The organism is Candidatus Pelagadaptatus aseana (assembly GCF_040362265.1).
GTDB classification, from domain to species: domain Bacteria; phylum Pseudomonadota; class Gammaproteobacteria; order Pseudomonadales; family Cellvibrionaceae; genus Pelagadaptatus; species Pelagadaptatus aseana.
The window spans coordinates 173014-230684 of record NZ_BAABNJ010000002.1 but is presented as its reverse complement, the minus strand read 5'-3'; the positions used below and the strand labels follow the sequence as shown (position 1 = coordinate 230684).

The 57671-nt window shown below is 53.3% G+C and carries 54 protein-coding genes (1 of these 54 running past the window's edge); 22 read left to right on the top strand and 32 right to left on the bottom strand.

Annotated elements, in window-relative coordinates:
- The first annotated feature begins 38 nt into the window (after positions 1-38).
- From ACPXV9_RS03650 to ACPXV9_RS03640, 3 genes are all read left to right on the top strand, one after another.
- Positions 39-482 (top strand): HPP family protein, encoded by a 444-nt coding sequence (locus ACPXV9_RS03650; protein ID WP_423894674.1) that lies wholly within the window; start codon positions 39-41, stop codon positions 480-482.
- Positions 483-568: 86 nt separating this feature from the next.
- Positions 569-2080, top strand: a complete 1512-nt coding sequence (locus ACPXV9_RS03645) for a WS/DGAT/MGAT family O-acyltransferase (protein WP_423894672.1) — start codon at positions 569-571, stop codon at positions 2078-2080.
- Positions 2081-2143: 63 nt separating this feature from the next.
- Positions 2144-3598: an NAD-dependent succinate-semialdehyde dehydrogenase gene (locus tag ACPXV9_RS03640; RefSeq protein WP_423894671.1), complete on the top strand. Its 1455-nt coding sequence runs from the start codon at positions 2144-2146 to the stop codon at positions 3596-3598.
- A 48-nt stretch (positions 3599-3646) separates the two neighbouring features.
- Here ACPXV9_RS03640 and ACPXV9_RS03635 read toward each other — a convergent pair whose 3' ends face one another.
- Complete coding sequence (locus ACPXV9_RS03635; RefSeq protein WP_423894669.1) at positions 3647-4024, bottom strand: universal stress protein; 378 nt, start codon at positions 4022-4024, stop codon at positions 3647-3649.
- A gap of 71 nt (positions 4025-4095) precedes the next feature.
- Between ACPXV9_RS03635 and ACPXV9_RS03630 the strand changes: the two genes are divergently transcribed.
- Positions 4096-4353 (top strand): YkgJ family cysteine cluster protein, encoded by a 258-nt coding sequence (locus tag ACPXV9_RS03630; protein WP_423894667.1) that lies wholly within the window; start codon positions 4096-4098, stop codon positions 4351-4353.
- Here the strand turns inward: ACPXV9_RS03630 and ACPXV9_RS03625 are convergent.
- Positions 4350-4949 (bottom strand): ACP phosphodiesterase, encoded by a 600-nt coding sequence (locus ACPXV9_RS03625; protein ID WP_423894666.1) that lies wholly within the window; start codon positions 4947-4949, stop codon positions 4350-4352. The genes ACPXV9_RS03630 and ACPXV9_RS03625 overlap by 4 nt on opposite strands.
- Before the next feature lie 115 nt (positions 4950-5064).
- On the opposite strand from ACPXV9_RS03625, the gene purU (ACPXV9_RS03620) reads away from it, so the two are divergent.
- Positions 5065-5928: a formyltetrahydrofolate deformylase gene (gene purU, locus ACPXV9_RS03620; protein ID WP_423894664.1), complete on the top strand. Its 864-nt coding sequence runs from the start codon at positions 5065-5067 to the stop codon at positions 5926-5928.
- Positions 5929-6081: 153 nt separating this feature from the next.
- Positions 6082-7134 (top strand): aldo/keto reductase, encoded by a 1053-nt coding sequence (locus ACPXV9_RS03615; protein WP_423894662.1) that lies wholly within the window; start codon positions 6082-6084, stop codon positions 7132-7134.
- A 111-nt stretch (positions 7135-7245) separates the two neighbouring features.
- Here ACPXV9_RS03615 and ACPXV9_RS03610 read toward each other — a convergent pair whose 3' ends face one another.
- The 10 genes from ACPXV9_RS03610 to glnT (ACPXV9_RS03565) all read right to left on the bottom strand — a co-directional run bounded on the left by ACPXV9_RS03610 (position 7246) and on the right by glnT (ACPXV9_RS03565) (position 18709).
- The gene (locus tag ACPXV9_RS03610; protein ID WP_423894660.1) at positions 7246-7926 is read right to left on the bottom strand and encodes a sarcosine oxidase subunit gamma; all 681 of its coding nucleotides are present in this window, start codon (positions 7924-7926) and stop codon (positions 7246-7248) included.
- Positions 7927-7928: 2 nt separating this feature from the next.
- Positions 7929-10862: an FAD-dependent oxidoreductase gene (locus tag ACPXV9_RS03605; RefSeq protein ID WP_423894658.1), complete on the bottom strand. Its 2934-nt coding sequence runs from the start codon at positions 10860-10862 to the stop codon at positions 7929-7931.
- Complete coding sequence (locus tag ACPXV9_RS03600; RefSeq protein WP_423894656.1) at positions 10859-11161, bottom strand: sarcosine oxidase subunit delta; 303 nt, start codon at positions 11159-11161, stop codon at positions 10859-10861. Before ACPXV9_RS03600 ends, ACPXV9_RS03605 begins: the two co-directional genes overlap by 4 nt.
- 20 nt (positions 11162-11181) lie before the next feature.
- Positions 11182-12429, bottom strand: coding sequence for an FAD-dependent oxidoreductase (locus tag ACPXV9_RS03595; RefSeq protein WP_423894654.1), 1248 nt, complete (start codon positions 12427-12429; stop codon positions 11182-11184).
- A gap of 60 nt (positions 12430-12489) precedes the next feature.
- Positions 12490-13356, bottom strand: a complete 867-nt coding sequence (gene folD, locus ACPXV9_RS03590; protein ID WP_423894652.1) for a bifunctional methylenetetrahydrofolate dehydrogenase/methenyltetrahydrofolate cyclohydrolase FolD — start codon at positions 13354-13356, stop codon at positions 12490-12492.
- Between the two features lie 11 nt (positions 13357-13367).
- A complete protein-coding gene (gene purU, locus ACPXV9_RS03585) occupies positions 13368-14237 on the bottom strand; it encodes a formyltetrahydrofolate deformylase (RefSeq protein WP_423894651.1) in 870 nt (289 codons plus the stop codon).
- Positions 14238-14378: 141 nt separating this feature from the next.
- A complete protein-coding gene (locus ACPXV9_RS03580; protein WP_423894649.1) occupies positions 14379-15707 on the bottom strand; it encodes an FMN-binding glutamate synthase family protein in 1329 nt (442 codons plus the stop codon).
- A 26-nt stretch (positions 15708-15733) separates the two neighbouring features.
- Positions 15734-16417 (bottom strand): hypothetical protein, encoded by a 684-nt coding sequence (locus ACPXV9_RS03575; RefSeq protein WP_423894647.1) that lies wholly within the window; start codon positions 16415-16417, stop codon positions 15734-15736.
- Positions 16418-16438: 21 nt separating this feature from the next.
- Positions 16439-17341 (bottom strand): class II glutamine amidotransferase, encoded by a 903-nt coding sequence (locus tag ACPXV9_RS03570; RefSeq protein ID WP_423894646.1) that lies wholly within the window; start codon positions 17339-17341, stop codon positions 16439-16441.
- 36 nt (positions 17342-17377) lie between these two features.
- Complete coding sequence (gene glnT, locus ACPXV9_RS03565) at positions 17378-18709, bottom strand: type III glutamate--ammonia ligase (RefSeq protein WP_423894644.1); 1332 nt, start codon at positions 18707-18709, stop codon at positions 17378-17380.
- 247 nt (positions 18710-18956) lie between these two features.
- Between glnT (ACPXV9_RS03565) and ACPXV9_RS03560 the strand changes: the two genes are divergently transcribed.
- A complete protein-coding gene (locus tag ACPXV9_RS03560) occupies positions 18957-19550 on the top strand; it encodes a helix-turn-helix domain-containing protein (protein WP_423894642.1) in 594 nt (197 codons plus the stop codon).
- 252 nt (positions 19551-19802) lie between these two features.
- Positions 19803-20330, top strand: a complete 528-nt coding sequence (locus ACPXV9_RS03555; protein WP_423894640.1) for a hypothetical protein — start codon at positions 19803-19805, stop codon at positions 20328-20330.
- A gap of 4 nt (positions 20331-20334) precedes the next feature.
- On the opposite strand, the gene ACPXV9_RS03550 is transcribed toward ACPXV9_RS03555, so the two are convergent.
- Together ACPXV9_RS03550 and ACPXV9_RS03545 are read right to left on the bottom strand one after the other, a co-directional pair.
- Positions 20335-20835: a winged helix-turn-helix transcriptional regulator gene (locus tag ACPXV9_RS03550; RefSeq protein WP_423894638.1), complete on the bottom strand. Its 501-nt coding sequence runs from the start codon at positions 20833-20835 to the stop codon at positions 20335-20337.
- A 34-nt stretch (positions 20836-20869) separates the two neighbouring features.
- On the bottom strand, positions 20870-21829 hold the full coding sequence (locus tag ACPXV9_RS03545) for an alpha/beta hydrolase (protein ID WP_423894636.1): 960 nt from the start codon (positions 21827-21829) through the stop codon (positions 20870-20872).
- Positions 21830-21941: 112 nt separating this feature from the next.
- Between ACPXV9_RS03545 and ACPXV9_RS03540 the strand changes: the two genes are divergently transcribed.
- The 3 genes from ACPXV9_RS03540 to ACPXV9_RS03530 are packed head-to-tail and all read left to right on the top strand — an operon-like array spanning position 21942 to position 24835.
- Entirely contained in the window at positions 21942-22955 is a 1014-nt protein-coding gene (locus ACPXV9_RS03540; RefSeq protein ID WP_423894635.1) for an MBL fold metallo-hydrolase, read from the top strand.
- A gap of 14 nt (positions 22956-22969) precedes the next feature.
- Positions 22970-23758 carry an MBL fold metallo-hydrolase gene (locus ACPXV9_RS03535; RefSeq protein WP_423894633.1) on the top strand — a complete coding sequence of 263 codons (789 nt, stop codon included), beginning with the start codon at positions 22970-22972 and terminating at the stop codon, positions 23756-23758.
- A gap of 21 nt (positions 23759-23779) precedes the next feature.
- Positions 23780-24835: a hypothetical protein gene (locus tag ACPXV9_RS03530; RefSeq protein ID WP_423894631.1), complete on the top strand. Its 1056-nt coding sequence runs from the start codon at positions 23780-23782 to the stop codon at positions 24833-24835.
- A 100-nt stretch (positions 24836-24935) separates the two neighbouring features.
- Here the strand turns inward: ACPXV9_RS03530 and ACPXV9_RS03525 are convergent, their stop codons facing one another.
- The 3 genes from ACPXV9_RS03525 to ACPXV9_RS03515 all read right to left on the bottom strand — a co-directional run bounded on the left by ACPXV9_RS03525 (position 24936) and on the right by ACPXV9_RS03515 (position 27778).
- Entirely contained in the window at positions 24936-25562 is a 627-nt protein-coding gene (locus ACPXV9_RS03525; protein ID WP_423894629.1) for a transglycosylase SLT domain-containing protein, read from the bottom strand.
- A gap of 120 nt (positions 25563-25682) precedes the next feature.
- The gene (locus tag ACPXV9_RS03520) at positions 25683-26735 is read right to left on the bottom strand and encodes a BamA/TamA family outer membrane protein (RefSeq protein WP_423894628.1); all 1053 of its coding nucleotides are present in this window, start codon (positions 26733-26735) and stop codon (positions 25683-25685) included.
- Between the two features lie 89 nt (positions 26736-26824).
- Entirely contained in the window at positions 26825-27778 is a 954-nt protein-coding gene (locus ACPXV9_RS03515) for an alpha/beta fold hydrolase (RefSeq protein WP_423894626.1), read from the bottom strand.
- Between the two features lie 172 nt (positions 27779-27950).
- Here ACPXV9_RS03515 and ACPXV9_RS03510 point away from each other — a divergent pair, with 172 nt between their 5' ends.
- From ACPXV9_RS03510 to ACPXV9_RS03500, 3 genes are read left to right on the top strand one after another with little or no spacing between them, the layout of a single operon-like run.
- A complete protein-coding gene (locus tag ACPXV9_RS03510; protein WP_423894624.1) occupies positions 27951-28547 on the top strand; it encodes a TetR/AcrR family transcriptional regulator in 597 nt (198 codons plus the stop codon).
- Between the two features lie 33 nt (positions 28548-28580).
- On the top strand, positions 28581-30461 hold the full coding sequence (locus tag ACPXV9_RS03505) for an N-acyl-D-amino-acid deacylase family protein (protein ID WP_423894622.1): 1881 nt from the start codon (positions 28581-28583) through the stop codon (positions 30459-30461).
- A gap of 6 nt (positions 30462-30467) precedes the next feature.
- On the top strand, positions 30468-30947 hold the full coding sequence (locus ACPXV9_RS03500; protein WP_423894621.1) for an NYN domain-containing protein: 480 nt from the start codon (positions 30468-30470) through the stop codon (positions 30945-30947).
- 55 nt (positions 30948-31002) lie between these two features.
- Here ACPXV9_RS03500 and ACPXV9_RS03495 read toward each other — a convergent pair whose 3' ends face one another.
- Positions 31003-31341 carry a zinc ribbon domain-containing protein YjdM gene (locus ACPXV9_RS03495; RefSeq protein WP_423894620.1) on the bottom strand — a complete coding sequence of 113 codons (339 nt, stop codon included), beginning with the start codon at positions 31339-31341 and terminating at the stop codon, positions 31003-31005.
- A gap of 185 nt (positions 31342-31526) precedes the next feature.
- On the opposite strand from ACPXV9_RS03495, the gene ACPXV9_RS03490 reads away from it, so the two are divergent.
- Positions 31527-31859 carry a hypothetical protein gene (locus tag ACPXV9_RS03490; protein ID WP_423894619.1) on the top strand — a complete coding sequence of 111 codons (333 nt, stop codon included), beginning with the start codon at positions 31527-31529 and terminating at the stop codon, positions 31857-31859.
- Positions 31860-32412: 553 nt separating this feature from the next.
- Here the strand turns inward: ACPXV9_RS03490 and atzF are convergent.
- The 12 genes from atzF to ACPXV9_RS03430 form a co-directional block, all read right to left on the bottom strand.
- The gene (atzF, locus tag ACPXV9_RS03485; RefSeq protein WP_423894618.1) at positions 32413-34212 is read right to left on the bottom strand and encodes an allophanate hydrolase; all 1800 of its coding nucleotides are present in this window, start codon (positions 34210-34212) and stop codon (positions 32413-32415) included.
- 36 nt (positions 34213-34248) lie between these two features.
- On the bottom strand, positions 34249-37857 hold the full coding sequence (gene uca / locus ACPXV9_RS03480) for an urea carboxylase (RefSeq protein WP_423894616.1): 3609 nt from the start codon (positions 37855-37857) through the stop codon (positions 34249-34251).
- A gap of 89 nt (positions 37858-37946) precedes the next feature.
- Complete coding sequence (locus tag ACPXV9_RS03475) at positions 37947-38537, bottom strand: urea amidolyase associated protein UAAP2 (RefSeq protein WP_423895038.1); 591 nt, start codon at positions 38535-38537, stop codon at positions 37947-37949.
- A gap of 50 nt (positions 38538-38587) precedes the next feature.
- Entirely contained in the window at positions 38588-39307 is a 720-nt protein-coding gene (locus ACPXV9_RS03470; RefSeq protein WP_423894614.1) for an urea amidolyase associated protein UAAP1, read from the bottom strand.
- Between the two features lie 38 nt (positions 39308-39345).
- Positions 39346-39816, bottom strand: a complete 471-nt coding sequence (nikR, locus tag ACPXV9_RS03465) for a nickel-responsive transcriptional regulator NikR (RefSeq protein ID WP_423894612.1) — start codon at positions 39814-39816, stop codon at positions 39346-39348.
- A gap of 22 nt (positions 39817-39838) precedes the next feature.
- The gene (locus tag ACPXV9_RS03460) at positions 39839-40186 is read right to left on the bottom strand and encodes a hypothetical protein (RefSeq protein WP_423894610.1); all 348 of its coding nucleotides are present in this window, start codon (positions 40184-40186) and stop codon (positions 39839-39841) included.
- Between the two features lie 34 nt (positions 40187-40220).
- Complete coding sequence (locus tag ACPXV9_RS03455) at positions 40221-40538, bottom strand: glutamine amidotransferase-related protein (protein WP_423894609.1); 318 nt, start codon at positions 40536-40538, stop codon at positions 40221-40223.
- 20 nt (positions 40539-40558) lie between these two features.
- Positions 40559-41923 (bottom strand): type III glutamate--ammonia ligase, encoded by a 1365-nt coding sequence (gene glnT, locus ACPXV9_RS03450; RefSeq protein WP_423894607.1) that lies wholly within the window; start codon positions 41921-41923, stop codon positions 40559-40561.
- A gap of 32 nt (positions 41924-41955) precedes the next feature.
- On the bottom strand, positions 41956-42723 hold the full coding sequence (locus ACPXV9_RS03445; protein WP_423894605.1) for a creatininase family protein: 768 nt from the start codon (positions 42721-42723) through the stop codon (positions 41956-41958).
- Positions 42724-42725: 2 nt separating this feature from the next.
- Complete coding sequence (locus tag ACPXV9_RS03440; RefSeq protein ID WP_423894603.1) at positions 42726-43643, bottom strand: ABC transporter ATP-binding protein; 918 nt, start codon at positions 43641-43643, stop codon at positions 42726-42728.
- Positions 43644-43692: 49 nt separating this feature from the next.
- The gene (locus tag ACPXV9_RS03435; RefSeq protein ID WP_423894602.1) at positions 43693-44658 is read right to left on the bottom strand and encodes an ABC transporter permease; all 966 of its coding nucleotides are present in this window, start codon (positions 44656-44658) and stop codon (positions 43693-43695) included.
- A 200-nt stretch (positions 44659-44858) separates the two neighbouring features.
- The gene (locus ACPXV9_RS03430) at positions 44859-45833 is read right to left on the bottom strand and encodes an ABC transporter substrate-binding protein (protein ID WP_423894601.1); all 975 of its coding nucleotides are present in this window, start codon (positions 45831-45833) and stop codon (positions 44859-44861) included.
- 424 nt (positions 45834-46257) lie between these two features.
- Between ACPXV9_RS03430 and ACPXV9_RS03425 the strand changes: the two genes are divergently transcribed.
- The 3 genes from ACPXV9_RS03425 to ACPXV9_RS03415 all read left to right on the top strand — a co-directional run bounded on the left by ACPXV9_RS03425 (position 46258) and on the right by ACPXV9_RS03415 (position 49603).
- Positions 46258-47361 carry an isopenicillin N synthase family dioxygenase gene (locus ACPXV9_RS03425; RefSeq protein WP_423894600.1) on the top strand — a complete coding sequence of 368 codons (1104 nt, stop codon included), beginning with the start codon at positions 46258-46260 and terminating at the stop codon, positions 47359-47361.
- A 35-nt stretch (positions 47362-47396) separates the two neighbouring features.
- The gene (locus ACPXV9_RS03420; RefSeq protein WP_423894599.1) at positions 47397-48344 is read left to right on the top strand and encodes a hypothetical protein; all 948 of its coding nucleotides are present in this window, start codon (positions 47397-47399) and stop codon (positions 48342-48344) included.
- A gap of 80 nt (positions 48345-48424) precedes the next feature.
- Positions 48425-49603 carry an MFS transporter gene (locus tag ACPXV9_RS03415; protein ID WP_423894597.1) on the top strand — a complete coding sequence of 393 codons (1179 nt, stop codon included), beginning with the start codon at positions 48425-48427 and terminating at the stop codon, positions 49601-49603.
- Between the two features lie 19 nt (positions 49604-49622).
- On the opposite strand, the gene ACPXV9_RS03410 is transcribed toward ACPXV9_RS03415, so the two are convergent.
- Positions 49623-50291: a TetR/AcrR family transcriptional regulator gene (locus ACPXV9_RS03410; RefSeq protein ID WP_423894596.1), complete on the bottom strand. Its 669-nt coding sequence runs from the start codon at positions 50289-50291 to the stop codon at positions 49623-49625.
- Positions 50292-50415: 124 nt separating this feature from the next.
- On the opposite strand from ACPXV9_RS03410, the gene ACPXV9_RS03405 reads away from it, so the two are divergent.
- The gene (locus ACPXV9_RS03405) at positions 50416-51552 is read left to right on the top strand and encodes an efflux RND transporter periplasmic adaptor subunit (protein ID WP_423894594.1); all 1137 of its coding nucleotides are present in this window, start codon (positions 50416-50418) and stop codon (positions 51550-51552) included.
- The gene (locus ACPXV9_RS03400; RefSeq protein WP_423894593.1) at positions 51549-54593 is read left to right on the top strand and encodes an efflux RND transporter permease subunit; all 3045 of its coding nucleotides are present in this window, start codon (positions 51549-51551) and stop codon (positions 54591-54593) included. Before ACPXV9_RS03405 ends, ACPXV9_RS03400 begins: the two co-directional genes overlap by 4 nt.
- Before the next feature lie 29 nt (positions 54594-54622).
- Here ACPXV9_RS03400 and ACPXV9_RS03395 read toward each other — a convergent pair whose 3' ends face one another.
- Positions 54623-55537 carry an AraC family transcriptional regulator ligand-binding domain-containing protein gene (locus tag ACPXV9_RS03395; RefSeq protein WP_423894591.1) on the bottom strand — a complete coding sequence of 305 codons (915 nt, stop codon included), beginning with the start codon at positions 55535-55537 and terminating at the stop codon, positions 54623-54625.
- Between the two features lie 246 nt (positions 55538-55783).
- Here ACPXV9_RS03395 and ACPXV9_RS03390 point away from each other — a divergent pair, with 246 nt between their 5' ends.
- Positions 55784-56707: a lysophospholipid acyltransferase family protein gene (locus ACPXV9_RS03390; protein ID WP_423894589.1), complete on the top strand. Its 924-nt coding sequence runs from the start codon at positions 55784-55786 to the stop codon at positions 56705-56707.
- Between the two features lie 104 nt (positions 56708-56811).
- Positions 56812-57671, top strand: partial view of a wax ester/triacylglycerol synthase family O-acyltransferase gene (locus ACPXV9_RS03385; protein WP_423894588.1) — the 5' portion only. 589 nt of this gene lie beyond the right edge of the window; only the first 860 of its 1449 coding nucleotides appear in the window; its start codon is at positions 56812-56814; its stop codon lies beyond the right edge, outside the window.

The window sequence follows — 57671 nt, the reverse complement described above, 5'->3', positions numbered from 1 at the left end:
TAGCCTTAAGAGAGAACAACCAAACAAGGATTATTTCCATGCCAAGCAAACACATGCCTCATATGCTCTCCGTAATGGTGCCCTTCCCATACTCCATAGCAGCCGGAGCTTCGCTGGTCGATGCCGAAGCCATGATGCAGCAACATCAGATCCGTCATCTTCCTGTCGTGGACAACGACGATATTGTTGGCGTCATTTCCGATCGGGATTTGCAAAAGGCCGTTTCCATTGGCCATAAACTGCAGGATGAAGCCGACCTGATGGTGGGCGATCTGGTGACCCATCGCCCCTACATGGTGGACATCGGCGACCCCGTGGCCATTGTGGTTTCAGCCATGGCCGACAAACGCCTGGGTTCGGTCATCGTGTTAAAAGAAGGCGACATCGCCGGCATATTTACCGCCGTGGATGCCCTTGAGCACTACAGCGAACTGTTGCACGATCTGTACGACCCGGAAGGCGGCGGTGACGAAGCGGCCTGAGAGACAGGCCAAAGAAAGATTCTGCGTTCACTTCTATACTCAGTGGATAGCAAATACAACGACAACAATACCAACAAGGAATGCCCATGAGCCGAATGCCACTGACGGACGCTTTTTTTCTGACCACGGAATCTCGCAGACAACCCATGCACGTGGGAGGACTCAACCTCTTCAAGCTGCCAGACGATATTGATGAGATTGAATTTCTGCAAAGCCTCAGTCGCATTCTTAAAGAAGACACCGAGATGCGCCACCCTTTCGGCAAGCGCCTTAAAATGGGGCCGCTGGGGCAGTTTGGTCCCATCCAGTGGAACGAGGACAAGCTGCTGGATATGGATTACCACATCCGTCAATCCGCCCTGCCTCAACCCGGGCGCTATCTGGAGCTGTTTAAACTGGTGTCACGCCTTCACACCACCTTGCTGGATCGCTCCCGGCCACTGTGGGAGCTGCACCTGATCGAAGGGCTGCAAAACCGCGAATTTGCCATCTACTCCAAGTTTCATCATTGCGCCATTGATGGCATGGGTGCCATGCACCTGTTGAACAGCATGTTCTCGCCGGACCCAACCCACAAAATTGAGTACTCCCCCTTCTCGGCAACCGCCTACGAAGCCTATAAAAAGCAACGCAAGCAGAGACGTAAGATCAATCCCACCGAAGAGGAAATCAAAACCGTCTCGGAGGTATTGAAAGACCAGTTTCAATCTTCACGAAATATCGCCTCGGCCCTGCGCCGCTTTGCCGGTGCCTGGGTAGGCCGGGCCGGCGACCTGGAAGTTCCCTGGCACAAGGTCCCCAAAACCAACATCAACACCAAAATCACCGGTGCGCGAAGGTTTGTGGCCCAGTCCTGGAATCTGGAGCGCATCAAAACGCTGGGCAAGGCCTTCGATGGCACCCTCAACGATGCCGTGCTGGCCATCTGCTCTGGTGCTCTGCGCAAACATCTGGAAGCCCACAATGATCTGCCATCCGATCCCCTGATGGCCATGACACCGGTATCACTGCGCGCCGAAGGCGATGTGGATTCCGCCAACGCCATCAGTTTTATGACCGCTAATCTGGCCACCCACATCAAAGACCCGGCCAAGCGCGTCGAGGCGATTCAGTCTTCCATGAAAGCGGCCAAGGCGAACTTTCAGGGTATGAGCCGTCGTGAAATTGAGGCCTACACCATTTTCACCCAGGCGCCGATTATGATGATGCAGATGCTCAAGCTGCAATCCAAATTCCCGCCCTACAGCACGGTCATCTCCAATGTTCCCGGCCCCAGAGAACAGATGTACTGGAACGGTGCCGCCCTCAAAGGCATTTATCCCGCCTCCATTCCGTTTGACGGAATGTCACTCAACATCACCTTAGTTAGCAATTCATCAAACTTGGATTTCGGTATTACTGCTTGTCGCCATTCGGTGCCTCAGGTACAACGCCTTATCGATTACATCGACGAATCCATTGTCGAATTGGAAGACGCTGCAGGCATTGCCAAACCGGTAAAAAAAGCGCCCAGAAAGAGTCCCGCACGCAAGGCGGCACCCAAAAAAGCCGCCGCCGCAAAAGCATCGACCAAGAAGGCTGAACCCTTGAAAAATTAGCGGGTCTATCCCTCGGCAAATAACGCCATCGGACCAACCCCGACACACTGACAGGAATTGATTATGCTGCAACTCAATCGCCCGGATTTACTGGCAAAAGGCTCTTACATAAACGGCCAATGGATCACCGACGCCGAAGAGACCATTGATGTAACCAACCCGGCTACGGGCGAGGTCATTGCGACCCTGCCCTCACTGGGTGCAGCCGAAACCAAAGCGGCCATCGATCACGCCGAAAGCGCCTTTGCCAGCTGGTCAAAAACCACCGCCAAAGAGCGCGCCAACATTTTGCGCAAGTGGTTTAACCTGATCATGGAAAATCAGGAAGATCTGGCCCGAATCCTGACCGCCGAACAGGGTAAAGCCCTGGCCGAAGCCCGCGGCGAGATCGCCTATGGTGCCAACTATATTGAGTGGTTTGCCGAGGAGGCCAAACGCCTTGATGGGGATATCATTCCGCCACCCAATAACAATCAGCGAATCATGGTGATCAAGCAGCCCGTGGGCGTGGTGGCATCCATTACTCCATGGAATTTCCCCAACGCCATGATTACCCGCAAGGCGGCACCCGCACTGGCGGCAGGCTGTACCTTTGTTGGCCGCCCGGCTTCAGAAACACCCCTGTCAGCATTGGCTATCTGTGTTCTGGCCGAAGAAGCAGGCCTGCCGGCGGGCGTATTCAATATGATTGTCAGCGGCCGCTCCCGGGAAATCGGTGGCGAGATGACCAGCAACCCCAAGGTGCGCAAGCTGACTTTTACCGGCTCGACGCCTGTGGGCAAGATTCTGATGGAACAGTGCGCCTCAACCGTCAAGAAAACCTCCATGGAGCTGGGCGGCAACGCGCCTTTTATTGTCTTTGATGACGCCGATGTCGATGCCGCGGTGGCAGGCGCGCTGGTCTCCAAGTATCGCAATTCCGGTCAGACCTGCGTCTGCACCAATCGCTTTCTGGTTCAGGAAGGAATCTACGACCGCTTTGCCCAGAAACTCGCCGAAGCCGTTAATCAATTCAAACTGGGCAATGGCCTGGAAGAAGGCACCACCCACGGCCCTCTGGTGACCACCAAAGCCGTCAACGATGTCGACACTCTGGTGCAGGATGCCGTCGCCAAAGGGGCAGAGGTCGTCACCGGCGGCAAGATCTCCGATCTGGGTGCCTGCTTCTATGAGCCCACCATTCTGGCCAACACCACCCGGGACATGCGGGTATTCAGCGAAGAAATCTTTGGCCCGGTGGCACCACTGTTCAAATTCAAAACCGAAGAAGAGGCCATTGAGATGGCCAATGACACGGAGTTTGGACTGGCCTCCTACTTTTACACCAAAGATCTGGGACGAATCTTCCGCGTTGGCGAAGGTCTGGAGTATGGCATTGTCGGTATCAATGAAGGCATCATCTCCAATGAGATGGCCCCCTTTGGCGGGGTAAAAGAATCCGGATCCGGCCGCGAAGGCTCTAAATACGGTATCGATGATTACATCGAACTCAAATATATGTGTCTGGGTGGCATCTGAGCACCCAAGCGTTCGCCACCCCCACGGGGGTGGCAATCCATTTTGCAGCTAGCTTTTCTCAGGCACCGGCACCAGCAACACCGGTCGCCCGGCGTGCTGCATAATATCCTGCCCGGCACTGCCCATCAGCGTATCAAATACCGAGCTGTTGCCGTGTGAGCCAATCACAATCACATCGGCATCCATGTCATTGCCCTTGGCAACAACCTGCTCCCCCACCTTGCCAGACAGCAATTCCACCGAAGCATTGACACCATCGGCAACCATGGCCTCGGTAATATCACCCAATTGTGTGGCAGCAGACTCGTCGCCGTTAACACTCACAACCAACACCTCAGCAAGAAAAGCCTTACCCAATTCGGAAGCCTGTTCAATCAACGGTGAAACCCCGTGAGCCAGATCCAGAGACACCAGAATTTTTTTCATTTTTCATTCCCGATTGCGAAGTAATATGCCTTAGAGTATAAAACCAAATTCGATCTTGCCAAGGTTCCACCATGGAATGCAGACCCGGCTGCGGCATGTGCTGCATCGCCCCCTCCATCAGTCAACCTCTGCCCGGCATGCCCGAGGGGAAAAAGGCTGGAGAATATTGCTTCAATCTGGATCCAAAGACCCTCAACTGTCGCATCTGGGAGCAGCACAATTACCCAGAATTTTGTCGCGGCTTTAAGCCCGATCGTGACTTTTGCGGCGACAATCGCGAACAAGCACAGCAAATTTTGACGTTCCTTGAAGATTCAACCAAACCTTAGCGCCAGCGCTGACAATCCTGAATCAGACTCTGCATCACCGGTTTGAAGCGCCGCTCCAGCTCAGAATAATTATCCAGCACCGCATAACCGGCTTCGACCAGATTGGTATCAAATCGCACCCGTTGGTCAATGCGCTGCAACACCGGGATAAATATTTCCCGGTCCGCGTAGCCCCTGAACAGATCGTTATCCGCCGCCCGGACAATAAATCGTCTCGCAGACATGGGCAGTCGCAGTTGTTGCTCGAGGCAGTAATCATAGAATGATTGGCTGAAGCTGGTCAGATCAAGCTCAGAAAAATCCTGCCACTGTCGTGCCAGTAAATGATCGAAAAAAACATCCATGGCGACGCCGCCCCAGCGACGGTAAGAATCCCCCAACAACTCAATGCAGGCAAGATAGGCGGGCATCTGATCGACGTGGGCATCGAGTTTTCGATGCAGCCTGACGCCAGCCAGTACTTCAGCAGGCCAGACACCTCCCTGCTCATCCCCAAGGTATTCTGGCAACGGGCCCTTGATAAAGTCGCCGAGAAATCCGCCCAATTGCCAGGTCAGTTGGTCACCCGATAAAAACACATGCGCCAGATAATTCAATTTGCTTGTCCTATAACAACAGCTTTCCCATAAGCCCGATTTAAACCGGACAGAGGTGCCCCGCTTCTGATAAATTCCATCATATCGAATTCACCCATGGAATCTAACGAGGATTATGAACAGCCAACGCTTTGTCCTGACTTTTAGCTGCCCCGATCGCCACGGTCTGGTCGCCGATGTAACCGCTCTGCTGGCAAAGCATTGCTACAACGTGGAAGAATCCTCGCAGTTTGAAGATCGTCAGGAAAAACGCTTCTTTATGCGCACCGAGTTTTCTGCCGTCAACGAAGAAGCCTGCAGCATCAATCAGTTGCGCCAGGAATTCGCCGCCATTGCCGAACGGGATCAAATGGATTGGCAACTGTGCAATCTGGGCGATAAGCCCAAAGTAGTCATCGCCGTTTCCCAGTGGGGACACTGCCTCAATGCTCTGTTGCACAAATGGAAGGAAGGCACCTTACCCGTTGATGTAGTCGCCGTGGTGTCCAACCACGAAACCATGCGCAGCCTGGTAGAGTGGTATAACGTGCCTTTCCACTACTTGCCCATCAGCAAAGACACCAAACCGCAACAGGAAGCGCAAATCCTGCAGGTCATTGAAGATACGGGCGCCGACCTGTTGGTGCTGGCGCGCTATATGCAAATTCTGTCCAATGACCTGTGCGACAAACTGGCCGGACGCGCCATCAATATTCACCATTCCTTCCTGCCGGGATTCAAAGGCGCCAAGCCCTATCACCAGGCCTACGATCGCGGTGTCAAACTGATTGGCGCCACCGCCCACTATGTCACAGCGGACCTGGATGAAGGCCCCATTATCGAGCAGGAAGTGGAGCGGGTTTCCCACAGTAACTCCCCGGAGGAGCTGGTTGAAATTGGCCATGACATCGAGAGCGTGGTGATCTACCGAGCTGTGCGCTGGCACGCCGAACACCGGGTGCTGATCAACGGCAAACGCACCGTGGTGTTCAGACGCTAGCTCATAGCAGCGCAGTCCATACCCAAAAGCCGCAGCAAGTCTGCGGCTTTTTAATGCCCTAAAGAAATGCAAATGCTGTTGGCGTCGCCAGCCCCCCTTCCTATACTCAGTTACCCATGATTCGATGACAATAAAACACTACAGAACCTTGTTATGAAATATTCCAAGCTTGGCCACAGCGGCCTCAATGTCTCCCGGGTTTGCCTCGGCACCATGACCTGGGGCAAGCAGAACACTCAGAGAGACGCCAGCGAACAGATTGAATACGCTCTGGCCAACGGCATCAATTTTATTGATACCGCGGAAATGTATGCGGTACCACCCAGTGCCGAAACCTACGGAAAAACCGAAACCATTATCGGTCGCTGGCTGGCGGCCAACCCGTCGCGCCGGGAAGAGTTTATTCTGGCCAGCAAGATTGCCGGCAATGGTCTGCCCTGGATTCGCGAGGGTGGTGACATCACCGGCGAAGCCGTTCTGGCTGCCATCGACAACTCTCTCAAGCGTCTGAAAACCGATTATATTGATCTCTACCAACTGCACTGGCCCAACCGAACCTCACCTCATTTTGGCAAGCACTTTCCCTGCAAGGTGACTTTTACCGATGTCGATCGTCAAGCCCACTCCAACCAGATGCTGGAGATTCTGCAGGCATTGGACGAGAGCGTAAAAGCCGGAAAAATCCGTCACTTCGGTCTCTCTGACGATACCCCCTGGGGGATTAATGAGTACGTGCGCCTGAGTGAGAAACACAACCTGACCCGGGTCACTTCAATTCAGAATGAGTTCAGTTTGCTGCACGCCAAAGACTGGCCCTACCTGATAGAAAACTGCGTGCATGAAGATGTCGCATACCTGCCCTGGTCACCACTGGCTACCGGAGTACTGACCGGCAAATACCTCAATGGCGCCATTCCCGAAGGCAGTCGCTGGAGCATGAACGCCCGCCACGGATTTTTCCGCGACACCCCACAGGTGCACGCCGCCGTGCAGGCCTATGTGGACCTGGCTGAGCAGCACAATCTGACACCGGCACAGCTGGCGCTAGGTTGGGTTGATCAAGTGGATGGCGTTACTTCAACCATTATTGGCGCGACCAATATGGATCAGTTGAAAGATAACATGTCGGCTTTCCGTAAACCCTTGGAGATGGATGTGATCAAAGCGATTCGGGAAATCTTTAAGCAATTTCCGTTGCCTTTCTAATTCCGGAAAAGATATCAACAGTGATTCAGGCGAGAGCCTTCAGCCTTCGCCTGAAAAAGCCTTTAACCTTCGCCTGAAGCCCACCAGAGCTTGATCAAAAGCCTTTAACCCTCAGCCGAAAGCACTCAATCCTACCGGCTGACCACCAAACTCCTGCATGGCATCCAACAGGGCAGCCCAAAAATATTCGGACAAGCTGCTATCGCACAGAACCGAAAAAACCGGACAGCCCTGGATTTCATGGTGCACGATAATGGCATTGACCCGAGCCACGGAAGTTTGCACCACCGCCCCAACAGGAAAAGCCTCTGGGCGCAGGTCGACGCCACATATTTTGGCCATCAGCTCCGGCAGGTGCCTTCCCGTCAGGGCAAACCAAGCGTGACTGTGCTGGCAATAAAGCGGGTAGGCCTGCGCATCCGCCTGTGCCCGCTGATCTAGGGCAGCGCAAACCTCGGCAGCCTCATCAAGCGGATTATCCAGCACCCAACATTCGCTGCTTCCCAGGCGCGCCACAATGGCACCTGAATCGGCAAACGCCGCCTGATTGGGCGCCTCGGGAAACGGCAGTCCCTGCTCTGCCAAGATAGTTTGTGCAGATTTGCCCCGCAATCCGGTACGGGCCAGTCCCGACAAATCCAGCAGCGCACACCGTTGCAGTTGTTCCTGCGTGTCAGCCGGGGAATAGTGTTGCACTACCGCACTGTTATTGCGTTCAACCCATTGGGTCCCGGCGTGCAGCCTGTGGGTCAGACTGCGCTTGTGAAAGGATTCAGCAGATACTGCATTCATGCTTATAACTCCTGTCGCTGATTTTCGGGATCGTAAAAAGGCAGCTCGACCACCGTGGCCTCAACCTCCTCGCCACCATCGACGCGGATGGTGATGCTCTTGCCCGGTTGCGAGTCATCGATGCCCGCAAAGGCCATGCCGATGATCTTCCCGGATGTCGGCGAGAACTCACAGGAGGTCACATTGCCGGTGACATCCGCGCCCTTGAGCACCAGATGCCCTTCCTCCGGTTTGCGGCTGTTGGCCGGCAGCGTAAAGCCAACCAACTTGCGGCTCTGCGGCTGGTTCATAACGATATCCACCGAGCGGCAGCCCACAAAAAACGGCTTCTTGCGATTGACCGCCCAACCGAGATCCAGCTCCCCCGGATGGCTCATGCCATCGGTGTCCTGACTGACGATAATGTGTCCCTTCTCCAGGCGCAGCAAACGCTGGGTTTCCACGCCAAAGGGCTTGATATCAAACTCGGCACCGGCTGCCATCAGCAGATCCCAAAGTGCCTCGCCATAACAGGCCGGCACATGAACCTCGTAACCCAATTCGCCGACAAAGCCGACGCGCAGCAGACGTGCAGGAATGTCTTTGACGTGTCCCTCGCGATACGCCAGATAGGGAAAGCCCTCGGTGCTGAGATCCACATCCTCAACCAGTTTTTCCAGCACCTTGCGCGAATCCGGACCGGCCAGATTCACGGCGGCGTAGGCGGCGGTGACGTTGTAAATATCCACATCCAGACGCCACTGGGCATTCCACTTGGTCATGTCGCTGTAGACGCGATCAACACCGCTGGTGGTGGCCGTGACATAAAAGTGATCTTCGGTAATGCGACAGGCGACACCGTCATCAATCACCACACCGTGCTCATTGGTGAGCACCGCGTAGCGGGTTTTCCCCACCGGCTGTTTGAGAAAGGCAAAGGTGTAGATGCGGTTCATAAATTCCGCAGCGTCGGGGCCGCGAATTTCTATCCCGCCCAGAGTACTGACATCAATCAGGCCGACTTTGTTGCGCACATGCTCTGACTCGCGATGGATGCAGGCGTCGCGTTGATCTGCCGGACCGTAAAAACCCGGTCGCAGCCAGATTCCGGCGGGGATCATGTGGGCGCCGAGCTCAAGATGACGCTGGTGCATGGCGGTGCGCTTGTAGGGATCAAAAATGCGGCCGGCCACATGCGCCAGCTTCTCCGGCGCAAACGGCGGTCGCGCGGTGGTGACACCGGTTTCGGTGACGCTGCGATCGGTCACATCGGCCACCAGTCGCGCCGTCGGCAACGCCGAGTGGCGCCCCTGGGAAGGCCCCATACCCACCGTTGAGAAACGCTTGACCAACTGTATATCGCGATAGCCCAGGCGGGTGGCATTGACGATATCCCGCGCCTGCAGATCTTCGTCAAAATCGACAAAATCCTTACCCTTGGGGTGACTGAAAATTGGCCAGTCAAAATTCACCTTGTCCGCACAGACAATCTCTGCGACCGGGTCGGGACACAACCCAAGATTGTGCAACGCCCTTTGCGCCGCACGCTCGCCATCGGCCAGTACCCGTTCGAGTTGATGAATGCCATTGACCGATCCGGCAATGTGCAAATGCTCCGGCATGCCCGCCAGACTGAAGGCGGCCTCGGCATCGTCGTAACTCAGTTGCGCCCCGGCCTGACACAGGAGCTGATAGGCCGGCATATAACCTGCGGACATACACAACAGGTCGCACTCGATGATGTCACTGTGGTTCAGATCAACCTGACCTTTGGCCGTAATTTTGCGCACATCAACGCCACGAATGTGGCGATTGCCGGATGTCGCAAAAGCCTCATACACCGTGGACTCAAACACCACGCGAACATTGCGCTGCTGCAACTGAGCGGCCAGTTCCGGATACTTTGATTCAGGACAGTGGGATTCAGCGAGTTGCGATTCAGATCGCATATCCACCACAGCCGCCACCTCAACGCCTTGATCCATCAGTTCCAGCGCCGCGAGATAACCGTCGTCATTGCCCGTCAGCACAACCGCGCGCTGGCCCGGTTTGACCGCGTACCATTGCATCAGGCGCAGTGCGGCGCTGCTCATCATGACACCGGGCAGGTCGTTGTTGCGAAATACCGCGTGTTGTTCAAAGGAACCGGAGGCGACAATGCATTCTTTAGCGCGCACCTTGTACATGCGTTTGCCCTGAATCACCGGCAGATAGTTGTCGGTAAACCAGGCGTTGCAGGCCGCCTCGGTCAGCACTGTAATCTTGTCGTGGGCCTCAACTTTGGCCAGCAGCTCATCGCGCAGCAACCGGGCCTTTTGCCCCTCGGCATCGAAGCGGTGGTAGGTCAGGGAACCGCCCAACAGCGGTTGCTCTTCCACCAGCAAGACACTGGCACCGGCATCAGCTGCCTTGAGTGCCGCACTTAAACCCGCAGGTCCACCGCCCACAACCACCACATCGTGAAACAGGTATTGTTTGTCGTAATACTCAGGCTTGAAATCGAGATCGATTTTTCCAAGCCCGGCTTTCTTGCGAATGATGCCTTCCCATTTGTCCCAAATACCCAACGGCTTAAAAAACGAACGGTAGTAGAAGCCCACCGGCATAAAACGACTGAACAATCCCAGAATGGAATCGCGATCATTTTCTAGTGAGCCACTGTAATTCTGACCTTCCACCTGCATGCCAGAGGTGATGCTCTGACGATCGGCCAGCACATTGGGTTCGCCCCCAAGTTGCACCAGCGTGTTGGCGTCCTGACCGGCCATGGTCAGCGGTCCGCGGGGACGGTGGTATTTAAAAGAGCGCGACATCAGCCATTGTTGGTTGGCCAGCAAGGCACTGGCAATGCTGTCGCCTTCCAAGCCGTTGAACTGCTTGCCCTCAAAACTGAATGACACGGACTTGTCGCGGTTAATCAGCAGCCCCATCGGGGCGGGTAATCTGTTTTCTGTCATGAGGCGGACTCCTGAGCGGGTGGCTTGAATTCAACCCGCTCTTTGAACAGCTCCGATGAATCGTAGGTTTTCAAAATCTCATCCGTGGCGGTGTGGCGCTCGGCGATAAACCAGTAGCCGGAGGGCGAATGCAACCACCACTCCCTGACCACTCCAATGGCGTTATCGTGATAGAACACATAATCGGCCCATTCCCTGTCACTGCAGTGATTGGGATCCGGCATCTCGCGGACTTCACCGCCGTAGGTAAATTCACTGATGTTTCTCGGCCCGTTTAACGGGCAATGCAACATTTTCATCTTGGTCTCCCGAGCCTCCGTTAATGACTGGCCGCCGTAGCGCCCATCTCATTGACCTGACGGAAGCTGTTGAAGCGATCCATGGCAAAGGGCTTGATCAACTCCGGCACCTTGCCACCACTGGCCACCAGTTCGGCCATGGTGACACCACAAATGGGCGTGGACTTGAAGCCCCAGGTCCCCCAGCCGGCATCCAGGTAATAATTTTCCACAGGACTTAAGCCCATAATGGGGCTGTAATCGGAGGTCATGTCCGTTAAACCGGCCCACTGTCGCATCAAGCGCAGGTTGGCCATAAACGGAAACAGTTCCACCGCGTGCGCCAGCAGACTTTCTTTCAAATCCAGAGTCGAGCGCGTGTTGTAGAGTGGGTAGGGATCGGAGCCACCACCAAACACCAATTCGCCCCGGCCAGTCTGCTGCACATAACAATGCAGCGCCGGCGAGCTCACCAGCGGATCAAGGAAGGGTTTAACGGGTTGGGTGACCATCGCCTGCAGCGGGTAGGACAGAATCGGCATTTTAAAACCGGCCTTGGCCGCCAGCAGCGAACTGTGACCGGCAACTGCCTGCACCACACAGCCGCAATTGACCTTGCCGCGATTGGTGTTAACCGCGGTAACCCGGCCATTGTCTACCACCACATCGGTCACTTCCGTTAACTGATGCAATTCCACACCGCGCTGGGTCGCCCCCTTGGCATAACCCCAGGCCACGGCATCGTGGCGTGCGGTGGCGCCGTCCATATGCCACAGGCCGGCCAGCACCGGCAGGTGCCCCGGATTCATGTTCAGGGTTGGCACCAGTTCGCGAATCTGCTGCGGGTCGATCAGTTCGGTTTTGCCGCCGTAGTGCTTGTTAATTTCCGCGCGCTGGCGGAAACCCCGAATGGCCGCATCGGTGTGAGCCAGTGTCAATTGGCCACGCTTGGAATACATGATGTTGAAATCGAATTCGTTGGATAACCCCTGGAACAATTTCAACGATTCGGTGTAAAACTTCACACCTTCCGGCGTTAAATAATTGGAGCGGATGACCGCGGTATTACGCGCGGTATTACCGCCACCCAGATAGCCTTTTTCCAACACCGCGACATTGGTAATGCCATGATACTTGGCCAGATAGTAGGCGGTTGCCACGCCGTGGCCGCCACCTCCAATGATCACCACATCGTAGCCGGACTTGAGATCACCGGGAGGTGGCAGGTCCGCGTATTGTTCAAATGGATAGTCTTTGTTGAGACCATACTTCAGTAGTGAGAAAGGCATTGCCCCTCCTTAATCTAAGAACCGCTTGGCTTATATGACGTTTAAGACTGTCGTTGCTTTTTAGGACTTTGCCATCAAACCACGAGCTGCTGTCAGGGTGTTCTTCATCAGGCAGGCAATGGTCATGGGACCGACACCACCAGGCACCGGCGTTATCGCGCTGGCCACCGGCTCGACAGCCGCAAAATCCACGTCGCCCACCAGCTTGCGCTTGCCGTCTCGCTCAATGGCGTTGATGCCCACATCAATGACAATGGCACCGGGCTTAATCCAATCGGCTTTAACAAACTCCGGCCGGCCAATGGCCGCCACCACAATGTCAGCCCGGGAGCAGATCTCTTCGATATCACGGGTGCGCGAGTGCACCACCGTCACCGTGCAGTTGGCCTGCATCAGCAGTGCGGCCATGGGTTTGCCAACAATATTTGAACGGCCAATCACCACCGCGTTTTTGCCACTGAGATCGGCGCAAACCTGCTTCAACATGATCATGCAGCCCAGTGGCGTGCAGGGAATCAGGCTGGCATCACCACAGGCCAGAGCTCCGACATTGAGGGGGTGGAAACCATCCACATCCTTATCGGCGGCTATGGCGGCAATCACTTCCTCTTCATTGAGATGCTCCGGCAGAGGCAGTTGCACCAGAATACCGTGCACCTCAGGGTCATTATTGAGGTCATCGATCAACCGATTCAGCGTCTGCTGGGAGCAGTCCGCCGGCAACCGGTGTTCAATGGACTTCATGCCGACCTCGTTGGCACGTTTGACCTTGTTGCGAACATAGACGTGACTGGCGGGATCCTCCCCCACCAGCACCACAGCCAGACCCGGCACTGTGTCATATTGCTGTTTGAAGTCGGCCACTTCGGAGGCGACCTCGTCAATCACCTGTTGCGATATCTGCTTGCCATCAATCAAGTCAGCCATGACGACAATTCCTATTTAAAGACCACGGTTTTGTTGCCATCGAGAAACACCCGATGCTCAACGTGCAGCTTGACGGCCTTGGCCAGGGCGACGGTTTCCGTATCGCGACCAACCGCCACCAGTGCCTCGGCGCTGTAGGTGTGATCCACCGGCTGAACGGCCTGTTCGATAATCGGGCCTTCGTCCAGATCGGAAGTCACATAGTGAGAGGTGGCGCCAATCAGTTTTACGCCGCGCTCATGCGCCTGATGGTAGGGCTTGGCGCCCTTGAAGCCGGGCAAAAACGAGTGGTGAATATTGATAGCCCGACCGCTGAGCTCGGCACAGAGACTGTCAGACAGGATTTGCATATAGCGCGCCAGCACCACCAACTCGGTACCGGTCTCCCTGACGATTTCAAGCAGGGCATTTTCCTGCTCGCGCTTGTTCTCTTTGGTCACCGGCAGGTGCACAAAGCGAATGCCTTCGCGCTCCGCCATAGGCCGCAGGTCTTTGTGATTGGAGACGATGGCGGTTACTTCCATATTGATCTCCCCCTTGTGCAGGCGATACATCAGATCATCCAGGCAGTGATCGAACTTGCTGACCATGATCAATACTTTGGTCGGCTGACTGGCACTGACCAGTTGCCAGGCCATATCGAATTGCTCGGCAATCGTCGCAAATTCGCCCTGCAAATCGCCCTGACCATAACCGCCACTTTCCACATGAAAGCGACAGCGGGTAAAAAACGTTTTGCTGTCCGGGTCATCGTACTGACTCATTTCACTGATATAGCAGCCGCGCTCAGCCAGAAACGTGGTAATGGCGGCGACAATGCCACCGCGAGCCGGACAACTTACTTTTAAAATAAACTCTTCTTTGACAGTTTCGCTGGTCATAACATCAGCCCTCGCAAGAGCCCCCTGTTTTTGCAGATGGTTTATGTTGTGAAACCCCCGCCCCGTTTTCTCCAGACGCAGGGATCCGGTCGGGGTGCTCAACACCCCGAGTCATTTCAGTCATTCACGTTTGTGTTTGTCTTAAAACTTCTGGCCGGGAATCCAGGAAGTTCCAGCGAGCGGCACGCGAGCCATGGCCGCCGATTCAACCGTCAGCGCCACCAGATCTTCCGGCTCCAGATTGCGCAAGTCGTTTTTGCCACAGGCGCGCGCCAGAGTCTGGGCTTCCAGAGTCAGCACATTCAGATAGTTGGCCAGACGGCGACCACCGTCTTCCGGATCCAGTCGTTTCATCAACTCTGGATCCTGGGTAGAAATACCCGCGGGGTCTTTGCCCTCGTGGTAGTCGTCATAGAAACCCGCTGCCGAACCGATCTTTTTGAACTCCTCGTCGTACATCGGGTGGTTACACCCCAGAGCCACCAGAGCCGCGGTGCCAATGGCAACCGCATCGGCACCCAGCGCCATGCACTTGGCCACGTCAGCGCCATTGCGAATACCGCCGGAGACAATTAGTTGTACCTTGCGGTGCATGCCCATTTCCTGCAGCGCCTGAACGGCCTGAGGAATGGCGGCCAGTGTTGGAATACCCACATGTTCGATAAACACATCCTGGGTCGCCGCAGTGCCCCCCTGCATGCCGTCAACCACCACCACATCGGCACCGGCTTTGACCGCCAGTTTGACGTCGTAGTAGGTACGGGTTGCACCTACCTTGATGTAGATGGGCACCTGCCAGTCGGTAATTTCACGCAGCTCCTGAATCTTGATGGCCAGATCATCGGGGCCGGTCCAATCGGGGTGGCGACAGGCAGAACGTTGATCCACGCCCTTGGGCAAGGTACGCATCTGCGCCACACGGTCGGTAATTTTTTGTCCCAACAGCATGCCACCGCCGCCGGGCTTGGCACCCTGCCCCAACACCACCTCAATGGCGTCAGCCTTGCGCAGATCGTCCGGGTTCATGCCGTAACGCGACGGCAAATACTGATACACCAGTTTGCTGGATTGGCCGCGCTCTTCGGGCGTCATGCCACCGTCGCCAGTGGTGGTTGAAGTACCCATGATGGAGGCACCGCGCCCCAGAGCTTCCTTGGCGTTGGCCGACAGCGCACCGAAGCTCATTCCGGCGATGGTGACCGGGATATCCAGCTCGATGGGTTTCTTGGCAAAACGGGTGCCCAGAGTTACCGAGGTATTGCACTTCTCGCGGTAACCTTCCAGCGGGTAGCGGGACATGCTGGCACCAAGAAACAGCAGGTCGTCAAAATGTGGCAGCGGGCGCTTGGCGCCAAAACCGCGAATGTCATAGATACCGGTCTCGGAGGCACGGCGGATCTCGGCCATGGTAATACGATCAAACGTTGCCGACTCGCGCAGACCATTTTTTACATTAATATCATCACTCATTGTTCTGTCCTCAAGATTCAGCAAAGTTAGTACGCGGACGCGTTGTCGACTTTGAAGTTGTACAACTGGCGACCGGAGCCATAGCGTTTGAAGGCCTTGGGATCTTCATCAACACCCGCGCGGTTGAGCAACTCGGCCAGTTCGTCGAGATGTTCCTGACGCATTTCTTTTTCAATGCAGTCGGCACCCAGAGACTTAACGCTGCCTTTGACATAAATTTTTACTTCGTAGAGCGAATCACCCAGGGCATCGCCGGCGTCACCGCACACCACCAGATTACCGGCCTGTCCCATAAAGCAACTCATGTGGCCCACATCGCCCTTTACAACGATGTCGACACCCTTCATGGAAATACCGCAGCGCGCAGCGGCGTTACCCTCAACCACCAGTAAGCCGCCGTGGGCCGTGGCACCGGCCGCCTGGGAGGCATCGCCTTTGACGCGAACCGTACCGGACATCATGTTTTCGGCGACACCCTGACCCACATTGCCGTGCACGGTGACATGGGCTTTTTTATTCATACCGGCACAGAAGTATCCGGCGTGGCCTTTGATATCCACGGACAGATTCTGATCCAGACCACAGGCAATATTGTGCTGTCCCTTGGGCTCCAGTACTTCCCACTCGCGCTCGGTACACTCGCCCGCCTGATCGTGCAGTGCCTGGTTCAGATCGCGTACGCTTTGCTGTTCTAAATTGATCGTCTTCATTTCTTAATCCTCAACTGACTCTTACTGATCGCGTTCCCAGACATAAATGGTGGCCGGTTCCGGCTCCCACACTTTGGCATTCTCAATGCCCGGCAGGGTTGTCAGCGCCTGATACTCGGAAGCCATCGCAACGTAATCGTCGGTTTCAGCCAGCACCGCGGGTTTACAGGCAATCGGATCGCGCACCACGGCAAAGCCGTTGCGGGTACCGATGGTCAGGGTGTAAAAACCGTCAAAATTTTCTAGGCCGCTTTCAAGCGCCTCATTCAGGCTATCGCCCTCTTGCAGACGCCAGGTGAGGTAACCCGCCGCCACTTCCGTATCGTTTTCGGTTTCGAATTGAATGCCACAGCGTTTTAACTCTTCGCGCATGCGGTTGTGATTGGAGAAAGAACCGTTGTGCACCAGACACAGATCTTCGCCGGTAGAGAAAGGGTGGGAGCCTTCCATGGTCACGGCCGATTCGGTCGCCATGCGGGTGTGGCCAATAATGTGACTGCCTTTCATGCCGGGCAGATTGAAACGCTCGGCAATGCTCTCCGGCAAGCCCACTTCTTTCAGAATTTCGATGGATCGCCCCGCACTCAGTACCAGCACCTCAGGGGCAATCTCCGCCACAGCGGATGAAGCCAGATCGGCTACAGCGGCCACTTTGAATACCGCTACCTTGTTATTCTGGAACCAGTCGATACTGCAACCCAGAGCATCACCCAGCTTTGCCGCCAGAGTTGCCCAGTCGTAAGACTCATCACTGTGACGCAGGGTTAATTTGGTTTCCCCCTCAGCCACTTCATCGCCGTAAATTGCGAAACCTGCACTGTCGGGACCGCGATCCGTCATGGCAATCAACATGGGGGCAAACAGCTCACCCAACTGATTTTCCAGCGCCTTATTTTTCAAATAAAGGCCTACAATTCCACACATAAAAACCTCTCAGTATGCTTTGATAATTACTAATTCTTAGAAAAATTCTGCGTAGTGCTTCAGTTCCCAATCGGAAACATGGCGACTGTATTCAATCCACTCGGTGCGTTTGACCTTGAGAAACTCTTCCACAATTTCCTTACCCAGCCGCTCGGTTAACACGGTGTCGGCTTCCAGCGCATCCAGAGCTTCGTTCAGATTTTGCGGCAGGATGTCGATGCCTTTTTCATGGCGTTCCTGCTCGGTCATGGAGTACAGATTGATGTTTTGCGGCTCACCCGGATCCAGCTCGCGCTCAATGCCATCAAGGCCTGCGGCAATAATCGCGGCGTGCACCAGATAAGGGTTACAACCGGCGTCCGGCAGACGGAACTCCAGGCGACCGTAGGGCACGCGAACCATGGCGGAACGGTTGTTATCACCGTAGGCAATGTAGGCCGGTGCCCAGGTGGCACCGGAGGCAGAACCGCCCACTACCAGACGCTTGTAGGAGTTAACCGTTGGCGCAGCAATGGCACACAGGGCTTTGGCGTGATGCAACAGACCGGCGGTAAAGTGGTAGGCCATCTTCGACAGACCCATGCCATTACTGTCGCTGTCGTCATTAAACAGATTCTTGCCATCCTCATCGGTAATGGAGAGATGGAAGTGCATGCCGTTACCGGTGCGATCGGAAGTGGGTTTCGGCATAAAGGAGCACACCATGCCCAGATCGTTGGCAATTTCACCGGCACCCATGCGCACCATGGTAAAGCGATCGGCAGACTCCAGAGCGTTGCCATAGGTGTAGTTGATTTCAAACTGGCCATTGGCGTCTTCATGATCGATTTGATAGACATCGAAGTCCAGCTGCTGCAGAGATTCGACCAGGGTTTCCAGAAATTCGCGAGAGCGTGACAACCCCTTGTAGTCGTAACAGGGCTTGGCCAGCACGTCACTCTTGTCCACCGGTTCCAGCCCGCCGTCTGCGGTACGGTTGAACAGGGAGAATTCCGGCTCCAGACCTGAATTCAGCGTCCACCCCTTGTCGGCCAGCAGTTTCAATTGCCTCTTCAAGACCACACGACTGTCGTAGGGATAGGGCTCGCCATTGACGTGACCATCACAAACGATGCGGGCGTAGCCCGGCTGCCAGGGAACAATAGAGAGAGTATCGAGATCACCACGCGCCATAAAATCAGGACCATGAGGCTCCATACCCAAGCCCCAGACAGCAAAACCGGCAAAACCGGCACCATTCTCAACCACGTCCATTAAGCAGTGGACTGGCACTGACTTGGTTTTCGCAACACCGTGAATGTCGACAAACTGGGCCAAAACGTACTTGATCTCGTTGTCACTGATGAACTTATCGATATCTTTGGACATATCTGAACTCCCTGAAGGCAAGTGATTTTCTTTTTAGTAAATAAATTTCCCTTATAGGAAAGCATTAATCATGCCACAATTTTTCCGATTAGGAATATTAGTTTCCTGAAAGGATAACTTCATATTTTTCAAGACGATAGTAATTTTTTATTCTTTATGGGAATATTTTGCTTAAGAAAGGACTCAGACGCTTCCGGCACTTTTCGCACCAAACCAGAACAACACGCACCAATCAGAGGCATTTTTAATGACGGATACGCGCGCAACCAAATTCGATCTGGACCAATACATCGGCATGAAAGTTAAAAAGGCACGACTGGATCAGGGCCTCAAACTGGTGGATGTCGCCCGCATTTCAGGCATCAGCCAGGGTATGGTCAGCAAAATAGAAAATGCACAGGTATCCACCAGCCTGGAAACCCTCAATCGCCTGTGTGATGCCATTGGCCTGCCTATTTCCAAACTGTTTTCCGACTACGATCGCCCCGACGGTGGCGCGCAGTTCACCAAAGCCGATGAGGGACTGGAAGTGGTCAGGCGGGGAACGGACAAGGGTCACACCTACCAGCTGCTGACCTACAAGCGCGGCGGCAAGACCACCTTTGAGCCCTTTATGGTGACCATGGACGATCTGTCGGAAGTGTTTCCGACCTTCTCCCACCCGGGCGAAGAATTTATTTATGTGGTGTCAGGCAAACTGGTTTACCGCCATGGCAACCACCTCTATGAAATGGAAGCTGGGGACAGTCTCACCTTTGATGCCGAGGTGCCCCACGGGCCGGAGACTCTGGTTGAAGCCCCCATCAAACTGCTGTCGATTATCCATTATTCCGATGATTGATTCGGCACAAAAAGAAAACAGAATCACTCAATAAAAACACCCGAATGGGTGAGCCACATTTTTATCGCTTCCACTATATTGATCTCGACTCTTGAGTCATAGATAACCTCTTTGACAAGCTTCTGGCACTGTCCTTGCAATATTCCAGAGGTGTTTTCACGAGTTCTAAACAACAACATTGAACGTTAATACAAATCAAAATTCCGTATAGAGAATTACGCCACCACCCATCTGCAAACAGGACGGCTAATTATGCACAGATCAATCGGAATACTTTTTTTCTCACTTATCAGCTTACTGGCAAGCACACTGGCAACCGCTGACACCATCAGACACACGTCAACGGATTATGCAGCCTCGGTATCTGGTAACGTTTACACCTTCACCATTCGCCAGGGAGATCGACTGGAAGTCTACACAGACCGTGCCGGCGACATGAGAATGTGGACCCATCGGGTCAGCAACCGCAGCCACAAGATTTCTCCGGTTATCAACTCCAACTCCAAAGGCGTGATTACTCTGATGGGTACCGGACTGATTGATAAAACCGAGGCAGGGGTAAACTTTAAAATTTCAGAAGCCAGCAACGGCAGAAAGCTGGTGGTTGATGCCAGTGACGCCGGCATGCATCAGGTGGTGGACTTTGGCAACATACTTTGGGCCAGCACCAGCGATTCATCCAAAAGCACTTACTGCAAGCTGGTGGTAAAAGTCATTCCGAAAAATCATACGCCCATTGCTGCAGCCAATCGCGCCGCCAAGCAGGACCCGACCAGCTAGATCGTCACTGCTTCAGGTTTTGCTCGATCTCTCTGGCTATTTGCCTGGTGCTGTCACTGGCACCGGGCCCGGCGATAAAAGTGATATCTCGCAGGCTTAGCTCTCGGTCATCGGAGGCCTTGACCGACATCTTCTGAATCGGTTCACGGTTTTCAGCATCCACAATCACGAGGGGCTCCTGCCCCTCGCCAAAGATCCACTGATCCCCCCACTGGCCTACGGCTGCAATCACCGGAAACAGAGCAAATCCCTTTTCGGTCAGACAATATTCATATCGCGATGACCCCAGACCAACCGGACGCTTTTCGAGTATGCCGTGTTCTTGCAAATGCTCGAGACGCTGGCTCAGAATATTTTTGGATATGCCGATATTTTTGGCAAAGGCCGAGAAAGATTTAACGCCATAGAAAGCATCACGAATGATCATGATCGACCACTTGTCGCCCACAGCCTCGGCCGCCTGTGCCCAACTGCAATTAAAATGTGCGAGAGATTTTCGTTTCATGACGCCATTCTAATGCTTTCATTGCGAATTAACATCAAAGCTTTTGCTGGAACCATTTCAGAGCCAGATCACTGCCCTTGGCGTAACCACCAAAATAAATGCCGTAGTGATTAATCCCGGGAATCACATGGTATTCCGTGGCCACGCTGGCTTTGTTATGAATGATGTCATACGCCTTTTTACTGTGCTCTTCATTGTTAAACAGTTGCTCATCACCGGCGGCAATCAACAGCGTCGGAACAGACACAGAGGCCACATCAGCCAATGGCTGATACTGAATAAAACGAGCCAGGTGCGGTGTACCCTGCAAACCGGGAATGCCATCGATTCCTTCCGGAATCGGACTCAAATTGCCACGGGCAATATCAATCGCTCGTTTTTTTGCGTAGGCCAGTTTAGGGCCTGCCATGGTCGGGAAAGCACCTACCTGTGTCACCAAAGCCGCAATACGCTCATCACGCACGGCATTAGCCACCATAATGCCACCACCAAAACTGGTTCCCCAGGCGCCAATGCGCGCACTGTCGACATTGGGCTCACCTTCCAGATAGTCCACTGCTGAACGCACATTCTGAACCCAGTCTATGGGATCCACCAGATCCCGGACTACGTGGATACTGACAGTCGCATTACCCTGATCATCAAGCTCCGGCTTGCCATTGAGTAGCAGATTACCGCCGGATTCTCCCCAACTGCTGTGAGTAAAGGTGAGCGCGATAAAACCCGCCTCGGCAAACTTGGCGGCGTATCGTGCCGCCGTATTCTTGTCTCCGCCCCAACCGTGACTGGTCACAATGGCCGGAACTTTCTGATTCTGCAGATTCTTTGGCCGGAAGATATCCCCATCCAGCGCCCGCCCATCACTCCAGATGGTGATGACCTTACGCTCCACACTCTCTGGCAAAACCACTTCCGGGTATTTGGGTGCGGCCTGAACAACAGCCGTTACCGCCAATATGATCAGGGAAAACACCGATATAACTAACCGTGACATAGACAATCCTCGCTTAACTCGCAATTTCATAACAATACCCAATGGTTGCATTATGAAACCATAATAGATTTAATAGTTCAAACCATAAGTCAGTCACAACAGGAAACCGACGATGCTAAAGAACACTTTGAAACGATTTTTGATGGGGGGATTGTTGCTATTAAGCCTGCCGTCTGCGCTGGTCAATGCACTGGAAGTCAGTCTCTACGTATCCGAACCGGAGGAAATCAACACCACCTCAGCGCTGATCAAGGGCCACAGCGAAATGATGGTGGTCTCGGCACAACCCAATATTTCTGCAGCTACCCGACTGGCGAATGAAATAGAAGCAACCGGTCTTGAACTGAAATACATTTTCCTGACCCACGCGCATCTGGATCACTTTCAAGGCGCCAGCGTACTGCTGAAACGTTTCCCCAATGCCCGCTTTATTGCCACTCCGGATGTCGCTGAGCTGCAAAGAAAGCGCATTGCAGTGAGTGATGACCTCGCCCGATCCCGTTACGGTGATAACGCAGCAGTGCCCTCGCCAATTGTTGCTCCCTATAACGAAGATACAATTTTCATCGATGGCCAACCGGTAGAACTGTCCAGAGGCTTTTATGGTGATGTGGCCCTGGGAGAACCCGACGAACCGCACACGGTGGCCTATGTACCCAGTGCCCACACCCTGATCCCCAGTGACATCATTTATTACAACGGTCATGTCATGATGGGCGGCTCCACCAAAGAAAGCCGCCGGATTTGGCTGACACAGATCAATCACTGGTTAAAGCAGGATTATAAGATGGTGATCCCCGGGCACATGCCCAAGGGTTCGGACCTGACCCCAATGGGAGCGCTGACCCATACCCGCGATTACATCATGGCCTACGATCTCGCTCTGGAGAATCATGACAACGCCGAAGATGTCATTGCCGAAATGAAACGCCAGTTCCCAACTATCGGCCATGAATCGGCCTTGCTGATTGGCACCTATATGAATTTCAAAGTGATGCATAAGTTGCTGTTCAACCCGACCGTGGAAACCATTTTCTCCATTCTTCCCGACGCACTGGCCAAATGGATCGATGAAAAAATCTACGAGTCCAAAAAAGCCGACTGGCAGGGTGAACACATCCACTGACAAGGTAATCTGTTATGACACTCAAGCTGAAACTCATCGCCATAGCCACGATTGCGTCGCTGTTGCTTTTGGTTGGATTTATCTTCTATCCAAGCTCCGCCGGTATGCGCCAACAAGGCAACCTGAACATTGCCACATTCTCAAAGGACTTTACCAATGTTCACCTGGTGTCCTTTGAGGGCAAACACCTGTTGATTGATGCCGGCCTTGGTAAACACCAACAGGCACTGGAAAGCTTTCTGGCATCCAGCGGCGTTAAGGCCAAGGATCTGAGCGCCCTGATCGTAACCCATGGCCACCACGATCACGCAGGAACAGCCGCCTATTTTCAGAAGAAACACGGTGTCAAAATCATTGGCGGAAAAGCGGATTTAAGCTATTTCAGCACAGGTAAAAACGGCACCCTTTGTCCAACCAGTCTGATGGCCAGAGCCCGTCATAACATGGATCAGAAGGGAACTTTTGAAAAATTCGAACCGGATATTCTCGTCGAGAATCAACTGGATATCAGCAACCTGATCGGTACTCCCGCGAAAATCACCAACGTACCGGGTCACACGCCCGGCTCACTGGTGATCACCTTGGGAGGCGTTGCCTTTGTCGGTGACCTGCTACGGGGTGGACTCATCAATCAGTCCGTGGCGGCCATGCACTTTTATCAATGCAATTTTCCCGCGTTAAAACAAGGCACACAAACACTGCTGACAGAACTGGCGCCACAGGCAGCGACTTTTTTCCCCTCCCATCTTGGTCCGGTGACTCGCTCGTCGGTTGAAAACCTGCTGCAAGTCATTCCCGAATAATTCAGATATCGAGACAACAATATGCAACACACTGACAACAAAGCACATTCCACGGTTTCTGATAATCGCCCGCCAAATTGTTTGGGCAATGTCACCGAATATTCATGGGCGGATGCTTTTTATAGAAAAGACATCGATGCGTTCCTGAATATTTTTGATCCCCGAGTCACCCAATCCGCCTCTACCAGCCCCTATATCAACTACGGCAGCCAGGAGGTAGCAGGGACATTTCAATGGGCCAGCCACTTCTATCAGCGTTGCGACTTCACCCATCAGGCATCGGCCCATCTGATTGAATTTCTGGAGTGGGACTTAACCACCGCCAATAATATGCACATGACCGGTATGACGGTTTTAACCAAAGATCCGAAAGGCAAAGTCATCAAGGTCTTCAATGGCCACCGCAATCTCACCGAAACCGTTATATTTCCGGAGCACTTTGTAAAAGGCCCAACAGGCAAAGGCACCGTTGCCCTGTTCCATAAAAAGGCGCTGAAAAAATACGGGCTTGATCATCAGTTTCCAAGAAACACCCTTGACTTCAAAGCGACCTCGGATGTCTCGGAAGCAGCCTATATCGATGCGTTCCGGTCTGGTCTGAGCAGCGAATTCATCAACCTTCTGGCCGACGATGTGGAGCTTTCCGGCAGCTATGTCGCCAACACGCTCAAAGGGAAAAACAGGGTCAGCCATTGTATGGGACTGGTTGCCAATTTCTATGAACACTGCACCTTCACTACCCAGGCAACTGAGGGTAACCGAACCTACCTGCTCTATCGCGGCAGATTGCGCAACGGCATGGTCATCAGCGATGGTTTTTTAATACTGGTTCGCAATGCATCGGGCCAGATTACAGAGATCATGGACAACCCCATCCCCATGCATGCCGGCACCCTGATTTCTGCCTATCTGGCAGCGCATCATGATGACAAGGCCTTTGCCGAACAATTTTTCTATCACGAAAAACTGTTTGCCAAAGCCGTCAGCCGATATTCACTCGATGGCGTCTATGGCGATAAAACCCGTGATTTGTCATCAATCAAGGGCTTTCTGGCGCATTTTTTTATTCAGGTTTAGACGCATTATTACCCGACTCTGCAGAGGCAGCCACAGTCAAGACAACGTCCGATACTGGCATCATATGTGGCTGTCAGATTCTGCCGAGTTAACAACTCGGTTAGCCCGAGGTCGTAAAGCGGGAATTGTAGCTCATCACCGAGCTTGCATAACGATAACCAGCGGCCCGATAGCGGGCACTGCGCTGGTAGTTTCCGGGTCCAACGTTATACATGGCCAGCGCCTTGTCCAACTTTTTGTAGCGATCCTTGAAAGTCTTTAATACGAAGGCCGAACAGATCACATTGTTATAGGGGTCACTGACATCCAGACCACATTCGTCCTGCCAAAAGTTGGGTTTGATCTGCGCCAATCCGACTGCGCCTGCCCAGGACGTAACATTGACTCGAAAACTGGATTCCTGAGCGATCACCGACGTCAGCAGAAAAGGATCAAGGTCGTGCATCTGCGCCGCGGAAAGAATCCAATAGGGTAACTTTTCAATTTCTTCGGCGTGGGGAAATAAACGTTTGATCGATGCCTGAATCTGCTTTTCTCGCAACTCATCACTGGCGACAACAGCCATGGATATGACAGCCAGTGTTTTCTCCATACGCTGTTGATCAACGGGCACAAACAGATAGGCGGCTACTGAAGTCAGGAAAAAGAAGGCGCACATACTACTGACAGCCCCCACTACCCAGGCAGTGGCCGCAATAAGATATCTTGAAGTCTGCTGTATCAACATTTGCATTGCCCTCGTCGTCTGAAGAGGTATCCCGATGAGTTCAGGCAATTATCAAATGTCAGTGATTCAAATGATGTGGGCTAATCTTTAGCGAATGTGTTGCGGGGTCACACTGCGGTTTTAAAAAGCCTCCTGCAAACCGATGTAAAATCCCTGATTGTCGTCATTGCCCGCGGCAATATCAAAGCGCAGGTGAACCCGACTGGCCGGCTGAATGGCGTAGCGCAGCCCCACCCCGGCACTGTAATAGACATCTTCCTGGTTGCGGTCTTCGGCACTGCCCCCGCGCAGGTCCACCGCGCCGGCAAAGCCCACCAGTTTCCAGGTATCCGAAATATAATAGCGGTACTCCGCCTGTACTCCGGTGAGGTCGGTACCTGAGGCTTCTCCGGCGTTAAAGCCACGCAAATAACTGCGCCGCCCCAGATAGGACTCACCCGAATAGGGAGCATCATCGGACACATAGCGACCGAAAAAACCCAACGCCAGCACATCGTATTCGGCCATTGGCAGGTACTTGCCATAACTGACTTCATACACGTCGTAGTCTTCGTCCGAACCCAGTGCATCCATATAGGAAAATGTATTGACCTGAAACAGCGAGCCGCTGTAGGGGTAGAAGTGATTATCGCGGGTATCGTATTCCGCAGACAGACCCAAACCAAAGACGTCGTTATCACTGGCTCCGGTGGCCGCGATAAAACCTTGCCCCAGAGCATTGCGTGCCGAGTATTCGCTTAAAATCGCGGTGGCATTAAACCCCAGCAGCCAATGATCCGTGATCCGCCAGTGCTGGCGATGAAACGCCAGTATCGCCTTGGTATCGAATTCGGCACCGTCAAAATCATTGCGAACCCGAATCAACCCTGCAGCGGTGGTTGCCCGTTTGTTGTCACCGGCCCAATAGGCCTGATTGCGGGCGAAGGCGGAATAACTGTCGGTATTTGAATACTGAAAGGCTGCCAGCACCTGAGAGGGGCGATCACCGGTTGGGGTCTGATAGAGATAGGAGGATGTCGCGCCCAAGCCAGTACCAAAAGACGGACTGGATGACACAATGGGTGCCACGGCAAAATTCTTTTGTTTTTCAGGTTCCGCATCGGCAGCCCAACAAGCACCGGCACTGAAACCCAGAGCCAGTAGTGGAGTTGTCCATTTCAACATTCTTGACATAACACACCTTCCCCGAGTAACCAGCGCCTGAGTCAGACACTCTCAAACACCGTTCACAGACACCATGCAAAGGCAACAAGGGTGACGACTCAGACGGCGCTTATCTGTGTTAAAAAGTTACGGTAATGTGTTAAAACCAGATCAGGTGCCTCTACCTGAGGGTAGTGCCCAATCTCCGCCATCTCCCCCAGATAGTCTAGACGACACTCCAGCTGTTGATAGCGCGCCACCATATGACTGCCGGAAACCGGGTCTTTAGAGCCATTGATAACAGCCAAAGGCATGGTGGCGTTCTGCAGAGCCTCCACCCAGCGCTGGCGGTGCTGCTTGCGATCGCGCATGTAGGTAATCAGGTTGTGGAACAGGTGTTTGCCGTTATTTTCATTGATAAAGCGCCAGAAAACCTGAAGCTCCCACTCACTGGGTTTGGTCTTGGGGCCAAACACATGGCTGAAGTTTTTCGAGAATTTGCCAAAGCCGTTAAAGCTGTTGACCAGCGCACCGAGTGGTGACAACAGCAGTTTCTGGGTTAACAACGCGCGGTGGGTTTCCGGAAACAGGCCACCATTGAGAAAACAGCCCGACAACCACTGTCCGACACCCTTGCCTTCGAGCTGTCGCGCCAGCAACTCCTGAGCCACAGTATCACCGTAATCGTGGGCCAGAATGTGGTATTTTTTAATGCCCAACTCTGCGAGCAGCGACTCAAACAGGTCTGCCTGACCATGAATGGTGTAGTTACGCCTGTCCGGTTTTTCCGACAAACCAAAGCCCAGCATGTCCAGACTGATCAGCCTGAAGTTTTGCCGCAGGTCTTGCCACAGTGGCAGCCAGTCCCAACTGCAGGTGGGGAAACCGTGAATCAACACAATAACCGGTTGATCCAGATCACCTTCATCCATGGTGAAGATTTTGTGGCCATTGAGCTCTCGGTACTGGCCCCGCTGGCGCCAGTGTAAAACCTCCTCTTCCACCCCCCGGCGGGCGGTGCTCGGCTCGGAAGTTGCGTCATCCTGATTGATGCGTTGCAAGTTGTCAGACATCCAGATATCTCTCCCATTATTATTCTGCCAAGCTAGTTTGAGGCCGATACTGACCCATGACCTAGCAGATGGATTACCCCTTATACCCCCACAAATAAAACACAAACAGAACTTGACGTCTAGTTCAATTTAGATCTTAATTTAATCAAAACAGCTATCCGGAAATTGATGCATGAAGCCCTTACCCACCCAAAAGCGCGCGCTGGAAAAACGCGCCGCACTGGTAAACGCCGCCCAAATCAGCTTTGCCGAAAACGGCTATGAAGCCACAACGGCCAAAACCATTGCGGCAAAGGCCGAAGTGGCAACGGGTACCTTCTACCAATATTTTGATAACAAAGACGACATGCTGCGGGTTATCGCCCAGAAAAAGCGCGATGAGATCTATCAGGCCATGCCGGAACTGGCCGCCAGAGTGATCGAAACAGCGGCCCCATCCACCGAAGACCTGTTTCGCGACGTTCTGGAGCTTATCTACAGCTACCACGAGGCCGAAGCCGAGTTGCATCAGGTTCTGGAACAGCGTCGTGTCAACGACCCCGAACTCGATGCCATCCTGCTGCGCTCTGAAGACATTATGGAAGACAAGGTACGCCAGTTTGTAAAAACCTTTAACAAGGACAATCCGGAAGCCGTTGCCTACAACCTGTTTGCGATGGCGGAGGGATTGGTACACCGGCATGTATTTGGTAACCCGGATACCGGCAAGCAGGAAACCCTCGATCTGGGCGCCAGAATGCTGGCCTGTTATTTCGACTGTCAGCACTAAACCACAACAATAACAACACACGGAGTCACATCCATGAGCGAAGCCAACAACCACTACGATCTGGTGATCAAAGACGCCAAGGTATTTAACGAAGGCAAAACCGCCGTTATCGAAGATCTGGCCGTCACCAATGGCAAGGTGGCAGCGAGAGGCAAAAACCTCGACACCACCAACGCCAAACGGGTCATTGATGGCAAGGGCCTGTGGCTGACACCGGGACTGTTTGATATCCACACCCACTACGATCTGGAACTGGAAGTCTCACCGGGCTTGCCGGAATCCATTCGCCACGGCACCACCTCGGTAGTGATTGCCAATTGCAGCCTGGGTCTTGCCTTCGGCAATCAGCGTGACGGCCGCAACGATCCCATCGTCGATTGCTTTGCCCGGGTTGAAAATGTCCCCAAGTCCATTTTGCGCAACTGCGCCGACAGCGTCGACTGGCACACTCCCAAGGATTATCTGACTCACCTTGAGGGTCTGAATCTGGGTCCCAATGTCGCCACCCTGCTGCCTCATTCCATGCTGCGAATCGACGCCATGGGTTTTGAAGCCAGTATCAGCCGCGACCCGGATCACCACGAAATGCGCAAAATGAAAACCACCCTGAGTGATGCCGTGGATATGGGTTACGTTGGCCTGTCCACCGATGCCCTGCCCTTTCACTATCTGGCCAGCAAGGCCCACTGCGATAAAACCATCCCGACCCAGTTTGCCAAATACGACGAGCTGAAAACCCTGACGAACATCCTGCGTGACAAGGGTGCTGTGTGGCAGGCCACACCACCCAAAGACAGCCCCCTGGGCACCTTGAAAATATTCCTGCTGACCAGTGGCCGCCTGCACGGCAAAGCTCTGAAAACCACCGTGGTCGCAGCTCTGGATATTTTCAATAACTGGAAAATCATGCGTCTTGGCAAAATACTGTCGCGGCTGCTCAACAGCCGTTTTTTGCAAGGCGACTTTTACATGCAGGCACTTGGAGCTCCGTTCAAGACCTGGTCCGATGGCGCCGTAACACCTCTGGCCGAAGAGATACCTGAATTGCGCCGCCTCAATGAAACCGATCTTGAAGACCGTGAAGCCCGCCAGAAGATCCTGAATGACCCGGATTACATCCAGACATTTCGCGCCATGTGGCTCAAAGGCAAAAAGGGTTTTGGCATCGACCGGATCAAGCGCCTGCTCAATATGGAAGACTACGCCTTTAATCGTACCCTGGCGGATATGACCGTAGACGTCTGTCCGATGGCGCACTGGCAAGGCATGGATTTTCAAACGTTGTTTGATCGGGTCAAGCACATCAAAAAAGGTCAGGAGCCGGCCGACATGACTGAAGCTGAACAGCTGCTGGTGGCCACGGATTTTTTCTGGATCAGCGATGAAGCCGATTTTATGTTGCAGATGCTGCGCACCTTCGACACCGATCTGAGCTGGTGCACCGTTACCGCCAATCGCGATCCAATCACCACCCGCAAACTGATCATGGACCCCAAACTGTTGCCCGGATTTAATGACTCCGGTGCGCATCTGACCAATATGGCCTTTTATGATGTGAATCTGCGCAGCCTGAAACTGGCTGCCGAAGGTGGTGATCAGGACGTCAGTTACATGGTTAAGCGCCTGACCAAAGACGCCGCCAATCTGTTCAATGTCGAAGGTGGCAGCATCAACGTCGGCGACAAAGCCGACCTGATTCTGATCGACCCAGAACAACTGGCCAGCTACGATGGTGAAGCCAACGTCGCCCGGGTTCACCGGGAAGAGTACAACCATCATCAACTGGTGAATCGCTCTGAAGGCGTTGTGCCTCTGGTGATGGTGAGCGGCAAGGTCGCCTGGGAAGACAACGACTTCTCCAGCGATCTGGGCAAAACCCCCATGGGGCAACTATTGCGCGCCAACAACCGATAAAACACCATGAGCGAACGCATTTTGATTCTGGTGGATGTTCAGAATGTCTACTACACCACCCGGCAGGCCTTTGGCCAAAACTTCGATTACAACCGGTTTTGGTCACAGGCCACGTCGGGCCAGCAACTGGTCAAGGCCATTGCCTACGCCGTCGATCGCGGCGATGAAAAACAGCGGCAATTCCAGAATATCCTTCGCGCCATAGGGTTTGAGGTAAAACTCAAACCCTACATTCAGCGTACCGATGGATCATCCAAAGGCGACTGGGATGTCGGCATTACCATCGACGCACTGGAGTACGCCGATCAGGTTGACACCGTGGTACTGGTATCCGGTGATGGCGATTTCGATATTCTGGTAGAAAAGCTGCGCCATGACAGAGGCAAGCGGGTTGAAGTCTACGGCGCAGAACCACTGACAGCACAATCACTGATCAAAGCCGCAACCCGCTTCCATCCGATTCAGGGGCCCCTGTTACTGAGTTAAGTCTGAAGCTACTGGGCTAAGTCAGAAGCCACTGGGCTGAGCCTGAAACGGGTGTTCAGGCCTTTTTAACGAATTTGGCGGTAATCATCATCTCACCGGCACCGGATACTTTGCAGTCCAGTTCGTGATCCTTGCCCTCGACAATACGGCGAATCACGGCCTTGGTGCCAATTTTCAACACCTGAGAACTGCCTTTAACCTTCAAATCTTTGACAAAGGTCACCTTGTCTCCGGCTTCCAGCAAGGTGCCGTTGGAGTCTTTGACGGTAAAAGTATCCTCATCTTCTGATGCTTCCGAAGGATTCCATTCATAGCCGCATTCGGGACAGATCAGTAAAGCCTGATCCTGATACACGTATTCAGAGTTGCATTTGGGGCAAGGAGGCAGGGACATAATAATTACTTCATGCAAAGGATATTGGGAACAAGTCAGCCGATACTGTTCTGACACCCCTCTATTCTAGACCCCAGAGTTTTAAAGATGTACTAAAACCTGCATTAATTACCCACGACATTACCCGGCAGAAATCACTGATCTATACTTAGCAGATCACTTTTCACCCAAGGTTTAAAAGATCTATGGTCGAAGACAGAATCAACATCAACGGAGAGTTTCTGGGCATCAGCTCCCTTGCCATCTACAGTGCACCGTGGTTCCTGCAGCTACTTCTGCTAATGCTGGTGGTCGCTCTGTTTATCATCAAAACCTCAAGGGATTCGCGACAACTGAACCGTTTGGTTAAAAAACAGGAAAGTGACGAACTGGATGATTTTATTGCCGATATCAACAGGGCATTTTTTGGCTTTGCCGTTCCCACCAAAAATCTCGCCGCCTATTGGGTAGGATTTCTGATTTACCTTGTAACCATCGGCTATGCCCTGATCAATACCTATATGCATCTTTACGGTTAATGACATTCGGCCATTACCACGACTGGCCATACTGAGCGAATGACTTACCCAGCGTAAAGCGAGGCAAGTCATCATTTCAGAGATGGTGATGGAGCATCACATCGGCAGCAAATTTAACGCAACTCCGACGGTAAAAAATCCAACAAAGATAACTGCGGTACCGTAAAAACGGGTTGTTTCTGTATTCATAACTAAAACCTCGAAAGATCAATCAAACGGTAAAAAACCGATCCATGCTTTGCTGTTGTTTCAAGCTTTTCGTTTTAGTTATGTATTTCGCTTATTGCCTTATTGGAATTTTTATAGGTAGGAAAGCACCAGAACTTTTTGCTTTGGCACTTTGTGAACGAGATATTAGTGACAGCAGCTTTCTGCCACAATGGCAAAAAATGCCAAAGCTTTGGTAAAGCGGTTAAGAATGGTTAAAACTGTGAACAGCGTCTCAAACCTGAATCACAGAGAATTCAGATTTGAGACTTAGTTGAGCGTAGGGTATTAACTCGGCTGCATTTAGCGCAGCTGTTGTAAAAGCTCGGAGTTAACAGAATTGCAGTTAACGGGATTTCATATAGGCACGCCAACCACCAAAGTGCGTCACATCTTCGGCACCCTCGACACCGTATGGTTCACAGATAAATCCGGTAACCATGCGGCCATCGCTGACCTTGACCTTGCCAATTCCCAAGGGCGCGGGAATACCTGCAACAAAACTGCCAAACTGATCGGCTGGAACAGACCAGATTTCCACATCAATGGCCGCCCCCTCGCCTTCGCTGTACACCAAGCCGGGACGGAACGGTGGCCCTCCGGCCAACGCATACATTTTATAATCCGGCGTGGTTGTGGTTGTTTCTTTCAACACCGCTCCCCGTTCACGCAGCTGCCAGTTCAACGGCAGACCATCGAGGTGGGCACCACAAACCAGGACATCGATACAGGCCGTATCGATGACCGGATTATCAGCCAAAGGCGGTTGCGGATAATCCAGAGCCGCCACGGTCATCCCAATTGATTGCTGAATGCGGTTGGCAATCGACAACAGCGCACGATCGCTGAAATGATTACCTACCAGAGTAATACCAAACGGCATGCCATTGTCGGTAAAGTCGGTTGGCACAGAAACCGCTGCCATATCCAACAGGTTCATAAAGTTGGTGTAGTAACCCAGCTGACTGTTGCGCAGAATCGGCTCCTCCAGCATTTCCGCAATGGTAAAGTGACGACCGGCCGTAGGCGTGAGCAAACAATCAAATTGCTTTAACTGATCCAGACACAATTGCTTTAAATCGTTGAGGCGATACTGCGCCTTGAACAAATCCGTTGCCGGCGGTTTGCCACCCGGCGCAATGATGTCACGCACCACCGGGAAAATGGCCTCGGGGTTGTCATCGATCAGCGGTTGCGCCGCAATATAGCGCTCGGACACCCAGGGGCCTTCGTAGAGTAACTTGGCCGCCTCATCAAACGGCGCATAGTCGATTTCGACAAACTCAAACCCCTGATCCGCCAATTGAGTCAGGGTTCTCTGGTAGGATTTTTGGTAATCGTCACAACCAAAAAACTGCAGTTGCTGTTGCGGTATCACCCCCACTTTCAATGGGCCCTGACGCAAACCATACTGCCGCGCCTGGTTGGAGAATGGATTGTGGCGACTGTAACCATCACGGATATCAAACCCTTCGGCGCAGTCGAGAATGGTGTTGGCGTCATCGCTGTTGTAAGCAAAAATACTGATGCAATCGAGACTGCGGCAGGCCGGCACCATGCCACTGGCCGAGAGCAAACCAATGGACGGTTTTACTCCCACCAGATTGTTAAAGCAGGCCGGCACGCGACCGGAACCGGCGGTATCGGTACCCAGACTGAAACTGGCCAGACCCAGCGCTACGGAGACAGCCGAGCCGGAGCTGGAACCACCACTGACATACTCGGGGTTAAAACTGTTTTGACAGGCACCGGCAAACGACCGGGTGCCATTCAAGCCTGTGGCAAACTGATCAAGATTGGTTTTACCCACCGGAATGGCACCGGCGTCGATCAACTGCTGCACCACCTGAGCCGACTCTGTTGGCGTATAGGCAAATTCTTCGCAGCCGGCGGTGGTGGGAATACCCGCCAGATCAATATTGTCTTTGATGGCAAAGGGTACGCCCCACAGTGGCGAGGAAGACGGATCTTTTTCAGCCAGCGCATCCAGATACGGCTGCGTTTCTTCGACCGACAGCTGGTACAACCAGATGTTGTAGTCCTTGTATTGTTCCGCTTTTTCTCGAACTGCGGCCATTACTTGTGCGGGCGTTAACGTGCCTTCTTTGTAGGCTTTTTTTAATCCCGACAGGGTCATGTCAATCATATTTAATCCTTGCTCTTCTCTTACTGTGCTCTTCTCTTACTGTTCTTCGATGATGACCAATGCCTGTCCGGCATTGATGCGTCCGCCCTCGTCGGACAACAATTGCATCACTTCACCATCGCAGGGCGCGTGCACCGAAATTTCCATCTTCATGGATTCCAGAATCATCAACACCTGCCCAGCCTTTACCTGATCTCCTACGGCCACTTCCACCTGCCAGACACTGCCTGACATCGGACTGTCGACGGCGGTCTGGTGTTCAGCCCAGCTGGCTTCTTCAACCACGGCGTCTTCCACATCCGATTCAAAATTGAACTGCCCCGTGGCGTGCCAGTGCTCAAGCTCGGCCTCAAATGCGTCATTGCGGTGCTCGACAAAAGCTTCTATATCGCTCTGATTGTCACTGAGAAACTGCTGGTATTCGCCGAGATTAAAGGTGGACTCTTCAATCTTCAGCGGGTAACGGCCCTGAGGAAAATCCTTGCGAATGGTTTGCAACTCTTCGTTGCTGACCTCGTAAAAGCGGATCTGGTCAAAGAAGCGCAGCAACCAGGGCTGTTCGAATTCTTTGGTCTGACGATAGCGATTCCACATTTGCAGGGTGCGGCCAACGAACTGATAACCACCCGGGCCCTCCATACCGTAAACGCACAGATAAGAACCGCCAATACCCACGGAGTTCTCCGCAGTCCATGTACGGGCCGGGTTGTACTTGGTGGTCACCAGGCGATGGCGCGGGTCCACCGGAGTCGCTACCGGCGCACCCAGATAGACATCCCCGAGCCCCATCACCAAATAGGAGGCGTTAAAGACAATGTCTTTGACATCTTCGATGGAATCCAGACCATTAATCCGGCGGATAAATTCCAGATTGCTCGGACACCAGGGGGCATTGGCACGTACCGACTGACTGTATTTCTCAATCGCCAGACGACAAGCCTCGTCGTCCCACGACAGGGGAATATGGACGGTACGCGACGGCACACTGAGTTCGTTCAATTGCGTCGACAAAATCTTTTCAGCTTGCTGCAAATAATCAATCAACGCCCGATGACCAATCACCTGACTGTCGTAGTGTATTTGCAGTGAACGAATCCCCGGAGTCAGCTCCTTCAAGCCATCGAGTGGATTTTGCTGTAACCACTGCATCAGCGCGTGGGCGCGAAAACGCAACCGGATATCCAGTTCCAACTCGCCGTATTCCACCAGCAGAAAATGATCACCGGCGGCGCGATACACCACATCATCACCGACAGCGTCTGCGCTGAGGCAATCCAGAATCGGCGTCTCAGGCTCGATCCGCGCAATGGGCTGGACAATGGGCTTTAACGCCAGTAACTGTTGACGTTGCTGCTTTTCAATGACGACCGCATCATCAATGGCAACCGGCACAAATCGCACCTTGTCACCGGCGCGCAGCTGACCCAGCTTCCATAGATCGGCGGTAATTACCGTAGCCGGGCAAACAAAGCCACCCAGTGACGGGCCGTCGGGTCCCAGAATTACCGGCATATCACCGGTAAAGTCGACGGTACCAAAGGCATAGGCGTTGTCGTGAATATTGGACGGATGCAAACCAGCCTCGCCACCATTATCGCGCGCCCAGTTGGGTTTGGGTCCAATCAGGCGTACACCGGTGCGACTGGAGTTATAGTGAATTTCCCAGTCCGTATTGAAAAAGGTTTCAATGTCCTCGCCGGTAAAAAAGTCTGGCGCACCGTGGGGGCCATAGATCACCCGCAACTGCCAGGTGTTTTCAATCACAGGCCGCAGAGCATCCGGCAGTTGCGTATGGGTAACGGCTTGACTGCCAGCATCCAGTTGCAATACATCACCGGCCCGCAAGGCCCGGCCGTTATGACCGCCAAACTGCCCCAGAGTAAAGGTGGACTTGGATCCCAGATAATCCGGACATTGAATACCGCCACGCACACACAAATAACTGCGCGCGCCCTGCTCTGCCACGCGCCCCAGCTTTAACTGCTGACCGGGTTTGACATCTATCACCTGCCACAGCGGTACAGTTTCACCGTCGAGGCTGGCATCAATCTCGGCACCAGCCACTACAATTTGCGAAGCTGAAGCAAATTTCAGAGTTGGCCCCTGCATGGTGATTTCCAGACCGGCATCCCCCGGCTGATTTTGCAACAGGCGATTGGCCAACTGGAACGAATGGGAATCGAAAGGCCCGGAAGGGGGCACACCCACATCCCAGTAGCCACTGCGACCGGGATAATCCTGAATGGTGGTCTGAGTGCCGCCTTGAATGACGTCGATGCGGGCTGGCTGATAGCTGAAATCATTCAGATAACGGGTAGTGACTTCGCCTTGCAACAGGGTTTTGTCCTGACACAGCGCCTGCAAATAGCCGAGGTTGGTCTCGCTGCCATACAGGGTGGTTTTCTGCAGAGTCTGCAGTAACTTGGTCAATGCACTCTGGCGATCGTCACTGTAAACAATGACTTTGGCAAGCATGGGATCAAAATACGGCGGCACCTCAATACCGGATTCCACCCAGTGATCGATGCGTACACCTTCGCCCTCAGGAAACGCCACCTTGCTCAATAATCCCGCACAGGGCTGAAAGTTCTGATAAGGATCTTCGGCGTAAATGCGCACCTGAATCGCGTGACCCTTGGGCTGCAATTGTTGACGCAGGTCATCCAGTGCAAAGGTTTTACCGGCCGCCAGTGAGACCATCCACTCAACCAGATCCACCCCGAAAACTTCCTCGGTCACCCCGTGCTCTACCTGCAACCGGGTATTCACTTCCAGAAAATAGAATGCTTCGGTATCGGCATCAAAAATAAATTCCACGGTACCGGCATTACGATAATTAACGCTGGCCAACAAGTCTTCTGCAGTACGATGAATCTTGTTCCGCACCGCATCGGATAAATTCGGTGCAGGACATTCTTCCACCACCTTCTGATTGCGGCGCTGACTGGAACAGTCTCGCTCACCCAGCGCCAGCGCCTTGCCCTGACCGTCGGCAAACACCTGCACTTCGATATGCCGGGCGCGGGCAATAAACTTCTCCAGGAACACCCCGTCATCGGCAAAGTTATTGGCGCCGAGACGTTTCACCGAATCAAACGCCCCACGCAGATCCTCTTCGCTGTGGCACAACTGCATGCCAATGCCTCCGCCGCCAGCGGTGCTCTTGAGCATCACAGGGTAACCAATGGCTTCAGCCTCACTACAGGCCTGCTCCAGGTCGGTCAACAAATCGGTGCCGGGAGACAGCGGCACGCCGGCATTAACGGCCAACTCTCTGGCTTTGTGCTTTAAGCCAAACACCTCCATCTGTTCCGGAGTGGGGCCGATAAAGGCAATGCCCTGAGCTTCGCAGCTGCGCACAAAGCTGGCGTTTTCACTGAGAAAACCATAACCCGGATGAATGGCCTCGGCGCCGCTTTGTTTGACAATGGCAAACAGCTTTTCCGTATTCAGATAGGTTTCAGCCGCGGCACCTTCACCCAGACTGTAAGCTTCATCAGCCAGTTTGACGTGCAAACTGTCAGCATCACACTCGGCATAAACGGCGACCGATCCAACACCCATTTTATTGAGGGTGCGGATAATGCGCGCGGCAATGGCGCCACGGTTGGCGATCAGGACTTTAGTAAAATGATTTTCGCTCATAACAAACCTTCACCGGGCCGTCCCGGATTTACACATGCAACGATGGCCGTCCATCGAGGGTATTTACGGCGTGATAGTGGGTCTAATTATTAATTCCAAACCAGTAATTCAACGGGTGTCGGGTTGTAACCGTTACAGGGATTGTTCAACTGAGGACAATTGGACATTAAAACAACCACATCCATCACAGCTTTCATCTCGACGTATTTTCCCGGGGCCGAGATACCGTCTTCGAAAGTCAGCCCCCCCTCAGAAGTTACGGGGACATTCATAAAGAAATTAATGTTGTGGGAAATATCGCGCTTGCCAATGCCATATTCCGGATGCTCGGCCACAGCCAGCATCCAGCTGTCCCGGCATGAATGCATGCAACGTTTTTCCAGATCGTATCGCACGGTATTACTCTCCGTGGCACAGGCACCGCCCAAAGTATCATGGCGACCGCAGGTATCGGCGGTAATTTCCAACATAACGTTATTGTCATTGGAGCGCAGTTTGGTGCCCGTGGTGATATAGACATTGCCCTGCTCACGAATGGTGTCCATGGCACTGTAACGCTCTGCCGGATCGCTGGCATTAAAGAACAGGGTATCGGCCGCCTGATTACCTTCCAGATCAAGAATACGCAGGGTCTCACCGGCTTTTACAACGCCAATGTAGTAATCACCGGAATCAATGATTTCACGGAAATGGGCATTGTCCGGATTCAGCTTACTTTCGGTTAACACGATCAGATACTCCCCAGGTGATACAAGCGATTATTTTCAAAGCCGCGACGGTTTTCATCGCGATAGTTCATGCAGAAGTCATCCTCGGCAACCGGATCAGCCACGCCAAGTTCAATTTGCACGGGACGACGCGGGTATTCGGCTGCTTCACTGAGAGGGTGAGGACAGGTGTGCAGTAATACCAGTGTATCCATTTCGAAGCGCAGACTGATGCGGCTCCCTGCGGGACTATTCTCTTCGAGCAATTTCATACCGCCCTCATCGGTCACCGTTACCTTGCTGAATAAATTGATATTGGCGGCAAGATCCTGAGCATTCAGACCATACTTTGCCAACTCAACCAGAAACGAATCGTGACCATTCTGCATCCATTGATTGCGATGACTTTGATAATCCCTTGCTCCCCAGCGGGCTTCAATGTGAGAGGCGCGCGAATTGCCTGAGACAGTTTCATGCCAGCCGACCGTGTCCTCAACAATGGATGCAAAGATGCGACCCATATCCGAATACAGGCAATTGCCTTTTGTTAGCTTAAAAGTGTGTTGGCACTTGAGGCTGTCCGGTGCGTTATAGCGCTCCAGTAAATTCTCGGGGTTATAAAACAGCATCCCGACATTGGCTCCGCCTTCGAGATCAGTCAGGGTCATCAGGGTGCCTTTGCGAACCCTCAAAGACCAATGGCTGGCGCCGGGTATCGTGGTTGTGTATTCCGTGGTACTCATAGGTCTCTCACTAGGTATTAAACGTTCAGGTTAAACGCTCAGGTTTTTGCTTTTGGTAATGGGTGAATCGGTGGAATGATCGAAGAGCTCAGCAGCAGCTTGCCGGATTCAATACCACGCAATGTGGTCATTCTGTCAGCAATCATTTTTAATTTTTTTGCCGGCCCCTGAACCAGAACAACCGACATGGTTTTATTTTCCGCCAGATTGACATTCAAGGTACTGATCACTTCGTCAATGTGCTCGTACTGCAACTCGTTCAACTTTTTTTGCAGACCCGGTACGCCGTGGTTGTAGACAAGATTCACAGTACCAGTCATCACATCTTCACCGAGTTTGGTGCGATGTTCATTCACTTCATGGGCAATCATGTCGCAAATAGCCTGAGAGCGACTACCAAAGCCTCGATGTTCCACCATCAAGTCCAATTCAGCCAACAGGTTTTCCGGTAAGGAAATGCTGATGCGGCTGACACCCTGATTGGAATTTTCTTCAGTTTTTGTACTCATAATCTTGGACCATAAAACAGATTTACAGCAGCGATACCCAGCGCGACAGCACCCGAACATTATCGGTAATGAACTCTTCTATATGAGTTCGGCTGTCAGCGATCACCAGATCGGGCTCAAAGCCATTACTGCGCATATAGGACGCATTGTTATCACACATTTCTTCAACCAAGGGCTGATCAACTTCAAGATGGTACTGAAAACCATAGACGCTTTTACCAAATCGAAAAGCCTGACAGGCCGTCAAATCCGAATGAGCTAACCAGATACTGTCAGGCAGTGACGCAATGTAATCACCATGAAAATGATAGGCGGGAGAGCGGCTCGGATAATCGTTGAGCAGCAAGTCCTGCGCGGCGGTGCTGTCCATGGTCAGGGGGTACCAGCCAATTTCTTTGACATCATTAGGTTTGACCTCCCCCCCCCAGAGCCTCAGCAATGATCTGCGCACCAAGACAGATACCAATAACCGGTTTGTCCTGTTCTGCGTAAAGACGCACCAACTCCATTTCGGCAGCCAGGTAGGGATAGCTTTCAACTTCATAGGCACCCTGAGCGCCACCGAGAATGACCAAGCCCGATGCCACTGGAATATTGGCCAGATCATCGGTCAGATCCCAACCATAAAAATGGTGAACACTAACCTGCTCTTTGATGAGGATCTGTTCCAGAATACCGGCACCTTCTCTGGCATCATTTTGGATAATCAACACTGATTTCATTGGCTAAACTCAAAAAAACATTAAAACAAGTGGCCGTATTTTTCGATTTCCCAGGCACTGACCGTGGTGTGGTATTCGTTCCACTCCTCGGTCTTGTACTTGATGAATTCATCACGCAGTTCTTTACCCAGCGTTGCCGTTACAAATGGGTCGGCAGCAAAGGCTTCCACGGCTTCTGCCAAGGTGCGTGGTAAAAATTCGATGCCACGATCACGGCGCTCGGCCTCGGACAATTCGTATAGATTGTCGTCCTGAGGTTTACCCGGATCCAAACCTTCGCGGATGCCTTCAAGACCAGCGGCCAGAGCCAGCGTTGCCGCCAGATAGGGGTTGACCGCACCGTCGGCATTGCGCGATTCACAGCGACCGCCCCCCATGGGTACACGGATCGAGTTGGTGCGGTTATTGGAACCGAAAGAATTGAAAACCGGAGCCCAGGTGAAGTAAGGCATGTCTCCCTGCCTGACCAGTCGCTTGTAGGAGTTTACGGTTGGTGCAAACGCGGCACACAGTGCACGACCGTGCTTGATGATACCGGCAATAAATTGATAGCCGATCGGGGTGATACCCAGACCATTGGGGTCGTCTTTGGGATCACACTTAAACACATTCTCACCAGTGTCCAGATCGTAAAGTGACATATTGAAATGCGCACCGTTACCGGTCTTGTTTGAGAAAGGCTTGGGCATAAAGGTCGCCAGTAAGTCTTCCTGCTTGGCATATTCCTTGGCCATCAAGCGCAAAAAGGTAAAACGGTCACAGGTGGTTACCGCATCGGCGTACATAAAATCGAATTCATACTGGCCGTTGGCGTCTTCGTGATCGAATGAATACAAGTCCCAGCCAAGATCATCAATCGACGTCGCCATTTTATCCAGCCACTCAAATTGATCCAGAAAACCTCGGGTGTCATAACAGGGTTTGGTCAATTTATCGTCCGGATTGGGGATCGACAGTGAACCGTCTTCGTTCTTTTTGAGCACAAACAATTCCGCTTCAATACCCAGGTTCATACCGAAACCCATTTTTTCGGCTTCGGCCAACACATTTTTCAGGGCAACGCGAGTATTCAGCGGATAGGGTTCGCCTTTGAAGGTGTTATCCGCCGGCATCCAGGCCACTTCGGGCTGCCAGGGCAGCTGAATGATGTGATCCAGATCGGGAACCGAAGCAATTTCATCGTCGTTAGGCGCCTGCCCCAAACCATCCAGCGCGTAACCGGTGTAGAGCTCTGAACCGTGGGCCATATGCTCCAGATGACTGATCGGTACCACTTTGCCCTTGGGTATGCCATGGATATCGACATAAACCCCCATGCAGTACTTAACGCCTTTTGCCATCAAGTCCTGCTGAATTTTTTGTATCTCTTCTGAATTTTTCATCATTATTTATCCCGATAAAACAAATTTGCTGAATCCTAGGCGTTCCATTTTTCAAAATAGGAGTGCGGTAAAGGCGGTGTTTCCTGCTGACCTCGCTCAAACAGCTCGGCCAGATCCGCGACCATCCACTCAAACAGTTCCTGACCTTTCTGTTCTGATGCCTTGGAAGGAAACCCGGTAACACCGTTGGTACTGGTGCGATTTACCGGATGGGAAAAAACACAGGTTTGGGTGCGATCCTCATCATCGGAATCCATCATTTTCTCTTCCCGAACCATGGCGGGACTGATGGCCATCATCAACGATGTTTCGGCGTCGTTGGCGTGCCAGTCATCGGCATCATCGAAATGAGCCTGCTTGACTCGCTCGCTGATCGAAGCACTGTTGACCAGTGCCACCATCAAGTCATCGTGCTCAGCTCGCAGCATCTCCAGTGCACATCGCAGCGGCGCAAAATTGGTGACATGGGAATTGACAATAAAGAGCCGTTTAAACCCAGAGGCATGAACCCAGTCACCAGAGTCTTTAACCACATCGATCAGGGTTTTGGGTTGCAGTGCGATGGTACCGGGCCAGCGTTTTGAATGGCCGATAGAACAGCCGTAAGGCAGCGTCGGCATCAACAGCACATCCGCTCTGGCAGCGGCCGCTTTGCATAGCTTGTCGGCAATATCGGTATCCATACCACAACCCATGTGCGGGCCGTGTTGCTCTGTCGCACCTACGGGGAGCACTGCGACATCAGCACCACGGGCTACCATCTCACCCACTTCTTCCCAGGTCATTTCATGTAAGGCATTCATAATCAGAAAACACTCCCTACTTCATCATTGACTGGCACCATGCGCACCATATTCAGGTTGGCACCCTCTTCGTCATCCTCCTGTCCCGGGGGATGAATCAATTCTTCGATACGTTTTTTGGTCGCTAGAAATTCATCGCTCAAAAACTGATCCGGGTGACGCGGCTGGGGCACAGGCACCTCAATCACTTCATCCACTTCGCCGGGGTTGGCTTTCAGAACCAGAATCCGGTCGGCCAGATACACCGCCTCATCCAGATCATGGGTAATAAACAGAACCGTGATATCAATGTTCTGCCAGATTTCCATCAGATAGGCCTGCATCTTGGCCCGGGTCTGTGCATCCAGCGCCCCGAAGGGCTCATCCATCAATAAAATTTTTGGCTGATTGGCCAGGGCTCTGGCGATGGCAACACGCTGTTTCATACCACCGGACAGTTGATGGGGATAGCTGTCGGCAAAACGGCTCAGGCCAACCAGATCAATCCACTGCATGGCTTCCTGCTCGGCGTTGGCAAAGCTGTGACCGGATTCCAGTAAGCCGAACATCACATTGCGTTTCACACTCAGCCAGGGGAACAGGGTATAACCCTGAAACACCATGCCCCGATCTGGACAGGGCCCGGACACCTCTTCACCATTGAGCAGCATTTTTCCACTGCTCTGATTTTCCAGTCCCGCCAAAATGCGAATCAATGTGGACTTACCGCAACCGGAAGGTCCAATCACGCAGACAAATTCACGGCGATGGACTTTGAAGTTGATATCTTTTAATGCCGTTATCTGCCCCTGAGGCGTATCAAAGTGCTTATGCAAGCCTTGTACTTCCAGCGTCACCGGGCGTTGCTTCAGACGATCAAAGCGGTCTTTCACCTCGGGACTCTGATCCAGATAGCTGGGTAATTCATGGGGGGTATTCATCGTTATTCCTCTTCACCTGTTTCGGGCTTTAACGTCTCTACAATCGGCATCAGGCCTTGGCCGGGCCCTGCTGCCATGGGAAGAGACGACGGCCGATATAGGCCAGGATCAAATCAATCACCAGCCCCATAATTCCAATCATGATGATGGCGGCGAAAACGTTATCGAAATTTTTATAACGGGCTTGCTGGGTAATAAACCAGGTAATACCGGAACTGGTGCCGATCAATTCGGCAACAATCAGATAGGTCCAGGCCCATCCCAGTAAAATGCGCATGTCGCGGTATAGATCAGGGAGAATTCCCGGGACCACAACCTTGAACAGCAAACTCTTTTTCTTCGCGCCCAATGTTTGGGCCGCTTCCAGCAGTGCCGGGTCCAGTTTGCGAGTGGTATTGGCAACGACCAATACCTGTTGGAAGAAGGTACCAATAAAAATAATGGCAATTTTAGGGGCGTGATGAATCCCCAATATGGCAACCGCTAGCGCGCCAAAAGCAGGCGCCGGCAGGTAGCGAAAGAATTCAATAAAAGGCTCAAACAATCGTGAAAAGAAATCATAGGTACCCGCCATAATCCCCAGCGGCACACCAATGATTGAAGAAAGAAAGAACCCCCAGAAAATCACTTGAATACTGTCCCAAAGACTTTCGTGCAGCCACTTCTCACTGCGTCGCTTGGGTTCGGTGGTAAACGCGGTGTAGAACGCAGTAGCCACTTCATGAGGCGCAGGCAGATAAATCGGATTGGCTCTTTCACCTACGGGCAACACGCCATCATTGGCAACAATCTTTTCGACCTCGGCGTCATAGACAGCGCGATCAACCAGCATGCCGGGTTTGAAATAAGCGACATCACCGGGCTCGACAACTTCCATTTTGGGGTGCCACAAAAACGGCAGATAGCTGATGGCACACCACAGCAATATGGGGATGGCGAAACTCAATAACGCCACGGACGCTCTGGATTTTGCTGGTAACTCTTTTCTTACCGCAAACAGGTTGGTTGCGCTCATGCTCATCTACCCTTTAATACAATTTAAACATCACAGTTAACGCCGCTTTCACGTTTCCTGTGGACATAACCTCCCCGTCACATGACCGCAAAGCATGAGAGAAGGAAAAGAATCAGGGTTAATAAAAGTAGGCGGAGCAGAGTGCTCCGCCTGATTTATGCACTCAATGACTGAACGTCATGCCAGTGCCGATCGATAACTTACAGAGCCTTCATCAGAGATGGGTCAATGTAGGAATCAACGTCCAGAGAACTTTCATACACCTTGTTGTCGACGTTGAATTTATCGGAGATAACAGAAGAGCCATAAAGAGATTTAAAGCCTTCAGCTTTTTCCATAAATGGCAGAGCTTCTTCCAGAGTCAGAATCTTGGTGCCATCGATAAAGCCTTTGTATTCCTCTGCTTCCAGACCAACACGGGCCGCCATGATCTTGATGGCGTCTTCCTGAGTGGCAGGATCCTTCAGGTAGGCAACGGCCTTGTACCAAACTTCCAGCACTTTCTGCCATTCCGCTTTACGAGTGGCCAGACTGGATGGCGCAACCGCCAGCACATCGTAAATCAAGCCAGGCTCATCGGCACTGGAGTAAATCTTGGTAGAACCGGGAACCAGCTTCAGCGCCTGACCGGAGCTGGGCTGCCAGGCAACCACGGCATCAACATCGCCAGAAGCCAGAACCTGAGGAGTTTCATTGGTTGGTACGTTAACCAGTTCCACATCCGTTTCACTCATGCCGGCTTTTTCCAGAGCATTCAACAGCAACAGATGGCCAACGAAGCCAACTTCAACACCAATCTTTTTGCCTTTCAGCTCAGCCACGGAACTGATGCCAGGCTTGGCAACGATCATGTCATTACCGTTACTGTAGTCATTGACCAGAATCATCACATTTTGCGCACCAGTGGCACCGGTCACCAGCGCATCACCATTGGTCATGGCAACCGCATCCAACTGACCCGCGGCAAACGCATCCATACTGGCAACGTAGTCAAACCACTCGAATTCAACCGCGACGCCGGCCTCTTCAAACATACCTTTTTCAATGGCAATTTCCCAGGCCACCCACCCTGGCCAGTCGCTGTAACCAATTTTCAGAGGTGCTCCTGCAAACGCCTTGGCAATCATGAAACTGCTCATCATCAAGGCAACAAAGAATTTCAGTGTTGTTCTCATATTCCGCTCCAGTATTACGATTAATTATTTCCGTAATACTTTATGCTTAAATTATGCCAACTGTGTTTTATCGCAATAAACGTCAGTAACAACGGGCCATCATCGTTTTTTCCTGCAAAACATAGTCCCCATAAAATCTTTCGCTGATGGTGCTCACGCACCAATTTAAAGCCTGCTTTTAGACTTGCGCCCCAAATTTGCACAATCTGAAAACCTCGAATCCTTAATTCATCGGCTTAAACCCGGTGTTAACCCCAATAAATTAGATGGCCCGGTTTTTGATTGAATATTCTCCAGACAATCCAACCCCGGGACGACCCGGCGAACAGACTCCCCATCGATCGATGGTAACCAACCCATCGGTTTCCGGGATCTCTCGACTCACTCTGGACGGCCAGCAATCCAATTGACAGGAGCCGTTACCATGAGCAGCACACCATCTCATAGCGCCTTTACAACCTTGCCCATCGTCGACATGACGTTGTTGTTTTCCGACAACATTGACGATCGCAGACAATTCGCAAAATCCCTGGATCAGGCAACTAGGGATGCCGGCTTTCTTTACTTAAAGGGACATGGCATTAATCCCGATCTGATCAGCCGGTTAAAACAGGAAACCAAACAGTATTTTGCTCAGGATTATGAAACCAAGATGCATCACTACATCGGCCGTTCCAATAATCACAGCGGCTATGTACCTCAGGGGGAGGAGCAGTTCTACGACGACAGCGGTCGAACATCTGGCGACACAGATCCAATATCCCGACCGGATAAAACAGCGGATTTAAAAGAGGCTTATGACATAGGACCGGAATCCAGCAGTTTAATGGCACGCATAACCAGCAATGGCTGTAACCAGTGGCCTGATAACCTGGCGTTTAAACAAGCAGCCAGCGATTACTATCAGGCCATGCTGGATTTAAGCCGTAAGTTATTTTCCGGTTTTGCTATGGCACTGGGTCTTGCCGAAGATCACTTCACTGCCAGCCTGAGTAAACCACCCAGCCAGCTCAGATTGATTCACTACTTCGACAACCCCAATGCCAGTGCTAACGATTCTGGTATTGGCGCCCATACTGACTACGAATTTTTTACCATCCTCTTGCCAACCTCTCCGGGTTTGCAGGCCCTCAATGGTGCCGGCGAATGGGTGGACATTCCGGTTCTGGACGACTGCTTTGTCATCAATATCGGTGACATGATGGAAGTGGCCAGCCACGGCCACTACATGGCCACCTCGCACCGCGTCAGACAGGTAAAAGAAGAGCGCTACTCGTTTCCATTCTTTGCCAGCCTCGACTACGACACCCGGGTCGAACCGATTCCGGCTCTGGCAAAGAAGGCAGCGGGTGAGCACCAACCCGAGCAAACCGATTCGAGCCTTGTCTGTGGTGATCACTTGCTGGCTCAAACTATCCAAACCTTTGCCTATTTAAAAAAGCGTCTGGCCAATGGCGAGATTGAGCTACCTGATGGCTCCCGAGAGCTTTCGTCTTTCGGCCAACTTGCCAGCGCAGTCGCAGAGTAAGAGCCATCAGCCATGAACATAAAGAGCCAGCAGCCATGAACCTGACGGATCTACTTGCACAACACCAAACAACACCCGCCAACTCGGTGCCCGACTGGGTAATCGGCGCGTTCAAGCGCCGTTCCATCAGTTTTGCCAACGGCCTGACCGATATACAAACCCATGTATTCTGGCTGCAAAGTCGCAACCTGACGGTGGACTTGCGATTGCCGATCGACGCTGAACAGGTCACCGAAAAAGTGCTGCAGGATTTCTCCACAGACGACATTCGTGCCCTCGCCAATTACGAGGGCTGGAGCGCCGACAGCGTCTGGTTAAATGATCAATTGAGCTGGAGCGGCGGTACCTCTTTGCAACTGCACAATCGCTGGCCGGAGCCGGCTGAACTCAAGCGCATCGGCGATTGCATGGTTGAGTTTGCCCCCAGTGGCGCCTATGTCGAGGATTGGCGTCTGCTGTCACGCAGTAGTGGTCCACTGCTGGGTTTGAAGCTGCTCGAAGAAACGGATGCAACCACCGGCGAGGTGCGCCATCGCGATGGTGCACTGATTATCAATGGCGACTGGGCGGGCTTGGTGTTGGGTCGCCCAACACCCTTAACATCCGACACACCGCAACCGCTCAGAGAACTACTGGACAGCAACGGCAGTGACGATCTGTTACAGCAGGCCATTTTTCAGTTTGAAACTTCCATTGCTCAGGGCAATCTTGACGATGGCTTCCGGATCAAATATTCAACCCTGCCACAACGGGTTAATCAGACACTGTTTCAGCTCGACGGCTTCGAGGTGGATAGCGACAATAAAACCGTGCTGCATCGATTCCATGACAAGGACAGAGAGATTATTCGACGCTTCAGTATCGATACCATCGAAAATCACTTTGGCTTCTCTCCCATGACCCGCCAAACCAGTCCATCGAAAGATTGGTTTGATCGAGAGCAGGAAACACTGAATCGCTATCTCTGCCCTGTCCAGACATAGGGAAACAGCGAAAAGCCTGTCTCGAATAGCCAGGACGTCTGCTACACTCACTCCTCCTTAAAACATCATGGAAGAGTCGAGTGAATCGAAGCACATACCTGCTGTCGCTGTGCCAGGCCCTGTTAACCACCGGTAATATTTTACTGGTAGCCATTACTGCACTGATCGGTAAACAGCTGGCGCCGTCTTCCGGATTGATAACTTTGCCGTTGGCGCTGCAGTTTGCGGGGCTGATGTGCGCCACCATTCCCGCCTCCATGATCATGGGCTGGACCGGACGGCAAAAAGGTTTTTTCCTTGGCAATGGCATTGGCATTCTGGGTGCAGGGGTAGCCATTGTGGCACTGCTCAATTCAGACTTTAGCCTGTTTTGCGTGGCTACCTTTCTGATTGGTGTCGGCATCGGTTTTGGCAATCTGTATCGCTTCGCCGTTATCGAAACCTGCGATGAGCGCTACGCCGCCCGAGCCATCTCCATCGTCATGGCCGGCGGCGTCCTGGCCGCGGTACTGGGCCCCAATATGGCGATACAGGCGCAGAAACTGGATTGGGGAGCCCCCTTTGTGCCCGCCTTCGCCGGCCTGCTGGCGCTCTATGTGTTGGCCTTGATTCTGTTGGTGTTTGTGCAATTCAAAGAGACCAGCGCGGAAGAAAAACAACTGGCACAAAGACCCTTACTGGCTATTGTTCTGCAACCGGCCTATATCACGGCGGTACTCGCCGGCATGACCAGCTACGCCATTATGAATCTGATCATGAGCGCCACACCATTGGCCATGACCCACAACGGCCACCATTTTAACGACGCCGCCATTGTCATTCAGTGGCACGTGCTGGGCATGTTCGCGCCAGGCTTTTTCACCGGACAATTGATCAATCGCTGGGGTGTCAACAATATGATGCTGGCCGGTGGCATCCTGATTCTGGCCTGCATTGGCATCAACCTGACCGGCGAGAGTTTGTGGCACTACCGAATTGCGCTGATTCTTCTCGGCGTGGGCTGGGCCTTTATGTTTATCAGTGCCACCACTTCCATCACCTCAACCTATAGCCCCAGTGAAAAACCGAAAGCGCAGGCCGCCAATGAGTTTCTGGTATTTTCCAGTGTGGTGATTTCGTCCATTTGTTCTGGTTGGCTGGTGACAGATTATGGCTGGGCCTTTATCAATCAGGTGAGCATTCCGTTTGTGGTCACCGCAATGCTGGCCATTGCCCTGCTCTGCCGCAAACCAGCTACAGCCGGCCAGAGTAATGTGTAAATTAAACCGGGGGCTTTGGCTACCCAGCATCGACCAATGCCAGTGATTCAGTGATGGTGTCAAGGCCGTAATCGATCAGGGCTTCACGCACCAAACCAACGCGATCAAACAGATTACTGCCGGCCACATCGGTGAGCATGATCACGCCATGCAGCGATCCCCGCAAAAACATGGCCGTCTGCAACGAGTCGCTGATCTTATTCCGGTCAACGCTATGATCCTTCAGACCGGACTCTATGGCCGACACCATCAACGTCATGATCTGTTCTTCCACCTCCTGCATCTGCAGCATTAACGGCGTGATGTTCTCCGGTTCCCCAACCGTTTCGCTCTGCTTGCCCAGACGCATGCTCAAAATGGAAAACAGCCCGGGCTCCTGTCGATAGAAGCGATAGTAGGCCTGCCCCGTGGCCTTGACCCGATCAATGCCCCGCTCGTGCTGATCAATCTCCTCGGCCATAAAGCGTGCCAGGGTTTGACCGGCACGAACGCACAAGCCCATGTGGATATCGTCCTTGTCCTTGAAGTAGACGTACAACAAAGAACGGCTTAAGCCGGCATCCCTGGCGATATCGTCCATCGAGCTTTTCTCAAAGCCCCTAGCAAAAAAAACCCGCATGGCTGAATCGAGAATGGCATCCCGGCGCTCGGACTTTTCTTGGGCATTGCGTGAACGTAAACGTGACAAAAGTGATCTCCCCAGGCATTTCTTACGAATAATATTGACATTCTGTCAGTTATTTACATCCTGTCAATAATTGACAAACTGTCAATTAAATCATCGAAGCCGCAATCGGCACAGGGGTTAAGACATGAATACCGATACATATGGCACCACTTCTTTCAAGCCAACGTCGGCCAAACGCTGGCTTGCGCTGCTGTCGTTATTAGCCCTGACAGCGGCCTGGGCCATGCTTATCGGTGCCGACAGCAGAGCCGAGACGCAACCGCGCCCTACCCCCATTGCGGTCCGCGCCATTGCATTGACAGAGCAGCAGCCAGAGTTTTTCAGAAGTTTCAGTGGCACGACTCGCGCCACCCAGCGCGCCACCATCAGACCCCAGGTAATCGGCCGGGTGATGGAAAGACATGTGGAGCTGGGTGATCAGGTCAACGCGGGGCAATTGTTGGTGAGTCTGTTCAATCCCGAGGCCACACCGGCGGCGCTGGCCGCCAGCAAGCAGTGGCAACAGGCCCGGGTAACCCGCGAGCAACTCGAGCGCGACTATCGACGCATCAACGATCTGTTCAAAGTCAACGTGGCCAGTAAGCAGGAAAATGAAACGGCCCGTACCGCGCTACTGGCAGCCCAGGCGGCCGAGTCGTCCGCCGAATCCGACTATTTGCGTGCCAATCAAGTGAATCAGGAGCAGCAGATTCGCGCCCCTTTTGCAGGGATGATCACTGACACCCTGATAGAGCCGGGCGAAGTGGTGGTGCCCGGCCAGGCACTGGTGCAGCTGGCCGACCCCTCACAGGTAGAGGTTGAAGTGACCGTCAGCGAAGCCACTGCTGCGGTTGTGCAGAGCGGGGATTCTGTCAGCGTAAGCCTGCCTCTACTCGGCTCCGCGGCTCCGTTGCAGGGCGTTATCCAGCAGGTCACCCCCTTTCGGGAACGGGGTGCCCTACCCACTGTTGTGGTGGCACTGCCGTCCGCCTCGGTGCGCCCCGGCCTGAGCGCCAGCGTGCATTTCCCTTACACAGAGGACAGCCACGCATTGACACCCACCTTCGCCCTGCCCACCTCCGCGCTGGTCAAACGCGGTGACAGCGGCGCCGTGGTGTATCGTGTGACCGAGCAACAGATTGTTGAAGCGGTGCAGGTTGAGCCCCGGCAGCTGGCCAACGGTCTGGTAACCGTCCGCGGTGACCTCAAGCCCAACGACAGGATTGTCTCTGCGGGCGTCAGGCAATTGTTCGCTGGCGCCTCTGTTGAGATCGTCCGATGAACGCCTTCGAGCTGCTGGTGCGCTACCAGCGACTGGTGTTCGCCTTTGCCCTGCTGGCAGTGCTCACCGGGTTGGTTTCCTACGGCACCATGGCTCGTCAGGAGGACCCCAGTTTCCCCTACCGGGTGGGCACCCTGCAGATAACTTACCCGGGAGCCACCGCCCGGCAGATTGAAAAACTGATTACCGAGCCACTGGAAGAAGAGCTGGCGCAGGTCGAGGAGCTGGAAAAAATCAGCTCCGTATCCCGCGATAATGTGGCGATTGTCACCCTCAACCTGGCCGACACCATCTACGATACCGACGCCGCCTGGGACAGGGTCCGACGTGCCATGGATCGCGCCGAAGGGGAATTTCCCGATGGGGTCAGCGACATTGTCTTGGAAGATCGGCGCATGGAAATTCCCACGGTCATCCTCAGTGTCACCGGTTCCGACGACCCGGTGTTTCTGGCCGATGCCGCCGAGGAACTCAAGCGCATGCTGCTGGGGGTCGCGGGCGTCTCCCGGATTGAAATCGTTGGCGCACCGGAGAAAGAATTGGTGGTCGAAATTGACAGTGGCGAGCTCAACCGACTGGGCATCAATCGCCAGCATCTGATGACGGCCCTGCAGCAACGCAACCAGCTGATTCCCGGGGGACTGATCAATGCCGGCGAGCAGTTTATCCGTCTCAATACCGCCTCGGACCTGCAGTCGTTGCGGGACATACAACAGCTGCCCATTGAACTCGATAACGGTCAGCGGGTGCCACTGAGCGCCATCGCCTCGGTTGCCATGCAACCGCGTGAGCCACTGGCCGCCCAGACCTACCACGACGGTCACCGGGCGGTCTCCCTGGGCATCATCGCCGTTCGCGGGCAAACCGACACCATCGCCTTTGGCGAGCGCCTGCGCGCCAGGGTAGCCGAGCTCGCGCCAGCGTTTCAGCCACTGCAGATCCGCGAAACCTTTTTTCAACCGGATTTTGTGCAACAGCGGCTCGACGGCCTGTCGCTGAGCCTGCTGATCAGTGCCGGGGTGATTGCTCTGGTGGTGCTGTTGGCACTGGGCTGGCGCAATGGGCTGCTGGTGGCCATGGTGTTGCCGGTGGTTGCCCTGGTGACCTTGGCGGTCTACAACCTGGGTGGCGGCATCCTCCACCAGATTGCCGTGATCGGCGTGGTCATCTCGCTCGGCATCCTGGTGGATAACGCCATCGTCATTGTGGAGTCGATCGACAAAAAACTGCGCCTGGGTCTGAGCCGTGCTCAGGCTGTGAAAGACTCCGTCAGCCAGCTGGCACTGCCCCTGTTTTCCTCCACGGGCACCACCATTGCCGCCTTTATTCCGCTGTTGCTGTCCAAGGGCGGCACCGCCGATTTCACCCGCGGCATCCCGGTCATGATTACCCTGGCCCTGATCACCAGCTACCTGATCTCGGTGATCGTTCTGCCCATGGTGGCCTTTTACTGGCTCAAGCCCGCTGCGCGCCGGTCCACCATGATCAGCGACCGGATCGCGGCCAGGGCCATCGCCATCCAGCGCCGTTCACGCTGGCTGCCGCTGTTGTTGATCGCCGCTTTACTGGTGTTGGTCAGCGCCTCGGCGACGCAGTTGAAATTGCAGTTTTTCCCCGGCGCCGACCGCAATCAAATGGTCATTGATCTGGAGTTACCGGCGGGGACTCCCGTCGAGCACACCGCCAGACTCAGCGGTTGGCTTGAGACCGAACTGAAACAACGCGACGATGTGGCAGCGGTGATGCGCACCGTGGGTGCCACCGGTTTTCGCTTCTACTACAACCTTTCAACCAAACCCAGCGACCCCAGCCGGGCGCGCCTGATGGTCACCACCCGGTCTTTCGATGACAACCGGGCCATCATCGACTGGATTGATACCGAGGTGCAACGCAAGATGCCCGAAGCGGTGCTGGTGGCGCGCGGCATGGGGCAGGGGCCGCCACTGGCGGCGCCCATCGAACTGCATCTGCAACACCCGGATCAGACCGTGCTGTTTGCCGCCACCCAGATCGCCCTCAAGGCGCTGCATCAGTCTGCAGGCACACGCAACATTCGCAGTAACCTGGATCAGGGGATACCGGAGATTCACCTGCGCCTGATCGATGACACCCTGGTGGACATGAAGCTGAATCGCAACACGGTGGCCAGCGAATTGTTTGCCCAAACCCGGGGGCTGGACTCCGGACAGTTTCGCTACAGCAACGATCCGGTCACCATGCGGGTGCGCTCCAGCGCCGGCAGCGACACCGGACTGGATCGCGTGCCATCGTTCTATGTCTACCGCGAACAGCAGCCGATCCCATTGGAAACCCTGGCGACGCTGAAAACCCGCTGGGCCGCGGCGGAGATACACCATCACAACTTCCTGCCCACCGTCACTCTGCTCAGCGAGTTGCAACCGGGAGCCGCCTACAATCAGGTATTGCAAGCCTTTTACCAGCAACTGCAACAGTCACCATTGCCCGACGGGGTCGATCTCATCATCGGTGGTGAATCGGAAGGATCGGCAGACGCCAACAAAGCCATCGTCGCCACGGCGCCAATCGGTGTGATGGCACTGCTGTTTTTTATGTTGATTCAGTTCAACTCGTTTCGCCGCATCGGCATTATTCTGACCACCATTCCCCTGGCGGCTCTGGGCATCGTTCCCGGCTTGCTGCTGAGCGATTCGGCTTTTGGCTTCCAGCCGCTGCTGGGGGTTATTGCACTGATCGGCATTGTGGTGAACAACGCCATTGTCCTGATCGATGTCGTCGATCAGAATCTCGCCGAGGGTAAAACCATCGACGAGGCCGTCTATGACGCCATCCGCCAGCGCACAGCCCCCATATTGTTGACCACCGCCACCACCATCCTGGGACTGTTGCCTCTGGCCCTGTCGCAATCGACCCTGTGGCCGCCCATGGCCTGGGCGATCATTTCAGGCCTGGCCATGAGCACGCTGCTGACCCTGGTGGTGATTCCAAGCCTGTGCCGCTTGTTGTTGGGGCAGCGGCCTGCCGACACCCGGGTTGCAAGCGCCCCAGCGGTTAGCCGTTAGGGCAAGCGGTGCAGATCAGCTCATCGCTGCTAGCTAATGACACCCAACAACTGCAACCGCAGGCGCCCGGGGGTGATACCCGCCCACTGACTGTGGGCCCGGCAAAAAGCACTCTGTTCCGAATACCCCAGCAACATGGCAATTTCGGAAAGGGACAGACTTGGATCGGCCAGATAGTCTTTGCTGAGGTTTTCCCTTAATCCGGTCAAAAGCTGCTGATAGGTCAGACCATAGCGATCCAGACGGCGCTGCAGGGTTCGGGTCGACATCCCGATGGAGCGAGAAATATGGCTTATTTGTACTTGCCCGCTGGGCAGCGCTTTACTGATCTCCTGCTGCAGTAACCTCGGAAACTGATCAACCAACGGTAATATCTGATTGAACGCCAGTCGCTGGGCGTGACGGCGCTGATGGATGGACTGAAAGGTTTGCGGAGGTTCCTTTAATCCCTCCAGGTTGAACAGCAAACGCGTTTGTCCATTGTCGAAAGTGACAGGGCAGCCAAATTCCAATTCATAGTCGGCCTGACTGTCGGTCCAGCTGGCTTGAGCAAATTCGACACCCTCTAACGCCAAATGCAGGGGAAACAGTCGCTGTAAGAAATTCAGCAGTGAGCAAACGCCCACTTCGGTCGTCATGGCCGGGATAAAATCAGGCCAGGTAATGATCATCTGGTCTTCCGTATGGGTAATCTCCCCCAAGGTTATGCTGTATAACCTGCGCTCATGATCAATGTAGGTTTTTAACGCCTCACCCAGATTGTTCACGTTCAAACACAAATAAGCCAACACCCCGGCGTGCTCAATACGGATACCGCTTCCTATCTTGATCGGCAGACTGTCTTCGGGCCAGTTGGCCTGGCAGCGACGCAAAATGGCTTCCCATTCGGCCACCGAGATACTTTCACGCTCCTGTAACTGGCGCAGCTCTGCCTGCAATGACATCCCCTGCAATCCCTGCTGTTGTAACCACTGGCTGAGCAAAATACTGAATGATTTGTTAACGCGAATGGCTCACCCCCATCAGAAACACCAATATGGCATCAATTATCAATAGCTTGGCATAGATTATCAATACCGGTACACAAATCAAGACTAAAGTAACAACCATAAAGATCAGATGACGCACCAAAAGATCATTTGACCAACAAGTTAGTACACAAATTCAACAACAATACCCTGAGGTTAGCCATGAGTCAGCCAGCCAAAAAGCAAAAAGCATCACAAGCGTCACCAAAAGCAGCTAAAGCCAAACAAGCGGCCATCAAGACAGTTAAAGCCGCCGAGCCAGCTAACGAAGCCAAGAGTGACTTTCGCGGTCTGAATGGTCCCGATCCTGAACTGATGAATGGTCAGGCGCCTCTCTGGAATCGCCTGATGGATCACTACTTCCGTCTGGAAATCGATGGTTTTGATCGTCTGCCCAAAGACCCCTCTCTGGTGATTGGCATTCACTCCGGTGTCTCTCTGACCATGGATGCCTGGACCTTTGTGATGGCTTGGTGGCGTCATTTTGGAGAAAAACGCAAACTGCATGGTACGGCACACGATCTGCTGATGAATGCGCCGGTAGTAGGTAACTACTTTGAACGCCTCGGAGCCTTATCACCCAGCCGCGAAAATATCTGTAAAGCTCTGGATCAGGGCGATGACGTTATTCTGTGGCCCGGCGGCGAAGTGGATTCCTGCCGCAGCTGGAAAAAGCGCGACAAAGCCATCCTCGGCGGCCGCAAGGGCTTTATCCGTCTGGCCATCAAACAGGGCGTGCCCATTACTCCGGTTGCCACTGTCGGCGGTCACGACACCCTGTTTGTTCTGTCTGAAGGTCGCGGTCTAGCGAAAATGCTCGGTCTGAAAGAGAAGCTGCGTACCGAAGTAGCGCCCATCACTCTCAGCTACCCGTTTGGTCTGGGCGTCACTCTGACACCGTTCCAGCACATTCCGCTACCCGCCAAGATTCGAACCGAAGTATTGGATCCAATCTACGTCTCCAACGATCCGGAAATGGCCAACGACGAAGAGTACGTACAGGCCATTTATGACCAAGTAGAAGGCGCGATTCAGGCTGGCATGGATCGATTAGCCAAAAAGCGTCGCTTCCCGATCTTCGGATAATTTCTCTGTTTGGTTGTTTACCTCTTTGTGAAAACCAAGTTTGCGCGTCTGCTCTCTGATCGACAGGCGCGCCTTTTTTCTATTTGAAACGAGAGATAAAAATTATGTCACAACAAAAACGCCCTCTCGCGCTGCTGGACAATGCCTTCCTGCTGACCGAAACCACCGAAGCGCCAAAACACATCGCCAGCCTGTTTTACTATGAAAAGCCCGCTGATTCCGGCGAAGATTATGCCTATCAACTCTACAATCACTGGCTTGGATGCAATACCGCTACTGCGCCGTTTAACTGGAAGCTGGCAGGCATCAATCCGCTGCGCCCATTTTGGATAGAAGACGACAACTTCGATATCGCTCGCCACCTGCGTTTTCACCGCCTGCCGGATCAGGCCAGCGAACAACAACTGCTGAATAAAGTCGGCGAGCTGCATGAAGAGCCTCTCAAGCGCGATCGCCCCGTGTGGAGTCTGCATATCATCGACGGTTTGGCGGGAGATCGCTTCGCCATGTACTTCAGTCTGCATCACGCTTTGATCGATGGCATGACCGCCATGTCAATGATTGCCATCGCCCACGACAACAAACCTCTGAAGGATAGCCTGCCGCTGTGGCAGCGGGACTATCCAGACTTTAAATTGTCCGACCAAAGCTGGCTGCAGCGCCAGCAAAAAATGCTCACCGGGCGCATCGACGCCGCCCAAAAAAGTGCCAAGAATCTGGTGGGCCTTGGCCACCTGTCCATGCAGTTAATCAAGGAAGCCGTTGGCATCAATGAAACCCCACTGACCATACCGTTCAGTGCCAAAGATTGCCTGTTGAATGGCGACGCCAGTTCACAACGCTCACTGGCAACCGCCTGCCTGCCGCTCGATCAGGTCAAGCTGGTCTGCCACCAAAGCGGCGGCTCCCTGAACCATGTGGTTCTGACCTGTGTTGATGAAGCCATGCACCGCTATCTTGGAGA

Bases quoted from the DNA above. Each gene is read 5' to 3' on its own strand.
- ACPXV9_RS03650 (WP_423894674.1), top strand. From the start codon at position 39: ATGCCAAGCAAACACATGCCTCATATGCTCTCCGTAATGGTGCCCTTC.
- ACPXV9_RS03645 (WP_423894672.1), top strand. From the start codon at position 569: ATGAGCCGAATGCCACTGACGGACGCTTTTTTTCTGACCACGGAATCT.
- ACPXV9_RS03640 (WP_423894671.1), top strand. From the start codon at position 2,144: ATGCTGCAACTCAATCGCCCGGATTTACTGGCAAAAGGCTCTTACATA.
- ACPXV9_RS03635 (WP_423894669.1), bottom strand. From the start codon at position 4,024: ATGAAAAAAATTCTGGTGTCTCTGGATCTGGCTCACGGGGTTTCACCG.
- ACPXV9_RS03630 (WP_423894667.1), top strand. From the start codon at position 4,096: ATGGAATGCAGACCCGGCTGCGGCATGTGCTGCATCGCCCCCTCCATC.
- purU (WP_423894664.1), top strand. From the start codon at position 5,065: ATGAACAGCCAACGCTTTGTCCTGACTTTTAGCTGCCCCGATCGCCAC.
- ACPXV9_RS03615 (WP_423894662.1), top strand. From the start codon at position 6,082: ATGAAATATTCCAAGCTTGGCCACAGCGGCCTCAATGTCTCCCGGGTT.
- ACPXV9_RS03610 (WP_423894660.1), bottom strand. From the start codon at position 7,926: ATGAATGCAGTATCTGCTGAATCCTTTCACAAGCGCAGTCTGACCCAC.
- ACPXV9_RS03605 (WP_423894658.1), bottom strand. From the start codon at position 10,862: ATGACAGAAAACAGATTACCCGCCCCGATGGGGCTGCTGATTAACCGC.
- ACPXV9_RS03600 (WP_423894656.1), bottom strand. From the start codon at position 11,161: ATGAAAATGTTGCATTGCCCGTTAAACGGGCCGAGAAACATCAGTGAA.
- ACPXV9_RS03595 (WP_423894654.1), bottom strand. From the start codon at position 12,429: ATGCCTTTCTCACTACTGAAGTATGGTCTCAACAAAGACTATCCATTT.
- folD (WP_423894652.1), bottom strand. From the start codon at position 13,356: ATGGCTGACTTGATTGATGGCAAGCAGATATCGCAACAGGTGATTGAC.
- purU (WP_423894651.1), bottom strand. From the start codon at position 14,237: ATGACCAGCGAAACTGTCAAAGAAGAGTTTATTTTAAAAGTAAGTTGT.
- ACPXV9_RS03580 (WP_423894649.1), bottom strand. From the start codon at position 15,707: ATGAGTGATGATATTAATGTAAAAAATGGTCTGCGCGAGTCGGCAACG.
- ACPXV9_RS03575 (WP_423894647.1), bottom strand. From the start codon at position 16,417: ATGAAGACGATCAATTTAGAACAGCAAAGCGTACGCGATCTGAACCAG.
- ACPXV9_RS03570 (WP_423894646.1), bottom strand. From the start codon at position 17,341: ATGTGTGGAATTGTAGGCCTTTATTTGAAAAATAAGGCGCTGGAAAAT.
- glnT (WP_423894644.1), bottom strand. From the start codon at position 18,709: ATGTCCAAAGATATCGATAAGTTCATCAGTGACAACGAGATCAAGTAC.
- ACPXV9_RS03560 (WP_423894642.1), top strand. From the start codon at position 18,957: ATGACGGATACGCGCGCAACCAAATTCGATCTGGACCAATACATCGGC.
- ACPXV9_RS03555 (WP_423894640.1), top strand. From the start codon at position 19,803: ATGCACAGATCAATCGGAATACTTTTTTTCTCACTTATCAGCTTACTG.
- ACPXV9_RS03550 (WP_423894638.1), bottom strand. From the start codon at position 20,835: ATGAAACGAAAATCTCTCGCACATTTTAATTGCAGTTGGGCACAGGCG.
- ACPXV9_RS03545 (WP_423894636.1), bottom strand. From the start codon at position 21,829: ATGTCACGGTTAGTTATATCGGTGTTTTCCCTGATCATATTGGCGGTA.
- ACPXV9_RS03540 (WP_423894635.1), top strand. From the start codon at position 21,942: ATGCTAAAGAACACTTTGAAACGATTTTTGATGGGGGGATTGTTGCTA.
- ACPXV9_RS03535 (WP_423894633.1), top strand. From the start codon at position 22,970: ATGACACTCAAGCTGAAACTCATCGCCATAGCCACGATTGCGTCGCTG.
- ACPXV9_RS03530 (WP_423894631.1), top strand. From the start codon at position 23,780: ATGCAACACACTGACAACAAAGCACATTCCACGGTTTCTGATAATCGC.
- ACPXV9_RS03525 (WP_423894629.1), bottom strand. From the start codon at position 25,562: ATGTTGATACAGCAGACTTCAAGATATCTTATTGCGGCCACTGCCTGG.
- ACPXV9_RS03520 (WP_423894628.1), bottom strand. From the start codon at position 26,735: ATGTCAAGAATGTTGAAATGGACAACTCCACTACTGGCTCTGGGTTTC.
- ACPXV9_RS03515 (WP_423894626.1), bottom strand. From the start codon at position 27,778: ATGTCTGACAACTTGCAACGCATCAATCAGGATGACGCAACTTCCGAG.
- ACPXV9_RS03510 (WP_423894624.1), top strand. From the start codon at position 27,951: ATGAAGCCCTTACCCACCCAAAAGCGCGCGCTGGAAAAACGCGCCGCA.
- ACPXV9_RS03505 (WP_423894622.1), top strand. From the start codon at position 28,581: ATGAGCGAAGCCAACAACCACTACGATCTGGTGATCAAAGACGCCAAG.
- ACPXV9_RS03500 (WP_423894621.1), top strand. From the start codon at position 30,468: ATGAGCGAACGCATTTTGATTCTGGTGGATGTTCAGAATGTCTACTAC.
- ACPXV9_RS03495 (WP_423894620.1), bottom strand. From the start codon at position 31,341: ATGTCCCTGCCTCCTTGCCCCAAATGCAACTCTGAATACGTGTATCAG.
- ACPXV9_RS03490 (WP_423894619.1), top strand. From the start codon at position 31,527: ATGGTCGAAGACAGAATCAACATCAACGGAGAGTTTCTGGGCATCAGC.
- atzF (WP_423894618.1), bottom strand. From the start codon at position 34,212: ATGATTGACATGACCCTGTCGGGATTAAAAAAAGCCTACAAAGAAGGC.
- uca (WP_423894616.1), bottom strand. From the start codon at position 37,857: ATGAGCGAAAATCATTTTACTAAAGTCCTGATCGCCAACCGTGGCGCC.
- ACPXV9_RS03470 (WP_423894614.1), bottom strand. From the start codon at position 39,307: ATGAGTACCACGGAATACACAACCACGATACCCGGCGCCAGCCATTGG.
- nikR (WP_423894612.1), bottom strand. From the start codon at position 39,816: ATGAGTACAAAAACTGAAGAAAATTCCAATCAGGGTGTCAGCCGCATC.
- ACPXV9_RS03460 (WP_423894610.1), bottom strand. From the start codon at position 40,186: ATGGACAGCACCGCCGCGCAGGACTTGCTGCTCAACGATTATCCGAGC.
- ACPXV9_RS03455 (WP_423894609.1), bottom strand. From the start codon at position 40,538: ATGAAATCAGTGTTGATTATCCAAAATGATGCCAGAGAAGGTGCCGGT.
- glnT (WP_423894607.1), bottom strand. From the start codon at position 41,923: ATGATGAAAAATTCAGAAGAGATACAAAAAATTCAGCAGGACTTGATG.
- ACPXV9_RS03445 (WP_423894605.1), bottom strand. From the start codon at position 42,723: ATGAATGCCTTACATGAAATGACCTGGGAAGAAGTGGGTGAGATGGTA.
- ACPXV9_RS03440 (WP_423894603.1), bottom strand. From the start codon at position 43,643: ATGAATACCCCCCATGAATTACCCAGCTATCTGGATCAGAGTCCCGAG.
- ACPXV9_RS03435 (WP_423894602.1), bottom strand. From the start codon at position 44,658: ATGAGCGCAACCAACCTGTTTGCGGTAAGAAAAGAGTTACCAGCAAAA.
- ACPXV9_RS03430 (WP_423894601.1), bottom strand. From the start codon at position 45,833: ATGAGAACAACACTGAAATTCTTTGTTGCCTTGATGATGAGCAGTTTC.
- ACPXV9_RS03425 (WP_423894600.1), top strand. From the start codon at position 46,258: ATGAGCAGCACACCATCTCATAGCGCCTTTACAACCTTGCCCATCGTC.
- ACPXV9_RS03420 (WP_423894599.1), top strand. From the start codon at position 47,397: ATGAACCTGACGGATCTACTTGCACAACACCAAACAACACCCGCCAAC.
- ACPXV9_RS03405 (WP_423894594.1), top strand. From the start codon at position 50,416: ATGAATACCGATACATATGGCACCACTTCTTTCAAGCCAACGTCGGCC.
- ACPXV9_RS03400 (WP_423894593.1), top strand. From the start codon at position 51,549: ATGAACGCCTTCGAGCTGCTGGTGCGCTACCAGCGACTGGTGTTCGCC.
- ACPXV9_RS03395 (WP_423894591.1), bottom strand. From the start codon at position 55,537: ATGTCATTGCAGGCAGAGCTGCGCCAGTTACAGGAGCGTGAAAGTATC.
- ACPXV9_RS03390 (WP_423894589.1), top strand. From the start codon at position 55,784: ATGAGTCAGCCAGCCAAAAAGCAAAAAGCATCACAAGCGTCACCAAAA.